This is a genomic window from Lapillicoccus sp. (assembly GCF_036559105.1).
Classification (GTDB): domain Bacteria; phylum Actinomycetota; class Actinomycetes; order Actinomycetales; family Dermatophilaceae; genus Lapillicoccus.
Map to the genome: position 1 here is coordinate 1 of NZ_DATBTV010000107.1, position 40,847 is coordinate 40,847.

The 40,847-nt window shown below is 71.8% G+C and carries 40 protein-coding genes; 21 read left to right on the forward strand and 19 right to left on the reverse strand.

The genetic code is table 11. The annotated features are described in order from the left end of the window. The 3 genes from VIG79_RS13750 to VIG79_RS13760 all read left to right on the forward strand — a co-directional run. Window positions 1–373 (forward strand): acyl-CoA dehydrogenase family protein (locus tag VIG79_RS13750; RefSeq protein WP_331886545.1); only part of this gene is annotated, 373 nt, incomplete at its 5' end. Continuing rightward, the gene (locus VIG79_RS13755) at window positions 370–1,968 is read left to right on the forward strand and encodes an acyl-CoA carboxylase subunit beta (RefSeq protein ID WP_331886547.1); all 1,599 of its coding nucleotides are present in this window, start codon (window positions 370–372) and stop codon (window positions 1,966–1,968) included. The genes VIG79_RS13750 and VIG79_RS13755, both read left to right, overlap by 4 nt. 214 nt (window positions 1,969–2,182) lie before the next feature. Beyond that, the gene (locus VIG79_RS13760) at window positions 2,183–3,475 is read left to right on the forward strand and encodes a hypothetical protein (protein ID WP_331886549.1); all 1,293 of its coding nucleotides are present in this window, start codon (window positions 2,183–2,185) and stop codon (window positions 3,473–3,475) included. Here the strand turns inward: VIG79_RS13760 and VIG79_RS13765 are convergent. The 6 genes from VIG79_RS13765 to VIG79_RS13790 all read right to left on the reverse strand — a co-directional run bounded on the left by VIG79_RS13765 (window position 3,472) and on the right by VIG79_RS13790 (window position 11,415). Continuing rightward, window positions 3,472–4,128 (reverse strand): Maf family protein, encoded by a 657-nt coding sequence (locus VIG79_RS13765; protein WP_331886551.1) that lies wholly within the window; start codon window positions 4,126–4,128, stop codon window positions 3,472–3,474. The genes VIG79_RS13760 and VIG79_RS13765 overlap by 4 nt on opposite strands. Window positions 4,129–4,290: 162 nt before the next feature. Continuing rightward, on the reverse strand, window positions 4,291–5,241 hold the full coding sequence (locus VIG79_RS13770; protein WP_331886553.1) for a type IV toxin-antitoxin system AbiEi family antitoxin domain-containing protein: 951 nt from the start codon (window positions 5,239–5,241) through the stop codon (window positions 4,291–4,293). Between the two features lie 187 nt (window positions 5,242–5,428). Next, complete coding sequence (locus tag VIG79_RS13775) at window positions 5,429–7,297, reverse strand: Na+/H+ antiporter (protein ID WP_331886555.1); 1,869 nt, start codon at window positions 7,295–7,297, stop codon at window positions 5,429–5,431. Window positions 7,298–7,309: 12 nt separating this feature from the next. Beyond that, the gene (locus VIG79_RS13780; RefSeq protein WP_331886557.1) at window positions 7,310–8,098 is read right to left on the reverse strand and encodes an HNH endonuclease signature motif containing protein; all 789 of its coding nucleotides are present in this window, start codon (window positions 8,096–8,098) and stop codon (window positions 7,310–7,312) included. A 584-nt stretch (window positions 8,099–8,682) separates the two neighbouring features. Continuing rightward, the gene (locus VIG79_RS13785; RefSeq protein WP_331886559.1) at window positions 8,683–10,389 is read right to left on the reverse strand and encodes a DUF885 domain-containing protein; all 1,707 of its coding nucleotides are present in this window, start codon (window positions 10,387–10,389) and stop codon (window positions 8,683–8,685) included. A 60-nt stretch (window positions 10,390–10,449) separates the two neighbouring features. Further along, window positions 10,450–11,415, reverse strand: coding sequence for a GNAT family N-acetyltransferase (locus VIG79_RS13790; RefSeq protein WP_331886561.1), 966 nt, complete (start codon window positions 11,413–11,415; stop codon window positions 10,450–10,452). A gap of 94 nt (window positions 11,416–11,509) precedes the next feature. Between VIG79_RS13790 and VIG79_RS13795 the strand changes: the two genes are divergently transcribed. Beyond that, window positions 11,510–12,577: a tetratricopeptide repeat protein gene (locus VIG79_RS13795; RefSeq protein WP_331886563.1), complete on the forward strand. Its 1,068-nt coding sequence runs from the start codon at window positions 11,510–11,512 to the stop codon at window positions 12,575–12,577. 172 nt (window positions 12,578–12,749) lie between these two features. Here the strand turns inward: VIG79_RS13795 and VIG79_RS13800 are convergent, their stop codons facing one another. The 5 genes from VIG79_RS13800 to VIG79_RS13820 form a co-directional block, all read right to left on the reverse strand. Beyond that, a complete protein-coding gene (locus tag VIG79_RS13800; RefSeq protein ID WP_331886565.1) occupies window positions 12,750–14,132 on the reverse strand; it encodes a metallopeptidase TldD-related protein in 1,383 nt (460 codons plus the stop codon). Next, window positions 14,132–15,637, reverse strand: coding sequence for a TldD/PmbA family protein (locus tag VIG79_RS13805; protein ID WP_331886567.1), 1,506 nt, complete (start codon window positions 15,635–15,637; stop codon window positions 14,132–14,134). Before VIG79_RS13805 ends, VIG79_RS13800 begins: the two co-directional genes overlap by 1 nt. A gap of 34 nt (window positions 15,638–15,671) precedes the next feature. Then, on the reverse strand, window positions 15,672–16,439 hold the full coding sequence (locus VIG79_RS13810) for an NAD(P)-dependent oxidoreductase (protein ID WP_331886569.1): 768 nt from the start codon (window positions 16,437–16,439) through the stop codon (window positions 15,672–15,674). A gap of 107 nt (window positions 16,440–16,546) precedes the next feature. After that, window positions 16,547–16,768, reverse strand: a complete 222-nt coding sequence (locus tag VIG79_RS13815; RefSeq protein WP_331886571.1) for an acyl-CoA carboxylase epsilon subunit — start codon at window positions 16,766–16,768, stop codon at window positions 16,547–16,549. A gap of 37 nt (window positions 16,769–16,805) precedes the next feature. Further along, window positions 16,806–18,419 (reverse strand): acyl-CoA carboxylase subunit beta, encoded by a 1,614-nt coding sequence (locus VIG79_RS13820; protein ID WP_331886573.1) that lies wholly within the window; start codon window positions 18,417–18,419, stop codon window positions 16,806–16,808. Between the two features lie 25 nt (window positions 18,420–18,444). Between VIG79_RS13820 and VIG79_RS13825 the strand changes: the two genes are divergently transcribed. From VIG79_RS13825 to VIG79_RS13845, 5 genes are all read left to right on the forward strand, one after another. Then, window positions 18,445–19,230, forward strand: coding sequence for a biotin--[acetyl-CoA-carboxylase] ligase (locus VIG79_RS13825; RefSeq protein ID WP_331886575.1), 786 nt, complete (start codon window positions 18,445–18,447; stop codon window positions 19,228–19,230). 31 nt (window positions 19,231–19,261) lie between these two features. Further along, window positions 19,262–20,353 carry an adenylate/guanylate cyclase domain-containing protein gene (locus VIG79_RS13830; protein WP_331886577.1) on the forward strand — a complete coding sequence of 364 codons (1,092 nt, stop codon included), beginning with the start codon at window positions 19,262–19,264 and terminating at the stop codon, window positions 20,351–20,353. Continuing rightward, a complete protein-coding gene (locus VIG79_RS13835) occupies window positions 20,350–21,144 on the forward strand; it encodes an enoyl-CoA hydratase/isomerase family protein (RefSeq protein WP_331886579.1) in 795 nt (264 codons plus the stop codon). Before VIG79_RS13830 ends, VIG79_RS13835 begins: the two co-directional genes overlap by 4 nt. A 76-nt stretch (window positions 21,145–21,220) precedes the next feature. Continuing rightward, a complete protein-coding gene (locus tag VIG79_RS13840) occupies window positions 21,221–21,895 on the forward strand; it encodes a response regulator transcription factor (RefSeq protein WP_331886581.1) in 675 nt (224 codons plus the stop codon). A 6-nt stretch (window positions 21,896–21,901) separates the two neighbouring features. After that, window positions 21,902–22,933 (forward strand): HAMP domain-containing sensor histidine kinase, encoded by a 1,032-nt coding sequence (locus VIG79_RS13845; RefSeq protein ID WP_331886583.1) that lies wholly within the window; start codon window positions 21,902–21,904, stop codon window positions 22,931–22,933. 43 nt (window positions 22,934–22,976) lie between these two features. Here the strand turns inward: VIG79_RS13845 and VIG79_RS13850 are convergent, their stop codons facing one another. Continuing rightward, on the reverse strand, window positions 22,977–23,510 hold the full coding sequence (locus VIG79_RS13850; protein WP_331886585.1) for a GtrA family protein: 534 nt from the start codon (window positions 23,508–23,510) through the stop codon (window positions 22,977–22,979). Window positions 23,511–23,600: 90 nt separating this feature from the next. Between VIG79_RS13850 and VIG79_RS13855 the strand changes: the two genes are divergently transcribed. Both VIG79_RS13855 and purE read left to right on the forward strand, forming a co-directional pair. Further along, window positions 23,601–24,821, forward strand: coding sequence for a 5-(carboxyamino)imidazole ribonucleotide synthase (locus VIG79_RS13855; protein WP_331886587.1), 1,221 nt, complete (start codon window positions 23,601–23,603; stop codon window positions 24,819–24,821). Beyond that, window positions 24,814–25,335: a 5-(carboxyamino)imidazole ribonucleotide mutase gene (gene purE, locus VIG79_RS13860; protein ID WP_331886589.1), complete on the forward strand. Its 522-nt coding sequence runs from the start codon at window positions 24,814–24,816 to the stop codon at window positions 25,333–25,335. Before VIG79_RS13855 ends, purE begins: the two co-directional genes overlap by 8 nt. Here the strand turns inward: purE and VIG79_RS13865 are convergent. Beyond that, window positions 25,332–25,796, reverse strand: a complete 465-nt coding sequence (locus VIG79_RS13865; RefSeq protein WP_331886591.1) for a CoA-binding protein — start codon at window positions 25,794–25,796, stop codon at window positions 25,332–25,334. The two genes, purE and VIG79_RS13865, sit on opposite strands and share 4 nt — an antisense overlap. Before the next feature lie 74 nt (window positions 25,797–25,870). Here VIG79_RS13865 and VIG79_RS13870 point away from each other — a divergent pair, with 74 nt between their 5' ends. The 3 genes from VIG79_RS13870 to VIG79_RS13880 are packed head-to-tail and all read left to right on the forward strand — an operon-like array spanning window position 25,871 to window position 28,994. Continuing rightward, on the forward strand, window positions 25,871–26,893 hold the full coding sequence (locus tag VIG79_RS13870) for an LLM class F420-dependent oxidoreductase (protein WP_331886593.1): 1,023 nt from the start codon (window positions 25,871–25,873) through the stop codon (window positions 26,891–26,893). Beyond that, window positions 26,893–27,789 (forward strand): oxidoreductase, encoded by an 897-nt coding sequence (locus VIG79_RS13875; RefSeq protein ID WP_331886595.1) that lies wholly within the window; start codon window positions 26,893–26,895, stop codon window positions 27,787–27,789. Before VIG79_RS13870 ends, VIG79_RS13875 begins: the two co-directional genes overlap by 1 nt. A 44-nt stretch (window positions 27,790–27,833) precedes the next feature. Beyond that, window positions 27,834–28,994, forward strand: coding sequence for an acyl-CoA dehydrogenase family protein (locus VIG79_RS13880; RefSeq protein ID WP_414672638.1), 1,161 nt, complete (start codon window positions 27,834–27,836; stop codon window positions 28,992–28,994). Window positions 28,995–29,075: 81 nt separating this feature from the next. Here VIG79_RS13880 and VIG79_RS13885 read toward each other — a convergent pair whose 3' ends face one another. Together VIG79_RS13885 and VIG79_RS13890 are read right to left on the reverse strand one after the other, a co-directional pair. Then, complete coding sequence (locus VIG79_RS13885; protein WP_331886597.1) at window positions 29,076–29,480, reverse strand: DUF7144 family membrane protein; 405 nt, start codon at window positions 29,478–29,480, stop codon at window positions 29,076–29,078. A gap of 62 nt (window positions 29,481–29,542) precedes the next feature. After that, a complete protein-coding gene (locus tag VIG79_RS13890) occupies window positions 29,543–30,727 on the reverse strand; it encodes an LCP family protein (RefSeq protein WP_331886599.1) in 1,185 nt (394 codons plus the stop codon). Between the two features lie 130 nt (window positions 30,728–30,857). Here VIG79_RS13890 and VIG79_RS13895 point away from each other — a divergent pair, with 130 nt between their 5' ends. Both VIG79_RS13895 and VIG79_RS13900 read left to right on the forward strand, forming a co-directional pair. Then, complete coding sequence (locus VIG79_RS13895) at window positions 30,858–31,628, forward strand: CoA transferase subunit A (RefSeq protein WP_331886601.1); 771 nt, start codon at window positions 30,858–30,860, stop codon at window positions 31,626–31,628. 1 nt (window position 31,629) lies between these two features. Beyond that, a complete protein-coding gene (locus VIG79_RS13900; RefSeq protein ID WP_331886603.1) occupies window positions 31,630–32,268 on the forward strand; it encodes a CoA transferase subunit B in 639 nt (212 codons plus the stop codon). Here the strand turns inward: VIG79_RS13900 and VIG79_RS13905 are convergent. Beyond that, the gene (locus VIG79_RS13905; protein ID WP_331886605.1) at window positions 32,261–32,977 is read right to left on the reverse strand and encodes a TIGR03089 family protein; all 717 of its coding nucleotides are present in this window, start codon (window positions 32,975–32,977) and stop codon (window positions 32,261–32,263) included. The two genes, VIG79_RS13900 and VIG79_RS13905, sit on opposite strands and share 8 nt — an antisense overlap. Window positions 32,978–33,049: 72 nt before the next feature. Here VIG79_RS13905 and VIG79_RS13910 point away from each other — a divergent pair, with 72 nt between their 5' ends. Together VIG79_RS13910 and VIG79_RS13915 are read left to right on the forward strand one after the other, a co-directional pair. Beyond that, window positions 33,050–34,684, forward strand: coding sequence for a hypothetical protein (locus tag VIG79_RS13910; protein ID WP_331886607.1), 1,635 nt, complete (start codon window positions 33,050–33,052; stop codon window positions 34,682–34,684). A 39-nt stretch (window positions 34,685–34,723) separates the two neighbouring features. Beyond that, window positions 34,724–35,686, forward strand: coding sequence for a lysylphosphatidylglycerol synthase transmembrane domain-containing protein (locus VIG79_RS13915; RefSeq protein WP_331886609.1), 963 nt, complete (start codon window positions 34,724–34,726; stop codon window positions 35,684–35,686). A gap of 35 nt (window positions 35,687–35,721) precedes the next feature. Here the strand turns inward: VIG79_RS13915 and VIG79_RS13920 are convergent, their stop codons facing one another. Beyond that, window positions 35,722–36,639: a DUF3105 domain-containing protein gene (locus VIG79_RS13920; protein ID WP_331886611.1), complete on the reverse strand. Its 918-nt coding sequence runs from the start codon at window positions 36,637–36,639 to the stop codon at window positions 35,722–35,724. 247 nt (window positions 36,640–36,886) lie between these two features. On the opposite strand from VIG79_RS13920, the gene VIG79_RS13925 reads away from it, so the two are divergent. Continuing rightward, window positions 36,887–37,849, forward strand: coding sequence for a DNA-3-methyladenine glycosylase 2 family protein (locus VIG79_RS13925; protein ID WP_331886613.1), 963 nt, complete (start codon window positions 36,887–36,889; stop codon window positions 37,847–37,849). 19 nt (window positions 37,850–37,868) lie between these two features. Here VIG79_RS13925 and VIG79_RS13930 read toward each other — a convergent pair whose 3' ends face one another. Next, window positions 37,869–38,924, reverse strand: a complete 1,056-nt coding sequence (locus tag VIG79_RS13930) for a coenzyme F420-0:L-glutamate ligase (RefSeq protein WP_331886615.1) — start codon at window positions 38,922–38,924, stop codon at window positions 37,869–37,871. Continuing rightward, a complete protein-coding gene (gene cofD / locus VIG79_RS13935) occupies window positions 38,917–39,897 on the reverse strand; it encodes a 2-phospho-L-lactate transferase (RefSeq protein WP_331886617.1) in 981 nt (326 codons plus the stop codon). The genes VIG79_RS13930 and cofD overlap by 8 nt, the downstream gene beginning before the upstream one ends. 239 nt (window positions 39,898–40,136) lie before the next feature. Between cofD and VIG79_RS13940 the strand changes: the two genes are divergently transcribed. Then, entirely contained in the window at window positions 40,137–40,406 is a 270-nt protein-coding gene (locus VIG79_RS13940) for a WhiB family transcriptional regulator (RefSeq protein ID WP_331886619.1), read from the forward strand. 26 nt (window positions 40,407–40,432) lie between these two features. Continuing rightward, the coding region (locus VIG79_RS13945; RefSeq protein ID WP_331886621.1) for a hypothetical protein at window positions 40,433–40,847 on the forward strand (415 nt) is incomplete at its 3' end.

Consider the following 40,847-nt stretch of genomic DNA (forward strand, 5'->3'; position numbering starts at 1 on the left):
GAAGGGCCGCGAGGCCTTCGGCCGCCCGATCGGGGCGAACCAGGGCGTCGCCTTCCCGATCGCCGACATGGCCGTCGCGGTCGAGGCCGCCCGGACGCTCACCTACAAGGCGGCGTGGCTCAAGGACGAGCTCAACGCCGGACGGCGCACCGTCAAGGAGGTCAAGCAGGCCGCCGCGGTGGCCAAGCTCTACTCGACAGAGGCGGCCGTGACCGCCACCCGCGTCGCCACCCAGGTCTTCGGCGGCAACGGCTTCATGGAGGAGTACCCCGTCGCCCGGTTCTACCGCGACGCCAAGATCCTCGAGATCGGCGAGGGCACCTCCGAGGTGCAGCGGATGGTCATCGCCCGCGGGCTCGGCCTGCCCGCATGACCTTGTCGGGGGGTACTCGGGGGGCGGAGCGCTCCGAGGGTTACGAGCCCGACCCGCGGGTCGCGGACGTCCGCGCTCGGCTGCACGAGGCCTACGAGGCCTCCGGCAAGATCAGCGACAAGGCTCGGGCCAAGCTCGACAGCCAGAACAAGATCTACGTCCGCGACCGGATCGGGCTGCTGTTCGACCAGGGCTCGTTCGTCGAGGACGGCCGGTATGCGAACGCGACCGCCGCTGGACTGCCGGCGGACGGCGTGGTGACGGGTCGCGGGACCGTCGACGGCCGGCCCGCGATCGTCGTCGCCAACGACCCGACGGTGAAGGCCGGCTCGTGGGGTGCGCGCACCGTCGAGAAGATCGTCCGGGCGACCGAGTCCGCGCTCCGCGAGGAGCTGCCGGTCTTCTGGTTCGTCGACTCGGCCGGCGCCCGGATCACCGACCAGGTCGAGATGTTCCCCGGCCGGCGCGGCGCCGGGCACATCTTCCACAACCAGGTCGCGCTGTCCGGCAAGGTGCCGCAGATCTGCTGCCTGTTCGGGCCCAGCGCGGCCGGCGGCGCCTACATCCCGTCGTTCACCGACATCGTCATCATGGTCGAGGGCAACGCGTCGATGTACCTCGGCAGCCCGCGGATGGCGGAGATGGTTGTCGGTGAACGCGTCTCGCTCGAGGAGATGGGTGGAGCGCGGATGCACTGCACCGTCTCCGGCTGCGGCGACCTGCTCGCCCAGGACGACGTCGAGGCCATCGAGCTGGCCAAGCTCTACTTCTCCTACGTCCCGGGGAGCTGGCGGGAGACTCCGCCGGTCTACGACCCCGAGGAGCCGGCCACGCCGCTCACCCGCGAGGTCGTGCCCGAGCGGGAGTCGGTGCCGTTCGACGTCCACGAGGTCATCGACGGGCTCGTCGATGACGGGTCGTTCTTCGAGATCAAGCCGCTGTTCGCCGCCGAGCTCGTCGTCGGGTTCGGCCGGATGGGCGGCGAGACAGTCGGGTTCGTCGCCAACAACTCCGCCGTCAAGGGCGGGGTGCTCTTCTCGGACAGCGCCGACAAGGCGTCCCGGTTCATCTGGCTGTGCGACGCGTTCTCGATCCCGCTGGTCTACCTCGCCGACGTCCCGGGCTTCATGATCGGCACCGAGGTAGAGCGCGGCGGGATCATCCGGCACGGCGCCAAGATGGTGTCCGCCGTGGCGTCCGCTACCGTGCCGCAGTTCTGCGTCGTCGTCCGCAAGGCCTACGGCGCCGGCCTGTATGCGATGGGCGGGCCCGGGTTCGCCCCGGATGCCACACTGGCCCTCCCGACGGCGCGGATCGCCGTCATGGGTCCGGAGGCGGCGGTCAACGCCGTCTACGCCAACCAGATCGCCGAGGTCGAGCGCAGCCAGGGTGCGGAGGCCCGGGACGCGTTCGTCGCCGAGAAGCGCCGCGAGTACGAGGAGGACGTCGACCTCGAACGGCTGGCCGCCGACCTCGTCCTCGACGGCATCGTCGAGGCCGACGAGCTGCGCGCGGAGCTTCTGCACCGGCTCCGCTACGCCTCGCGGCGCGACCGCGCGTTCAGCGAGCGGCGACGGTCGATCCCGCCGGTCTGAGGAGGCCGTCGGCCGACGCGGTCACGCCGTCCGGCCACGACCGGCGACGGGCCGGGCGGCGGACCTACGACCGATTCGTGACCCAACCGCCGCGGACGCCGACGAGCCCCGTCCCGACGGCTGACCTACGCTGGGTGGCGACATTCCCGGCGTTGATGCCGGGCGTCCGAACCCGTCCGAACCCGAGCGACTCCCGAGGTGCGCCCTGACCAGTGTGCTGACGCGTGAGCGCGAGGAGACCCCCGAGCCGGATCGGGACCCCGACGAGCAGCAGGCGTCGGCGTCCGCCACGACGAGAGCGCCCTGGTGGCGACGGTTCGAGATCTGGTTCCCGCTGGCGGTCTTTGCGGCCAGCCGGATCTTCACGGTCATCGTCGTCCTGATCTGCCAGCGCTCGCAGATCGCCCTGCCGGCCCCCAACGGGATCCTGCGGATCCTGTACCCGACCGACGGCGCGCCGGGCTACTGGGTCACCATGGGGAACTGGGACGGCCAGTGGTACCAGCAGATCGCCGACGTGGGGTATCCGAACCCGCTCCCGTTGGACGACCTCGGCCAGGTCGACATGAACGCGTGGGCGTTCTTCCCGCTGTACCCGATAATGGTCGGCGCCCTGATGCGGGTGACCGGTGGCAGCTTCTACGTCGTGGGCGGGATCACCGCCATCATCATCGGCGCCGCCGCGATGCTGCTGCTCTTCCGTCTGGTCGACCGCGCAGTCGGTCGCTGGGAGGCCATCGTCGCGGTCGTCGGCGTCTGCACGTTCATCAGCGCGCCGATCCTCCAGGCGACCTACACCGAGTCGCTCGCCCTGCTACTCGTCATCGTCAACCTCATGCTGATCCGGGCGCGACGCTACTGGTGGACGGCGGTAGCGCTGGTCCTTCTCGCCCTCACCCGCAACGTCGTCATCGCCATGGTGCCCGTGCTGATGGCGCACGGCTTCGTGCGCTGGCGCAAGGAGCGCGACGACTTCGGAGTGCGCGACAAGATCATGCTCGGCGCGCTGATCGTCGAGGCCGGCGCGCTGACCTTCCTCTGGCCGGCGATCATCGGGGCGGTGACCAGAAACCCTGCCGGCTACGCGGACACGATGCAGGCCTGGAAGATCGGCACCGACATCAAGCTGTCGACGTGGTGGAACTACCTCGACTTCGCCTACGGCTGGTGGGGGATCATCGGCGGCATCGCCATCGTCATCGGCTTCGGCTGGTTCATGCTGTCCAAACGGTCGTGGCGGTGGGGCCCGGAGATCTGGGGCTGGGCCGGGGCCTACCCCGCATACCTCCTGCTCGCCACCAACACCGGACCGTCACGGCTTCGCTACGCGCTGCTCGCCTTCCCGTTCACGCTGTTCATCGCGTGGTTCCTCCGGCTGAGGTGGTGGCGCCGCTGGGAGGTCTGGGGCCTGGTGGGGGTCGCGCTGCTCGGGCTGGGGCAGCAGGTCTGGTGGATCCAGAACTACCTCATCGTCAGCCACCTCGACGGGCCGATCTACTTCCCCTAATGCATGGGGGCGCTCGCGACGTCGAACCAGCCGACGCCGACCTCCGCCAGCAGGTCGCGCAGCAGCGGTAGGGAGAGGCCGACGACGTTGTGGTGGTCGCCCTCGATGCCCGAGACGAACGCACCGCCGAGCCCGTCGACGGTGAAGGCACCCGCGACGCGAAGGGGCTCACCGGTCGCGACGTAGGCGTCGATCTCGGCGTCGGTCAGCGCGGCGAAGTGGACGGTGGTCGACGCGGTCGCGCCCAGGGTGGCGTTGGTCCCACCGGCGTCGCTGGACCGCTCGTCGCGAAGCCAGTGCCCGGTATGCAGGACGCCGGACCCGCCGCGCATCCGCCGCCAGCGGTCGGTCGCCTCGGCCGCGTCGCGCGGCTTCCCGTGGATCTCGCCGTCGAGTTCGAGCACGGAGTCGCAACCGAGGACCAGGGCGCTCGACGTGAGCTCGGCGGCGACCGCCTCGCACTTGGCGCGGGCGAGGAGCAGGGCGATGTCGGCACCCTCCAGCGCGCCGTAGCGAGCAATGGCGTCGGCCAGCACCGCGTCCTCGTCCACTTCACTGACGATGACCGTCGGCTCGATGCCGGCTGACCGCAGCGTCGCTCGACGGGCCGGAGAGGCGCTCGCCATAACGAGGTGTACGCGGATCGTCGCCATGGCGCCGACTCTAGGGGGATCCTCGACCCAGGTGCGGTGCCCCTCCCTCCGGCTCGACGCAGCGTCGGGCAGCTCGACGCGGGATGCACCATGCGTCAAGTCGCTCGACGGTGCGCCAAGCCGAGCGGCGACGGCGTCCAACCTCGCAGCCAGTTCGCGGGGTCAGGCCGACTGACGGACGAGCCGGCGGCCCCGGGCTCGTCGGATGGCCGCCGCGATCCGTTGGGCCAACGCCCTGGGATCGTTGAGTTCGGACCACGTGACCCGCACCACCTCGTACCCCAGCTCTCGGAGCCGGTCCTCTCGGCGCTTCTCGTGCCAGAGGACCTCCTGCGGTGTCCGCCGGTTGCCGAACGGGTCTGGCTCGTCCGCGGTTCGGGCGTACTTGACTTTGCCGTCGAACTCGAGCACGACCTTCTCGTCGTCGATGAGGAAGTCCACGAGGGCTTCGAACCCAGGCTCACTGATGCGGAACTGAGGTGTGGCTGAGACCTTCATGAGATGCAGGATGTGAGCCAGCCGCGTCTCCCCGGGGGACTCGCGACGCCCGTCCGCGAGATCGAGGAACCCGCGGATCAGGGCGGACCGGGGGTGCTGCTGGACCCAACCGAGGGCCGTATCAAGGTCCTGGGCCGTCGTCTTCCCCTGGCGAAGAGCACCGTCGGCGGCGACCAGCGCTGAGAGCGAGCCGCTGCTCAGCCCGTGCTGGACCACGGCCAGCGCCGGAGTCACTGTGTGAGCGTCCTGCGCCTCCGCCGGCACGGTTCGACCGACGCTGAGTCCCGGCCGCGTGCGTGGTGACCCAGGCGTGCGGCGGACGAGGCGGACCCGGTCGAGGTCCGGTCGGTACGTGGGCAACTCCAGGAGCAGCAGGGCACTGTGATGAGCCGCGATGGCGCGCCCTTCGTGGGCGCGCAACATCGCCCATGTCGTGAGGGTGTGGCGATGCTGGAGGCTGTCCGGAGAGGTCGCTGCATACCAACCGCGAGACAGGTTCGTCAGCTCACCTCGAGCGACCAGGTTGGCGATCTGATGGGGGCAGAGGCCGGCACCGTGGAGCTCCGCCACGCTGATGACGTGGTGCTCGTCGGCGGCCGCGACCCAGTCGTCCATGCCTCAACACTGGCGGAGGGCGACGGTACGTCGTCAGAGCGGAGCCCCGACCTGTGGACAACCCCACCGGCCGGTCGGCTTGACGCAGCGTCCACCGACTCGACGCAGGGTGCACGATGCGTCAAGTCGCTCGACGCTGCGTCAAGCCGAAGGGAACAGCGCGGCGGGACACCAGGGCCGGATCGGGTCAGCCGAGGATCTCGTCGACGTAGCACCAGCGCCAGGCCTCGCCGGGTTCGAAGCTACGCATCACCGGGTGCTCCTCCTTCTGGAAGTGCTTGGTCGCGTGGTTGCCGATCGACGAGTCGCAGCAGCCGACCTTCCCGCACTCCAGGCACATCCGCAGGTTCACCCACACCAGGCCCTCGCGCAGACAGTCCTCGCAGCCCTCCGGCGTCACGGGTCGCGTCTTCTGCGGTGCGTCCTGAAGGTGCTCGCAGTCGCCGCGTTGGGATTCCGGCGTGAGGATGAGCCGGTTGTCGTAGCGCTGGTTCCGGTCGTCGGCGATGGTGAGCATCGACTCCTCGAGGTCGAGCGTCTGCATGACCTCCTCGAGGACGTCGTGGTCGACCGAGCCGGTGTCGCGGATCCGGAGCACCTCCTGGCGCTCGGCCTTGAGCATCTTGCGGCGCAGGCGACGGTATGCCTCGTTGGGGCTCGGCTGGTCGTCGCGGGTCTCGCCGAGCCGTTCCCAGGCAAGGTGCGTCCGGCGCTGCCCGACGGCGCGGAGCTGGTCGACGATCTGCGGCGGCGTGTTGTCGTCGGTGAGGCGCTCGAGCTCCTCGTTGCCCTTGGTCACGGCGTGCTCGAGGACCGACGCCGACTGCAGGGCGTCCTCCCGCGGGTCCGGGCCGTGGACGTCGAGCGCCTTGGCCAGCGCCGGCAGCGTCAGCCCCTGGATGAGGAGCGTGCCGACCACAACCGCGAGGGCGACGAACCTCAGCACCTCGACGTAGGGCGTGCCCTCCGGGAGCAGCAGCACGGCCGCCAGCGTGACCACCCCACGCATACCCGCCCAGGACAGCACCGTTCCGTTGCGCCAGAACGCATCTGGTCGAGCGAGCCCGGGCGTCAGCTGCAGGACGACGCCGAACGAGAGGATCCAGATGGGTCGGAGCACGACGACGGTGAGGAAGACGGCGACGGCGACGAGGATCGCGCGGGGCAGGCCGAGCGACGAGTTGACGACGCCCTCGACGATGGTGTGCGTCTGAAGGCCGATGACCAGGAAGACCGCGTTCTCGAGCAGGTACTGGATCGTCGTCCAGTTGATCCGCTCGGCCAGCCGGGACGGGGCGGTCTGGATCAACGGCGCCTTGTGGCCCAGCAGGACGCCGGCGATGACGACGGCCAGGACGCCCGAGGCGTGGATCAGCTCCGCGGGCAGGTAGGCGAGCCACGGCGCCATGAACGAGATCGCGGTATCGGTGCTCGTGTCGGTCACCCGGCTGCGGATCCGGGCGAGGATCCACGCCACGGCGACCCCGACGAGGATGCCGCCGATCGACACGCGGAGGAACTCGACCCCGACGTCGAGAGCGGTCACGGAGCCGCCGATGGCGACGATCGCGGTGCGGAGGATGGTGATCGCCGTCGCGTCGTTGAACAGCGACTCGCCCTCGAGGATGGTCACGATGCGTCGCGGCAGCCCGATCCGGCGGGCGACCGCCGTCGCTGCCACCGCGTCCGGTGGGGCGACAACCGCGCCGAGGGCGATCGCGGCGGCGATCGGGATGCCCATCAACCACCAGGTCACGAGTGCGACCCCTGCCGCGGTGAAGATGACCAGACCGACCGAGAGGAGCCCGATGACGTTTTTGTTCGCCCCGAGGTCGACGAGCGAGGTGCGGATCGCCGCGGCATACAGCAGGGGCGGCAGAATGCCGAGCAGGATGAGCTCCGGTCCGACCTGCACGTCCGGCGCCGTGGGCACGAACGAGATGAGGATCCCGACGGCGGTGAGGACCAGGGGGGCCGACGCGTTGTAGTGGCGGGCGAGCGCGGACACCCCGATCACCACCGCCACGATGGCCAGCAGGGTCAGGGCGATCGGCACCCGCCGATTCTGTCAGCCGGCCTCGATGGCGGTGGTCTCAGGTGCCAGGCGATGGTTGTGGACCCACCAGTGGTGGTACCCGCACAGGAGGGTCGCGTTGCCGAGGTCGGACGGGCCACCGTCGGCCCAGTGTCGGATGTGGTGGGTGTCCGCCCATTGGGCGGGCATCCCGCAGCCGGGGAGCGTGCAGCTGCCGTCGCGTAGCCAGAGCGCCTTGACCTGGGCGGGCGTGAAGGGACGGCTCGCGCGGCCCAAGTCGAGGCCGTGCGAAGGTCCGTCCATGACGACGGGGAGGAGACCGGCGTCGCAGGCCATCCGGCGCAGCGTCTCCGGGGCCAGGACCGCGCCGGCGTCCCCCGATCCGACCGTCAGCGCGCAGCCGGTCTTCTGTACGAGCTCGTCCAGGTCGATCCGGAGAAACACCTGCGCCTTCGCCGCGGTAGGAACTCCGTCGGGGCAGGCGACCGCCCGGCGGACGATCTCGATCAAGCCGTCGGCGCGCCGGCGGTCCGATCCCCGCACGTCGCGCACACCGTCGGCCGGTCGGGGCGCGGCCAGCGGTCCTAGGGCTGCCTCGAGAACGGTCTTGCCCTCGGCGTCCAGCCGCAACCGGTACTCGAACGTGCCGTCCCCCGCGTCGTACGGCTGGGACAGCCCAGCGCGGCGGGCGGCCACGTCCTGCTCGTGCTGAAGCTCTCCGTCCGAGCCATACTCGGCCAACAGCCGCGGCCGGAGCGCTCGGATCTCCCGCGGTCCGAAGTCGGACCCCAGCTGGATGAGGGCATCCCAGACCGCCGGCACCGCGTTCGGGCACAGTCGGGAGCCAGGCGGTCCATCTCCCGCACACACACCGCGGCATTGCGGAGCCCGACCCGGCCGCCGAGCACCGCCTCCCGCAGCTGACGGCTTTCGTAAGACCGAAGCCGTTCGGTGAGCTGGACCAGCCCGACAGCGCCGCCGGCCTTCATGGTGGGCGACCACGCCCGCACCCATCCCACCCCGACCAGCCCCGCCGCCACGGCGTCAAGGGGCTCGCCGCCCTCCTGGTGCGGACCGACGTAGGAGCGCATCTCCCCACGGGTCATCGCCTCGTCCACCACCACCATCCTCGCGGCGTCCACGAGCCGGCCCATGTCGTCGATCTCCCGCAGTAGCGGCCCTAGCTCGACCCCGGGCTCCTCCCGCAGGACCGACCCGATCTCCGTCAACGCGGCTCGGGCCGCGGCGAGCGCGGCTCGGCGCTCCCGCATGCCCATGACCTCGTCCATCAGCCCAATCTAGACGAGACCACCGACAGCCCTCAGGCCCGAAAACCGTTTGCTCACAGGCAAACCCAGGCTCCATAGGATCGTCAGCGCCGTTGATGCGAGCGCCGAAACCGTCGGCTACAGCTCGTCGAGGACCGCCGCACGGAGGGTGTCGAGCGGAACGCCGCCGAGGTCGAGCGCCTTGCGGTGGAACACCTTGAGGTCGAAGGCCTCACCCTCGCGCTCGCGCGCCTCCTCCCGCAGCGAGAGCCACAGGCGCTCGCCGATCTTGTACGACGGTGCCTGCCCGGGCCAGCCGAGGTAGCGGTTGAGCTCGAACCGGAGCCATGCCTCGCCCTGGTTGGCGTGGCTGGTCAGGAACTGCCAGGCCTTGTCGTAGGTCCACGCTCCGCCGCCGACCTCCTCGGGCGCCTCGAACCCGCAGTGCACGCCGATGTCGATAACGACGCGCGCCGCCCGCAGGGACTGGCCGTCCAGCCAGCCCATCCGGTGGCCGGGGTCCTCCATGTAGCCGAGCTCGGCCATCAGCCGCTCCGCATACAGGGCCCAGCCCTCGCCGTGGCCGGAGATCCACAGGTCGAGCCGGCGCCACTTGTTGAGGACCTCGGACCGGAGCACCGCCTGGGCGCACTGGAGGTGATGCCCCGGCACGCCCTCGTGGTAGACGGTGGTCAGCTCCTTCCACGTGCCGAACGTGGTGATGCCCTTGGGGACCGACCACCACATCCGACCGGGCCGGCTGAAGTCGTCGCTGGGCGGGGTGTAGTAGATGCCGCCCTGCTCGGTCGGCGCGATCATGCACTCGATGGTGCGCATCGGCCCGGGAATGTCGAAGTGGACGTCGGCCAGCTCGGCGATCGCCTCGTCCGCCCTGGTCTGCATCCACTCCTTGAGGGCCGGCTTGCCCTGCAGCTGGTACGCGGGGTCGGCCTCGAGCGCCGCGATGGCCTCCTTGACCGTCGCGCCGGGTGCGATCCGCTCGGCCACCTCCCGCATCTGCTCGTCCAGCCGGGCGCACTCCTCGATGCCCCAGCGGTAGGTCTCGTCGAGGTCGACGGTGGCGCCCACGAAGTACCGCGACATCAGCCGGTACCGCTCGATGCCGCAGGCGTCGTCCTCGGGTGCGGCGTCGAGCAGCTCGGTGCGAAGGAACTCGCCCATGCTCCGGTATGCGCCGGCGGCCTGGGTCGCGGCCGCGGCCAGCGCGGCCTGGGTGTCCCCGGCGAGGGGCCGGCCGTCGACCGTGGCCCCGGCGACCAGCGTGGCGAAGTACCCGTCGTCAGCAGTGAGGTCGGCGCACTGCTTGATGCCCTCGTCGACCTGGCGGCGGGGGGCCACGTGGCCCTTATTGCGGGCGGCGAGCAGCGACTCCCGGTACTGGCCGAGTGCAGTCGGCAGCTTGGTCATCCGGGTGGCGAACGTCGCCCAGCTCGCCTCGGAGTCCTGCGGCATGAGGTCGAAGACGTCGCGCAGGTCCTGGAGCGGCGACGCGATGACGTTGAGCGACATCTCGTCCAGCCCTGCGGCGTGGATCTCCTCGTCCAGCTCGAGCCGGTTGCGCAGCGCGGAGATCGTCACGCGGTCGACGTCGTCCATCGGCTCGACGTCGGCCAGCGAGGACAGGGTCTGCCGGCGCAATGCGGAGAACGCGGCTCGACCGGCAGGGGAGACGTCGTCGAGGTCCTCCTCGTGGCCCGGGATACCGGCGTTGGTCGCCATGATCGGGCTCAGTCGTACGGCGGCGTCGAAGTAGTCGTCGGCGACGCGGTCGGCGTCGGTGCTGGGTCGCGAGGAGACGCTCGTGGCGCCCTGGTCTGAAGTCACGCCCGCGAACGTATACCTCGGCTCCGACGGGGAGCATCCGGAAATAGCGGCCCGTCGCGGTCAGGGGTCGACCAGCGGGCGGGTGAGCATCGAGGTGGCCTGGACGGTCTCGAAGCCGACCGACGCATACAGGGTGGGAGCGTCGTCGTGGCTCTCGCTGTCCGCGAAGAGGTAGAGCAGCCGCATCCCGTCGCGGCGGGTGGTCTCGAAGGCGGCATGCAGGAGAGCGCCGGCAATGCCCCGGCCGCGGAGCTCGGGAAGCACCGCCAGCTCGCTGACCTGCATGGCGCTGCGCTCCGGCGCGGCCCGGGTGACCGTCATGGCCCCGGCCGGCCGTCCGGCGACGGTGGCGAGGTACCAGAGCGCCGGGTCATGGCCCGGGAGGCGACTGCGGCTGGCGACGAAGTCGTCGTAGGAGAGCTCGATGAAGCCGTAAGTGCCGGCGAACCCGGACATGAAGATCGCGTGGACCGCTCGGGGGTCGGCGCCGGCGTGGATCTCCAGTTCTGGCAAGGGCGTCCGTCCGGTGCCTCGTTCGGCGTCGGACGCTGCTTCCATCACCCACATCACCCGCTCCTCGACGAACCCGAGCCGGCTCAGCCGTTCGCGGCGCGCCAGGTCGAGAGTGGGCAGCGAGGTGCGCACCCGTCCGGAAGCCGGGTCGTCCGTCACCGTGGTCGCCCACCGGACGATGTGCCGCCAGCCGGCGGCCTCCAGCGCGTCCCGGTCCGGGGGCGTACCCAGCCCGGGATCCGTGTTGACCTCGCAGAACGGTTCGGGGTCCCCCGGGTACAGGACGGCATCCCAGACCTGCACCAGCCGGCCGTTCGTACGGACGCCGAGATGAGTGGACGGGAAGGGCGAGGTCAGCCGCAGCTCCACCAGCTCCCGGGCCAGCCGCGAGGTCCCGAGCACCGACACCCGGTCGGCGGTGGCGAGCGCGAACACCTCGTCGAGATCGTCGCCGGCGAGTGGCGACAGGGCGAACCGTGCCGCCAGTCCATCCGGCAGCTCTGGTGGGTCCACGATCTCCGACCGTAGGTTCTCCGGCGGCCGGAGGGAAGCCTGGAGGACCGGTGCGGCCCGGACCCTGCGGGCACGCCTTGGCAGACTCATGCGCGTGGAGGGCGACCCGGGACTCGAGGCGGCGGCCGTCGCCCGATCCCGCGCACTGGCCGAGCTCGGCCGGCACCAGGACGCGCTGGACGTCGCGACGCGGGCACTGGCCGCATACCCCGAGAGCTCGGCTCTCCTCGTCGCCGCCGGTCGAGCGACGATCGCGGTCGGCGGCCGTGCCAGCCGACGGTCAGGGCTCGAGCTGCTGCGGCGAGCGCTCGCCGTGGACCCGGACGACGTGGACGCGCTCTGCGTCCTGGGCGTCGCCCTCATGCACACGGTCAGCCACGGCGAGGAGGGAGAGCGGCTGCTGGACCGGGCGGTGGAGCTCGCCCCGGACGACCCCGGCGTCGCCTACTCCCGAGCGCTCGGCCTCGAACACCGCAGCATCGTCCGCTACGACAAGGCGTACGCCGCCGTGCTGCGTGCGCTGGAGCTGGCCCCGCACGACCCGGAGGTCCGGCTGCTCAAGGCGAGGATCGACATCGGCCGGGTCGGCTGGGTCGACGGCTCAGGACGGGCAGCGGTCGCGGACGAGATCCGGGCGATCCTGGCCGAGGACCCCGAGAACGCCGAAGCCGCATACCTGCTGGCCCGAGCGGAGGTCAAGACGAACCGGGCCGAGGTCGCCCACGACTTCCAGCGGGTGGTGCGGATCGACCCGCGCCACGGCGACGCGATCGCGCAGGTCGACTCGGTGCTCGTCGGCCCGCTGCGGCAGGCGTACGGGTGGCTCTGGTTCCTCGTGGCGGTCCAGGCGATGCTGCTGTGGCGCGGAGCCGACTGGGGCGCTGCCCTGAAGGCCGTGCTGTTCGTCGTGGTGCTGCTTGTGCCCTGGGTGCGCTTCCGGAGGCTGCGGTCGCAGTCGCCACCGGGGTTCGGGCGGTATGGCGGCCGCGACCCGATGCTCTGGGTCTTCGGCGGCCTGACCTACGTTGCGGCGTTCGCGTTCAAGGCCTCGACCGACGGGGTCGGCCCGACGGCCAGCCTCGGCCTCTGCGCCGGCCTGCTCGCGGTGGCCGGACTCGTGTATGCCTGGCGCCGGGTCCGTCGCCGACGGCGGTACGGCTAGCTCCGATCCCCTGAGCAGGCAGACCGGGCCCAGGGGTCGGCAAGAGCACGGCGCCCGCGACGGTTCCCGGCCGAGACGCCACGAACTGGCGGGATAATTCGGGGTTTCGGCCGACATTCGTGGCCAAGACGCCACCTTCTGCGGTCGTCGCATCCGGCCGTGGCCGACCGGCCTACTGGGCGGCGCTCACGCTGCTCATGTTGAAGTCGGAGACCCGGACCGGAGGCATCGCCGCCCGCGTGAAGAAGTCGCCCCACTCGCGCGGGTAGCAGCGTTCGGTGGCCCCCACCTCGGTGATGCGGTCGAGCACGTCCAGCGGCGACTCGTTCCACCGGAAGTTGTTGACCGCACCGACCACCTCGCCGTCCTCGACGAGGTAGACCCCGTCGCGGGTGAGCCCGGTGAGCAGGAGGGTCTGCGGGTCCACGACGCGGACGTACCAGACCGTCGAGAGCAGCAGCCCCCGCTGGGTCGAGGCGACGAGGTCGTCGAGACCTCCGGTCGCTCCCGGAGCCTCGAGCACCAGGTTGTCGCTCTCGAGGCGGATCGGCGTCTCGTGAGACGACGCATACGCGCGGGTGCCCGTGAGGGACACCAGCTCACCCTTAGCGAGCATGTCCTGTCGCGGCAGCGGCAGCCCGTTGTCGAAGACCGAGGTGTCCGCCGTCGAGGCCGGAGCGACGACGAACGGCGCGCACTCGAGGCCGGGCCGGGTCGGGTCGCTGAACAGCTCCAGGGGGAGCCGGGACAACCGCTCGCCGAGCTTGCCCGAGTATGCCGACCGACCCTCGTCCGCGGCCCGGGCGCCGGACTCCCAGTAGGCCTCGACGAGCAGGTCGGCCAGGGCGGTGGGCGGCAGGATGGTCTCGTAGCGGCCGGCCGGGAGGTCGAGCCGGCGCTCGGCCCACCCGAGGCGCCGGGCCAGGTCCGCGTCGGCCGCGGCGACGTCCGCCTCGGCCGGGTCGCGCAGCGTGAAGGCCAGGTAGCTCGACGCCGACCAGTCGGCGTTCTTGGCGTTCATCTCCAGCCGGCCCGTGGGCTGCACGTGCCGCAGCCGCAGGCCGGTCGACGTGCCGAGGTAGACCGAGTCGACCACCTGCTCGGCGAACCCGAAGTGCTGGCGGCCCGCCCCGCCCGCAGCGAACGCCTCACCGAGGTCCGTGGCCACCCGGGCGAAGGCGCCGACGCTCGTCGTCTCCGGTTCGAGGGCGAAGTCGCTCCCGGTGCCCGCCTGGTCCGGCGTGACGAGCGGGGCCGCGTCCGGGGCCGGGTCCGCGGCCCGGGCGGCGGTCTCCGCTTCTGCCACGAGCTCGCGGACCGCATCGGCATCGGTCACGGTCCGGCCGACCACGCCGGCGCTCGCGCCACCACCGGACCCGTTGGTCGCGATGACGGTGACCGACCGGGACGACATCTCACCGTTGGTCGTCAGGGAGCTGTTGGCCCAGCGCAGGTTGGCCTCGGAGCGGTCGGTGACGATGACGACGGTGCCCTCGGTGGTCGCGGCGGCTAGTGCGGCCTCCACGATGTCCTGGGGTGAGTCCAGGCGAGCCATCAGCGTCCTCCCTCCTGCACCGTGTTGAGGATCCGGACACCGCGGAACAGGGCGGCGGGCGTCCCGTGGCTGGCCGGCGAGACCTGTCCGGGCTGGGCCTTGCCGCAGTTGAGCGCACCGCCTCGGTAGAACGTCGACGGGCCGCCCACCGCCTCCATCGACCGCCAGAAGTCGGTCGTGGTGGCCTGGTAGGCGACGTCGCGCAGCTGTCCCGAGAGGCGTCCGTTCTCGATCGCGAAGAACCGCTGGCCGGTGAACTGGAAGTTGTAGCGCTGCATGTCGATGGACCACGACTTGTCGCCGACGACGTAGATCCCGTTCTCGACCTGGCCGACGAGGTCGTCCAGCGTCCCGCCCCCGGGGTCGGGCTGGAGACTCACGTTGACCATCCGCTGGAGCGGCACGTGACGGGCGCTGTCGGCATACGCCGCGCCGTTGCTGCGACCGAGGTCCTTGAGGGCGGCCATCGCGCGGTCGGTCTGGTACCCGACGAGGATCCCGTCCTTGACGATGTCCCAGTGCTGTCCGGCGACGCCCTCGTCGTCCCAGCCGACGCTGGCGAGTCCCCAGTCGGTGTCGCGGTCGCCGGTGACGTTCATGACGGGGGAGCCGTACCGGAAGGTGCCGAGCTTGTCGAACGTCGCGAAGGAGGTTCCCGCGTAGGCCGCCTCGTAGCCGAGGACCCGGTCGAGCTCGGTGGCGTGCCCGATCGACTCGTGGATGGTCAGGAAGAGGTTGGACCCGTCGATGACGAGGTCGTAGTCGCCGGGGCGGACCGACGGCGCCTTGGTCTTGGCGGCGAGCAGCTCGGGGATCTCGGCGACCTCACGGGCGAGGTCGGCCTCGGCGCTGGTGACGTACTCCCACCCCGCGGCCGCCGGGGGCGCCAGGGTGCGCATCGTCTCGAACGACCCGGTGGACCGGTCGACGGCCGTCGCGGTCAGCTTCGGCTCGATGCGGACCCGGGTCTGGGTGGTGGAGGTGCCCGCGAGGTCGGCGTAGAAGGCGTTCTCCCGTACCGCCTGCAAGCTGGTGCGGGTGTGGGCCACCCCGTCCCCGGCCTTCAGCTGCTCGGTGAGGTCGAGGAGAGTCGCGACCTTGTCGGCGTCCGGCACGTCGAACGGGTCGGTCTCGTAGGGGGACGACCACTGCCGGTCCGGGTATGCAGGTTCGTCCGCGAGCGCCACGCGTTCGGTGGACACGGGCCGGCTGGCACGGGCCACCTCGACCGCCCGCTCCGCGAGGCGCGCGGCCTCCTCGGGCGACAGCACGATGCCGGCGGCGAAGCCCCAACACCCGTCGTGGACGACCCGCACCGCGAGGCCGACGTCGTCGGAGGTGATCGACGTCTCCAGGTCCAGGTCCTGCAGGGCGAGGAACTGACCGCGCGTCGAGACGACCCGGAGGGCGGCGTACTCGGCCCCGAGCTCGCGGGCGCGGGAAAGTGCGGCGTCGGCGAGCGCGGTGAGCGGCAGGGCCAGGAACTCGGCGTTCACTCCAGGCATGAAGGCCAACCTAGCGAGGGGCGCGGGTGCCGGCTCAGCCCGGGCGCGGGAAGCGGGCGAAGACCTCCGCCGCGGAGTCCCCGAAACCGGCCGGCAGGTCGACCGCCGCGAACGTCGCGGCGATCTCGCGCATCTCGGCCTCCCACCGCCAGCCCTTGGCGGTCGCCGAGCGCTGCGCCGACGCCAGGCGTTCCGCCAGATCGGGCTGCGAGATCTCCCACTCGGCGCGCAGGACGTCGTCGACGTCGAGCCGTTCGGCGGCCTCGTGCACCGACAGCAGCAGGGCCGCGCTGACCTTGGTCCACGCGGCGTAGGTCATCTTCGTCGCGGAGGCGGCGAACCGGCCGGCGTCGACGACGACGACGGGCTCGAGCCTGCAGTCGACGAAGAGGTTCCCCACATCCCCGGCACGGTCGCCGGAGAGGTAGAGCCGCGTGGTACCCGGTTCGCGCGGCGGCGGCCCGATGATCCCGCCGTCGACGTAGGTGGCACCGCCCGCCGCCACGGCCGTCGCCACCGACTCGGCCGTGGCCGGGCTCACCGCGTTGGCGTCGACGTAGAGGCCGGTGAAGCCAACCACCGACCGGGCGACGTCAACCGCCGCTGCGGGCGGGCACACCGACAGCACGACGTCACACCCCTCGAGGTCGTCGACCTCGAGCAGCCCCGCGTCGTCGGCGCGCCGCCGGGAGGCCGCGCCGCGACCGGCGGGCCGCCACACGACCTCGGCGCCGGTCTCGACGAGCGCGGCACCGACGGCCGAACCCATCTCCCCGGGATGCAGGACGGCGACGCGCGGCATGCGCGCCAACCTAGCCCCGCGGATCAGGTGCGACTCGATCGGAGGGTTTCTGCCCTGATAGGGGCAACAACCCTCCGATCGGAGGGGTCTCAACGGGGGCGGGCGCGTCAGCGCGGCAGGGCCGACGCGCGCCAGCCACCGGTTCGCGCCCCGTACGCGGGTGACCGGAGCCGGGCGGCCGGTGACGCCCAGCCGCGCGCGCGAGGTGGCTCGTCCGGTTCGGCTGCCCCCCCGGCCGCGGCGAGAACCGCGACGAGGGCCGCGACCTCCTCGGCCGAGGGGTTCCCGCGGACGATTCGGATGACCGGCATCTCGACGTCGCCAGTCATAAGACGGAGCCGCTCTGAGGAGCGTCGACGTCGCTGCTCACAGTGGAATGTTTCCGTGCTTCTTGGGCGGGAGCGTCTCGCGCTTGGTTTTGAGCGCGCGCAGCGCACGGGTCACGTTCATCCGGGTGTTGGACGGCGAGATCACCGTGTCGACGTAGCCGCGCTCGGCCGCGATGTAGGGGTTGGCCAGCTGCTCCTCGTAGTCCTGGACGAACCCGGCCCGCACCTCGTCGACGTCGCGACCGTCGCTCTGCGCGGCGGCGATCTCCTTGCGGTACAGGATGTTCACTGCACCCTGCGCCCCCATGACCGCGATCTGCGCCGTCGGCCAGGCGAGGTTGATGTCGGCGCCGAGGTGCTTGGAACCCATGACGTCGTAGGCGCCGCCGTAGGCCTTGCGGGTGATGACCGTCACGAGCGGAACCGTCGCCTCCGCATACGCGTAGATGAGCTTGGCCCCGCGGCGGATGATCCCGTCCCACTCCTGGTCGGTGCCTGGCAAGAACCCCGGCACGTCCACGAAGGTCAGCACCGGCAGGTTGAACGCGTCGCAGGTGCGGACGAACCGCGCCGCCTTCTCCGAGGCGTTGATGTCAAGGCAGCCGGCGAACTGCATCGGCTGGTTCGCGACGACGCCGATCGGCATCCCGTCGACCCGGGCGAAGCCGGTGATGATGTTCGGCGCGAAGATCGGCTGGACCTCGAGAAACTCCTCGTCGTCGACGACGTGCCGGATCACCTCGTGCATGTCGTACGGCTGGTTCGGGCTGTCGGGGATGCAGGTGTCGAGCCAACGGTCCTCGTCGGTGACCTCGAGCGACCCGCCGCCCTCGTACGTCGGCGGCTCCTCGAGGTTGTTGGAGGGGAGGTAGGAGAGCAGGGCCTTGACGTAGTCGATGGCGTCCTGCTCGTCGGTGCCCATGTAGTGCGCGACACCGGACTTCGTGTTGTGGGTGCGCGCGCCGCCCAGGTCCTCCATCGCGACGTCCTCGCCGGTGACCGTCTTGATGACGTCCGGACCGGTGATGAACATGTGCGACGTCTGGTCGACCATGACCGTGAAGTCGGTGATGGCAGGGGAGTAGACCGCGCCTCCGGCGCACGGGCCCATCACCAGGGAGATCTGGGGGATCACGCCACTGGCGTGGACGTTGCGCCGGAAGATCTCGGCGTACAGCCCCAGGGCGACGACGCCTTCCTGGATCCGGGCGCCGCCGGAGTCGTTGAGCCCGACCACCGGGCAGCCGATCTTCATGGCGTAGTCCATGACCTTGCAGATCTTCTCCCCGAACACCTCGCCGAGCGAGCCGCCGAACACGGTGAAGTCCTGCGCGAAGACGGCCACGGTCCGTCCGTCGACCTGCCCGTAGCCGGTGACCACGCCGTCCCCGTAGGGCCGGTTGTTCTCCTGGCCGAACGCGGTGCTGCGGTGGCGCGCGTACTTGTCCATCTCGATGAACGTGCCCTCGTCGAGCAGCATCTCGAGGCGCTCGCGGGCGGTCTTCTTCCCGCGGGCGTGCTGCTTCTCGACGGCCCGCTCCGACCCGGCGTGGGCCACCTCGGCGACGCGGCGCTTGAGATCGGCCAGCTTGCCCGCGGTCGTGGAGAGGTCCGGAGCAGGAGCAGCCTCGAGGTCGGGTGCGTCGGGCATGCTGCGGAGAATAGCCTTGCCGGTCGTGGCCGGATCACTCGACGGCGAGGTCCTTCGTGCGGCGTTGCTCACGTCGGACTCGCCCTGGCATGACCTCGAGCACCACGCCACCATCGGCTCGACGAACGCCCGGGCCGCGATGGTGGGTGAGCCGTGGCGGGTCGTCGTCGCCGACCATCAGAGTGAGGGACGCGGCCGGCTCGCACGGTCCTGGGAAGCACCACCCGGCACGTCGGTCGCGGTCTCGGCGACCGTCCCCCTCCCACCCGGGGGCGCCGGCTGGCTTCCGCTCCTGGCCGGGCTCTCGGCGGCGCAGGCCATCACGGCCGTGACCGGCCTGGTCGCCGAGCTCAAGTGGCCGAACGACGTGCTGCTCCCGGATGACGCGGACCGCAAGGTCTGCGGAGTGCTCTGCGAGGTCGTCACCGGGCTCGGTGCCGCCTTCGTCGTCGTCGGCGCCGGGGTCAACGTCGACCAGACCCGCGAGCAGCTCCCCGTCGACACCGCGACCTCCCTGGCCCTCGCGGGGGCGGAGGAGGTCGACCGGAACCGGCTCGTCGCCGCCTACCTCTCCGGGCTGGCCGGCTGGTATGCGGCCCTGACCGGTCCGGACCCGGACGCACCCCGCGCCGCGTACCGCCGGCAGTGCGCGACCGTCGGACGGCAGGTCACGGTCAGCCGGCCGGACCGCGCGGACGCGAGGGGGACCGCGGTGGCGGTCGACGACGACGGTCGCCTGGTCGTCGACGGTGCGGACGGGCGGCACGCGTGGGCCGCCGGGGACGTCACGCACGTCCGATCGGCGGGGTGATCCGGGGAGCGCGCGTTGGCATGATGGCCGCATGGGCGAGACGCCGGCCGACCCGGGCCGGACCGAACCCGCCGTGACCGGCCAGGACCTCGAGGACGTCACGGCGGCGCTGCTGGGCCGCCCGCTCCACCTCAGCCGCCGCGACGTCAGCCGCCAGGCGCACGTCAGCCTGCACAGCGCCCGCCGGTTCTGGCAGGCCCTGGGCTTCCCGCTGGTCAACACCGAGGAGCTGCTGTTCACCCAGGCCGACGTCGACGCCCTCGCGGTCGTGGCCGGGCTCGTGCGCCGCGGCGAGCTGGACGAGGCCACCGCCCTGCAGCTCACCCGGGCCTTCGCGCGCACCGCCGACCGGCTGGCGTCCTGGCAGGTGCAGCTGGTCGCCGAGGCGCTGGAGGCGGAGCGTGCGGCCACCGGCGACCTCTCCGCCGACCACTCCACGACGGCGACGGCCCAAGCGACCGCCGCCTACCTGGTCGGCATGGCCGACGAGCTCGAACCGCTCCTGCTGTATGCGTGGCGCCGGCACCTCGCCGACGCGGTCTCGCGGCTGCTCACCGACGCCGAGCCGGAGACGACCGAGGAGGGCATCTACCGGCACATCGGGTTCGCCGACCTCGTCGCGTTCAGCACCCTGGTCCGGAAGTCGACCGAGCGTGAGCTCTCCGAGGTCGTCAAGCGGTTCGAGATGCTCAGCGCCGACGTCGTGACGGCCCATGGCGGTCGCATCGTCAAGACGGTGGGCGACGAGATCCTGTTCTCCAACCGCCATGCCGCGCCGGCCGCCGCGACGGCGATCGACCTCGTCGAGGCGATCGCCATCGACGAGCTGCTCCCCGACGTGCGCGTCGGCCTGGCCGCGGGCCGGGTGATGCCCAAGCTGGGGGACGTCTTCGGCAACACGGTCAACCGGGCCTCGCGCCTCACCGCCATCGCCCACCCGGGCAGCGTGCTCGCCGACGAGGCGGTGGCGGAGTCACTGCATGACGTGTCCGGGTTCGCCCTCGTCCCGCTGCGACCGCGTACCTTGCGCGGTGTGGGCAAGGTCGAACCGTTCCTGCTGACCCGCGCCGGGACGCCCGTCCGACGGCCGGCCGCCACCCCCGACCGACAGGAGGACCGGTGACCGACACCGGCACGCTGGTCCGCATCGAGGCCGACGGCGAGGGCCACGTCGTCGAGATCGTCCTTGACCGCCCCGAGGCCCTCAACGCCGTCTCGACGGCCATGGCGACCGCCCTCGCCGACGCCACCGCCCGCGTCGCCGCCGACCCCAACGTCCGCTGCGTGGTGCTCCGGTCCAGCCAGGAACGCGCGTTCTGTGTGGGGGCCGACCTCAAGGAGCGCAACGCCTTCTCCGACGCCGACCTGGTCCGGCAGCGGCCGGTGGCGCGCGAGGCATACCGGGGGGTCCTGAACCTGCCGGTGCCCGCGATCGCGGCGGTCGAGGGGTACGCGCTCGGCGGCGGGTACGAGCTGGCGCTCTCCTGCGACCTCATCGTGGCCGGAGAGAGCGCGACCGTCGGGCTGCCCGAGGTGTCCGTGGGCGTCATCCCCGGCGGGGGCGGCACCCAGCTGCTGACCCGGCGGGTCGGCTGGTCGCGCGCGGCGTCCCTCGTCTTCACCGCCCGCCGCCTGCCGGCGCCCGAGGCCCTGGCGCTCGGCTGCGTCGACGAGGTCGTCCCGGCCGGCACCGCCCGCGACCGGGCGCTCGAGCTGGCGCGGCAGATCGCCGCGAACTCGCCGGTCGGCCTGCGGCAGGCCAAGCGGGCGATGCGACTGGGCGCGGACGTCGACCTGGCCACCGGACTGGAGGTCGAGGACGCCTGCTGGCGGGCCACGGCGTTCAGCGGCGACCGCGCCGAGGGCGTGGCGGCCTTCGCCGAACGCAGGCCCCCCCGGTGGCCTGGACGCTGAACCCCACCCATCCCCGCGAGGTTCTCCTCACGCTACGCGACGAAACGTCGCGGGGACCCCGACTACCATCGGGGCCGTGACCCGAGTACTGCTGGCGGAGGACGACCCCGCCATCTCCGAGCCGCTCGCGCGTGCGCTGCGGCGGGAGGGGTACGACGTCGACGTGCGAGCCGACGGGCGCACCGCCCTCGAAGGCGCCCGCGAGAACCCCGACCTCGTCGTCCTGGACCTCGGACTGCCGTTCATCGACGGCCTCGAGGTGTGCCGGCGCATCCGGGCGATGGGCAAGACGGTGCCGGTGCTCATCCTCACCGCTCGCGCCGACGAGGTGGACACCGTGGTCGGGCTCGACGCGGGCGCCGACGACTACGTCACCAAGCCGTTCCGCCTGGCCGAGCTGCTGGCCCGGGTCCGCGCCCTGCTCCGCCGCAACCCGACCGAGACATCCCCGTCGAGCGACCAGCTGCGTATCGACCCGGAGGGCCGGCGCGCCTGGTTCCAGGACCAGGAGCTGCAGCTGACGGCCAAGGAGTTCGACCTGCTGCGGGTGCTCTTCCGCGAGCAGGGCAAGGTCGTCTCGCGGGAGCAGCTGATGCGGGAGATCTGGGAGACGGCCTGGTTCGGCTCCACCAAGACCCTCGACATGCACATCAGCGTCCTGCGCCGGAAGCTCGGCGACGACGCGACCCAGCCGCGCTACATCTCCACCGTCCGCGGCGTCGGTTTCCGGTTCGAGCGTCCGGAGGACTGAGCCCGGATGCGCCGCCAGCTCGTGCGCACCACGGCGTATGCGGTCATCGCCGCGATGCTCGTCGTCCTGATCCCGCTCTCCGTGCTGGGGGTGTGGGTGGTCACCCAGCGACCCGCGGCCGTGGAGAGCTGGCTCGCGCAGACCGCGGTGGACCGGAGCCTGCAGCTGCTCGGCGGGGTGGTCGTCGTGGCGCTGCTCATCGCCGCGATCACGCTGGCCCTGGTCCAGCGGATGTCGCTGCGCTTGACCGAGCCGCTCACCCGATTGGCGGAAGCGGCCGAGAAGCTGGGCGAGGGCACCACCAAGCTGGACCCGATCCGCTCCGGGATCCCGGAGATCGACCGGGTGTCCATCGTGCTGACCCGCAGCGCCCAAGGGGTGACCAAGTCGCTGGCCGCCGAACGCGAGTTCGCGTCCGACGCCTCGCACCAGCTCCGGACCCCGCTGACGGCGCTGCTGATGCGGCTCGAGGAGATCTCGGTCTCCGACGATGTCGCGGTCGTCCACGAGGAGGCCGGGATCGCGATGGAGCAGGTGGAACGGCTGACCCGTGTCGTCGACGACCTGCTCATGCGCAGCCGCCGCAGCAACGACGCCCCCCGACCCGAGGTGAGCCTCGACTCGGTCATCGCCGCCCTGCAGCGCGAGTGGCAGCCGGCCTTCGAGCAGGCCCGGCGCAGCGTGCGGGTCCACGGAGAGCGGGGACTTTTCGTCCGGTCGACGCCGGTCGCGCTGAGCCAGGTCCTCAGCACGTTGCTGGAGAACTCGTTGGTGCACGGTCGCGGCACGGTGGAGATGCAGGCCCGCCGCAGCGGACCGTCGGTGGTCGTCGAGGTCAGCGACCAGGGCGACGGCGTTCCCGCGGCCATCGCCCCGCACATCTTCGAGCGCTCGGTCAGCAGCGGCCGGGGGCAGAGCACCGGGCTCGGGCTGGCCCTCGCCCGGGACCTCGCCGAGTCGAACGGCGGCCGGCTCGACCTGGTCTCGGCCCAGCCGGTGCGCTTCGCGCTGTTCCTCTCGGAGGCCGACGGGCACTGAGTGCCCGAACGGCCGAGGGTGTCAGCGCAGCTTCAGAGATGTCTTAGGGGAGGCGCTGGCCCTCGTCGGGAGTCCGCGCCTGGACCGCGGCGATGTCGGCCGCCTCCTGGTCGGGGTCGCCCGGGTGCTCCCGGGTGAAGACGAACTGGCGGTAGGCCCAGAACCGGAAGATGGTCGCCAGGCCGATCCCGATGATGTTGTTGATGTTGACGGCGAGGCGCGAGTCCATGTGCAACAGGTCGTGCGTGGCGTTGAGGTACAGCGTCGAGATGAGCAGGCCCACCCCGTTGACCAGGAAGAACAGCATGGCCTCGTGGTGGACCGGCCGGTTCCGGCGGTGCCGGAAGGTCCACATCCGGTTGCCGACCCAGGCGAACAGCGTCGCCGCGACCCCGGAGATGATCTTCGAGGTCGCGAGCCGTCCCTCCAGGGGGCCGTAGAACAACAGGTTGAACCCGACGAAGTCGATGACGAAGGCGACCGCGCCGATGACACCGAACTTGGCCGCCTCGCGCCAGAAGATGCTGACGACTTCGCGCAGCCGGTCCATGAGGCCGGGCCTGGGGGAGTCCGTCACGGCGTGAATGGTACAGACCGAAACCGTCAGCTCCTCCAGCCGACGCCCGACGGACGGGTCGGACCCCTCTCCCGGCTAGGCTCGCCTGCCGTGAGCGCCCGGCCCGACCCCACCGACGCGCCGCGACGGACCCCCGGCGGGTTCCCGGTGGTCGGCGTGATCGGCGGCGGCCAGCTGGCCCGCATGATGCAGGGCCCGGCGGTCGAGCTCGGGGTCCAGGTGAGCGTCCTCGCCGAGGCACCCGACGCGTCCGCGGCCCTCGTGGTCCCGTCGGCGCCGGTCGGTTCGCATACCGACCTCGAGGCGGTACGCGCTTTCGCCCGCCAGTGCGACGTGGTGACCTTCGACCACGAGCACGTGCCGGCCGACGTGCTCGCGGCGCTGCAGGCCGACGGGGTGGCGCTGCACCCCTCGCCGGCCGCCCTGGTCTTCGCCCAGGACAAGCTGGCCATGCGCGAGCGGCTCGCGGCGTTCGGGGTCCCGTGCCCGCGCTGGGCTCGTGCGCGGTCAGGGGAGGACGTCGAGACCTTCGCGGCGACGGTCGGGTGGCCGGTCGTGGCGAAGACCCCGCGCGGCGGCTACGACGGCAAGGGCGTGCGCGTCGTGCACGGCGCCGCGGAGCTCGCCGACTGGCTCGCCGAGGTCGCCACTCCAGGGCCGCTGGCCGACGGCGTACTGCTCGAGGAGCGGGTGGCGTTCAGCCGGGAGCTCGCGGTTCTCGTCGCGCGGAGCCCGTCGGGGCAGGCGGCCGCCTGGGCGGTCGTCGAGACCGTGCAGACCGACGGGATCTGTACCGAGGTGCTCGCTCCGGCGCCCGGGATCGACCCTGGGCTGGCCGCCGAGGCCACCGCGACTGGTCTGCGGATCGCGGGCGAGCTCGGGGTGACGGGAGTGCTCGCCGTCGAGATGTTCGAGGTACCCGCGGCCGAAGCCGGATCGGCACCGGCATACCTCGTCAACGAGCTGGCCATGCGACCGCACAACAGCGGCCACTGGTCGATGGACGGCGCCGTCACCGGCCAGTTCGAGCAGCACCTGCGGGCGGTGCTCGACCTGCCGCTCGGCGACCCGTCGACCCGGGCGCCGTGGACGGTGATGGCCAACGTCCTCGGCGGCGAGCACGACGAGCTCTACAGCGCCTACCGCCACGTCATGGCCCGCGACCCCGGGCTGAAGGTCCACCTCTACGGCAAGGCGGTCCGGCCCGGCCGCAAGATCGGGCACGTCAACGTCTCCGCGCGGTCCCTGACCGACGCCCGAACCCGCGCCACCCACGCCGCGGACTACATCGCAGGAGCCATCGATGAGTGACAGCCCCGTGGTCGGGATCGTCATGGGCAGTGACAGCGACTGGCCGGTGATGGAGAAGGCCGCCATCGCGTTGCAGGAGCTGGAGATCCCCTTCGAGGTGGACGTCGTCTCGGCGCACCGGATGCCCGAGGACATGGTCGACTACGGGCGGTCGGCGGCCGGGCGCGGTCTTCGCGTGATCGTCGCCGGAGCGGGCGGTGCCGCCCATCTGCCGGGGATGCTCGCCTCGGTCACGCCCCTGCCGGTCGTCGGGGTGCCGGTCCCGCTGGCCCACCTCGACGGGATGGACTCGCTGCTGTCGATCGTGCAGATGCCGTCCGGCGTCCCCGTGGCAACCGTGTCGATCGGGGGTGCCCGCAACGCCGGGCTGCTGGCGGCCCGCATCCTCGGCGCGGGCGAGGGGGAGGAGGCGGCCCGGATCCGTGCGGCCATGGTGGAGTTCCAGGTCGAGCTGCGCGAGGCGGCGATGGCCAAGGGTCGCGCCCTGCGCGACCGCACCGCCGGGACGGGCTAGCCGGCGATCGCGCCGGCGCCGTCCCCCGGCTGGACGCGCGGGTACTCGATGCGCGGACAGGTGTCCATGACGACCGCCAGCCCGGCCTTGCGGGCCCGGGCGGCGGCCTTCTCGTCCACGACGCCGAGCTGGAGCCAGACGGCCGCGATGCCGAGGCGCTCCTTCTGGGCAATGGCCTCGTCGACGACGGCGCCCACCTTGGAGGAGTTCACGAAGCAGTCCACGACGTGCACCCGCGTGCCATCCGGCACGTCGGCCAGCGACGCGTACCCCTCAGCACCGAAAACCGTCTCGGCCCGCGGGTGGATGGGGACGACACGCATACCGAGCTCGACCTTGAGGAACTGGGCGATCGAGTAGGCGGTCCGTGACCGGTTGGTCGAGAGGCCGACCACCCCCCAGGTCGCCCGGGTCTGCAGCAGGTCTCGGATGACGACCGGGTCGTTGTCGTACTTCGTCACACCGTGATCCAAGCACCGCCGGCTGGGAGCCGCCCCCCGAGCGGCCAGCAGAGGCCGGTGACATGATGCGAGACATGAGATTCGGCACCTTCGTCCCGCAGGGCTGGCGGATGGACCTGGTCGGCATCGCCCCGGAACAGCAGTGGGAGACCATGCAGCGCCTGGCGAAACGGGCGGACGACAACCCCGACTGGGAGTCGATCTGGGTCTTCGACCACTTCCACACGGTCCCGGAGCCGTCGGAGGAGGCGACCCACGAGGCCTGGTCCCTGATGGCCGCCTTCGCCGCCACGACCAGCCGGGTGCGGCTCGGCCAGATGTGCACGTGCATGTCCTACCGGAACCCTGCCTACCTGGCGAAGGTCGCGGCCACCATCGATGTCATCTCCGGCGGCCGCGTCGAGATGGGCATCGGCGGGGGCTGGTACGAGCACGAGTGGCGGGCCTTCGGCTACGGCTTCCCGTCCGCCGGTGAGCGGCTCGGCCGGCTGCGCGACGGTGTCGAGATCTTCCGTCAGATGTGGACCAAGGGCATCGCGACCCACGCCGGGAAGTACTACACGGTCGACGGCGCGATCGGCCAGCCGCGGCCGCTCCAGGGCACGTCGGCGCCCGGGTCCGACGCGAACGGCATCCCCATGTGGATCGCGGGTGGCGGCGAGAAGGTGACGTTGAAGATCGCCGCGGAGTACGCCGACTACACGAACTTTGCCGGCTCGCCGGAGGGGTTCGCCGCCAAGAGCGCCATTCTCGAAGGGCACTGCCGCGAGGTCGGACGTGACTTCGGCTCGATCGTGCGGAGTGCCAACTACAACATCACCATCGGCGAGACGCAGCGGGAGGTGGACGACCGGATCGCGCGGATCGAGGACATCTACCGCACGGCCGGCGTCTCGGATGCCGAGGTGGAGAGCCGCATCGGAGGCTTCCGCAACGACCTCGGGTCCGGCACGCCGGAGCAGCTGGTCGAACGGTTCCGCGAGGTCGAGAAGGCCGGCATGACCTACGCGATCACCAACTTCGCCGAGTCCGCCTTCGACACGTCGGGGATGGAGCTCTTCGAGTCCGCGGTCATCCCGGAGCTGCGGGGGTCCTGATGGTCTGGCGCCTCGCGGACATGCCCGACCAGAGCGGGCGCGTGTTCGTGGTGACCGGAGCGAACTCGGGCATCGGCTTCGAGGCCGCGAAAGCGTTGGCCCGCAAGGGTGCTCGCGTCGTCATGGCCTGCCGCAACCTCGGCAAGGCCGAAGCCGCGCGGGCGGTGGTCGGAGGGGACTCCGAGGTGCGGGAGCTGGACCTCGGCTCGCTGGCGTCGGTGCACGCCTTCGCCGAGGCGTGGGAGGGGCCGATCGACGTCCTCGTCAACAACGCGGGGATCATGGCGGTCCCGTTCGCGCGCACGGTGGACGGCTTCGAGAGCCAGTACGGCACGAACTTCCTGGGGCCCTTCGCGCTGACCGGCCTGCTGCTCCCGCAGGTGACCGACCGGGTGGTCACGCTCTCCTCGGGCGTGCACCGGATGGGCCGGATCGACCTGGCCGACCCGGGTTTCGAGCGCCGCCGCTACCAGCGCTGGACCGCATACGGGCAGAGCAAGCTCGCCGACCTCATGTTCGCCTACGAGCTCCAGCGGCGGCTGCTCCTCGCCGGGTCGACATTGCGCTCGATCGCCGCCCACCCCGGGTACGCGGCGACCAACCTCCAGGCCAACCTGGGCACCGTCGCGCTCACCAGCCAACGCTGGATGCTCAAGGCCGGACTGGTGCAGGACGCCGCCGACGGGGCGCTGCCGACCCTGTACGCCGCGACGGCGCCGGACCTGCCTGGTGGCAGCTTCGTCGGGCCGTCGGGGTTCATGGAGCAGACCGGACCACCCCGCATCGTGGGGTCCTCGGCCGCCTCCCGTGACCTCGACACCCAGCGCGCGCTCTGGGACCTGGCCGTCCGCCTGACCGGCGTCGACCCGGGGCTGCCGGCGGTGGTGGCGGCCTGACCGCGGGCGTCGGCGACGCGCATACCCGGCGGTAACCTGGGCTGGTGAGCGCGTCATCGTTCGACCTGTACCGGCTGTCCGAGGAGCACGAGGCCGTCCGCGAGGCGGTCCGGGCGATCGCCGAGGACAAGATCGCCCCGTATGCGGCGGAGGTCGACGAGCAGTCGCGGTACCCGCAGGAGGCGCACGACGCGCTGGTGGCGAGCGACTTCTTCGCGCCGCACGTGCCCGAGGAGTACGACGGCGTCGGCGCGGACGCGCTGGCGACGTGCATCGTCATCGAGGAGCTCGCGCGGGTCTGCGCGTCGTCGTCGCTGATCCCGGCGGTGAACAAGCTGGGCTCGATGCCGGTCATCCTCGCGGGGTCCGCGGAGGTCAAGGCGCGCTACCTGCCGCCGCTGGCGCGGGGCGAGGCGGGGTTCTCCTACGGGCTGTCAGAGCGGGAGGCGGGATCCGACACCGCGGCGATGAAGACCCGGGCGCGGCGGGACGGCGACGACTGGGTCCTTACCGGGCAGAAGTCGTGGATCACCAACGCCGGGGTCTCGCAGTACTACACGGTGCTCGCGGTGACCGACCCCGACGGCCGGCGAGGGGCGAACGTCTCCGCGTTCGTCGTGGAGAAGTCGGACCCCGGTTTCACGTTCGGCGAGAAGGAGCGCAAGCTCGGGATCAAGGGGTCGCCGACCCGGGAGCTGCACTTCGAGAGCTGCCGGATCCCCGGCGACCGTCTGGTCGGCGAGGTCGGTGACGGGCTCAAGATCGCGCTGCAGACGTTGGACCACACCCGGGTCACCATCGGGGCGCAGGCGGTCGGGATCGCCCAGGGTGCTCTGGACGTGGCCATCGACTATGTCAAGGAGCGGCGCCAGTTCGGCAGGGCGATCGCCGAGTTCCAGGGCATCCAGTTCATGCTCGCCGACATGGCGATGACGCTCGAGGCGGCCCGGCAGATGGTCTACGTGGCGGCGGCCAAGTCCGAGCGCGGCGACAAGGACCTGCCGTTCTTCGGGGCCGCGGCCAAGTGCTACGCCTCCGACGTGGCCATGCAGATCACCACCGACGCCGTGCAGCTGCTGGGTGGGGCCGGGTACGTCAAGGACTTCCCGCTCGAGCGGATGATGCGTGACGCGAAGATCACCCAGATCTACGAGGGCACCAACCAGATCCAGCGGCTGGTGATGGCTCGTCAGCTGCTCAAGTAGGGCTCAGCCCGCGGCCGGATCGCACAGTCGCCAGGGCCTGCTCCCGGTGGTCCCCAAGGCCTCCCACCCGAGCCGCGCGAGCTAGAACGGGTGGTCCATCCGGAGCGTCGCCAGGGACCAGATGATGAAGACGTCGATGGCGATGATGACGATGCTCCACAGCGGGGAGTACGGCAGCCACACGAAGTTGGCCAGGGCCTGCAGTCCGGCGAGGAGCATCCCGAGGCTGCGGGCCACGATGTTTCCGGTGAAGATGAACAGTCCCGCGACGGCGATGACGGCACCCAGGACGAGATGGATCCAGCCCCACGTTGTGAGATTGAGCTGGAACACGTAGTTCGGTGTGGTGACGAAGAACTGGTTCCCGTTGATGACGGCGACCAGCCCCTGGAAGAACTCGACGAGGCCGACGATCATCATCATCACGCCCGCGAACGTGGTTCCCCAGCCGGCGACGATCTCCCTGGACTCCGAGGTCGGACTCATGGAACTACGCTCCCGCGCGGCGGGACCCACCCGCGTCACCCACCGCGGGTGAGACCTACGGGTCAGCCCGGCACGGTCCCGGCTGGCGGTGTGGTGAGGGGTTGGTCCTGCTGGATGGCGTTGAAGAGTGCCTTGGCCTGCGCGGTGTTCCACTTGACGGCGACGCCCGCGTTCGGGGTCTGCAGGGCGGCCGTCTCGATCGGGACGACGAGCGAGAGGGTGTCGCCACTGTCGACGCCCCGCAGCGCCTGGAGCATCTTTACGGCGTCACTGAACGACGTCGTCTCACCGACCTCGAGTCCGGTGGCCGCCGAGTCGGCGAACGACTTGTAGCGCCACGGGATCAGCACGGTCGACGGCGTGGCCGCCTTCTTCAGCAGCGCACCGAGGAACTGGCGCTGCCGCTCGGCCCGCCCGATGTCGCCGCGCGGGTCGGACTTGCGGGCCCGGACGTAGCCGAGGGCGGTCGGACCGTCGAGGGTCTGGCAGCCCTTCTTCAGGTCGATGGCGGCGTCCTGGTCCTTCATGTCGAACGGGACGCAGACGTCCACCCCACCGAGGCTGTCGACGACGCCGGCGAAGCCGGCGAACCCGATCTCGAGGTACCCGTCGACGTGCACACCGGTGACCTGCTCGACCGTCTGGGTCAGCAGCTTGGCGCCACCGAACGCATACGCGGCGTTGATCTTGTTGCTGCCGTGGCCGGGGATCGGGACGTACGAGTCGCGCGGGATCGAGACCATGGCCGCCTTGCCCCCGCCCTCGGGGACGTGCACGAGGATGATCGAGTCGGTCCGCTTGCCCTCTGCGGACCCGCCGCCGTTGAGCGCCTGTTGCTGCTCCGGGGTGAGTCCCTCGCGGCTGTCCGACCCGACGAGGATGTAGTTGTGACCGCCCTTGTCGACCGGCCGGTCGCCGGACGGGTTGTTGTCCACCCGGGTGACGTTGTTCCAGGCGTTGAACGGCACCCAGACGAGGAACGTCACCCAGAGGATGACGATGACGAGGACCGCGATGAGGACGTTGCGCCCGGTACGTCGCGGACGCGGCGGCGCGGCCGCCACGGGTGCGCGTCCCGGCGACCGCGGCGGGGGGCCGTCGCTGGACTTGCCGGCCCGCTTCTCGCTGGGCCTCAGCGGGGGCAGGGGACCGCGACGAGAGGAGCGGCGGCGGAACGGGCTCCTCGTGTCGACGACATAGCCGCCAGGGCGGTCGTCGACGGCGCGGACGTCGTCTCCCTCGGGCATAGCGACCCATGGTCTCACGCACCGATGTTCGCGACCGAATCCTCGGATGTGCCCCACCACAGGCATACCGGGGATGCGTGGCGCAGAGCCCTGACCGGCGTGTGGGCGCTCGGCGGCTAGAGTCCGCCGCATGGACAAGGTGGTCTCCAGCCCTAGCGCGGCGATCGAGGGCATCGTCGACGGGATGACGCTGTCGGTCGGTGGGTTCGGGCTCTGCGGTATCCCCAGCGTGCTCATCCGTGCGATCCACGATGCGGGCATCAGCGACCTCGAGGCGATCTCGAACAACTGTGGCGTCGACGACTGGGGGCTCGGAATCCTGTTGCGCGACAAACGGATCCGGCGCATGGTCGCGTCCTACGTCGGCGAGAACAAGGAGTTCGCGCGCCAGTACCTCGCCGGTGAGCTCGAGGTCGAGCTCACCCCGCAAGGCACCCTGGCCGAGCGGCTGCGCGCCGGCGGTTCGGGCATACCCGCGTTCTTCACCGCAACCGGTGTCGGTACCCAGATCGCCGAGGGCGGGCTGCCCTGGCGGTATGCGGCGGACGGCTCGATCGCGGTCGCCTCGCCGCCCAAGGAGGTGCGCGAGATCGAGTGGATGGGGGAGACGAAGCAGTTCGTCCTCGAGCCGGCGATCGTCGCGGACTTCGGTCTCGTGCGCGCGTGGAGGGGCGACCGGCACGGGAACCTCGTCTTCAACAAGTCGGCCCGCAACTTCAACCCGCTCGCGGCGATGGCCGGCCGGGTCACTGTCGCCGAGGTCGAGGAGCTGGTCGAGCCTGGCGAGCTGGACCCCGACCAGGTGCATCTGCCGGGGATCTACGTGCAGCGGGTGCTGCTGCTCGACGCCGAGCAGGCCGCGGACAAACGGATCGAACGACGCACCGTGAGGGAGGCCTGAGATGCCGCTGACCCGTGAGGAGATGGCCGCCCGCGCGGCCCGCGAGCTGAGCGACGGCTCCTACGTGAACCTCGGCATCGGCCTGCCGACCCTGGTCCCGAACTACGTGCCCGACGACGTCGAGATCGTGCTCCAGTCGGAGAACGGGATCCTCGGCGTGGGCGCCTACCCGGTCGATGGCACCGAGGACCCGGACCTCATCAACGCCGGCAAGGAGACCGTGACCGTGCGGCGCGGGGCGTCCTACTTCGACTCGGCAACATCGTTCGGGATGATCCGCGGCGGCAAGGTCGACGCCGCGATCCTCGGGGCGATGCAGGTGTCGGAGCGCGGGGACATCGCCAACTGGATGATCCCCGGGAAGATGGTCAAGGGGATGGGCGGGGCCATGGATCTGGTCCACGGCGCCAAGCACGTCATCGTCCTCATGGAGCACGTGGCCAGGGACGGGTCCTACAAGATCGTCAAGGAGTGCTCGCTGCCGTTCACCGGCCGCGGCGTCGTCCAGCGCATCATCACTGACCTGGCGGTCATCGACGTGACCGCGGACGGGCTGGTGCTGCGCGAGCTCGCGCCGGGCGTCACCGAGGCCGAGGTGCGGGAGAAGACCGAGCCGGAGCTGCGGGTCGAGCTCAGCTGACGTCGACGGTGATGTTCTCGGGGGCCAGCCGTCTCGACTGGTCGCCGTCGGGCTGACGCACGAGCACCACCGAGCCGTCCGCCGCCCAGGCGGAGAGCGCTGCGCGGAGCGCCCGGTGCAGGTCGTCGGGGACGCGGACGCGAGGGCTGGGGCCCCAGTCGGGCTGCGCGACGACGACGTCACGGAACGACAACGCGTCGTCCTCAACGACCAGAGCGGGGTCGTCGGGGTTCGGGTCCTCGTAGGCGGCGAACGCGTCGCCGTGGCTCGGCAGCTCACGGGCCTCGTCGACGACGTCGCGGGGCGCGTCGAGGTTGGCGGCCGACAGCATGGGGAGGCTGACGAGCACTGGGAGGCCTGCGTTCTCGGCGACCTGACCAGCCGTCTGGTGGTCGGTGGTGACGACGACGTCGCAGGTGTCGGCCCCGTTCCCGACGACGACCGTCGCGCCGACCGACCAGGCGGCCAGCGCCCAGTAGAACGCTCGCCAGTGGGCCGGCAGGTCGAGGCCGACCGTGGTCGCGGGCGCGCCGTCCAGGTCGTCCTGGAGCATGTTCCCCGCCTTGGACACCCAGTTGGCCAGCACCTTCGCGGACAGCTCGATGCGCTCGCCGTGAGTGGGTCCAGGGGCGTCGTCGTAGCAGGTCAGTCGCGGACGGCCCGGGTCGGAGGCCAGCATCGCGGCGAGCACCGCGGCAGGGGTGGGCACCCGGCGACCATAGCGGGCGGCGCGCCGAGTGGCGTCGCGAGCCTCGCCGCCTCGCGGGCTACGCTCCGAAGCATGCTGGGCCGTGCCGCAGGGACGTCGGGAGCACCGGTTTCACGCCTCGCGCCGTCGGCGTTCCTCAGGGTCGCCCTGGTCGGGCCGACCCACGAGGGCGGCGGCCGGATGGCGCCGCATACCGTCGCCCTGGCGCACCAGCTCGCCCGGGCCGGACACGATGTCACGCTGGTCTCGTGGTCGCCCCCCGAGCGGGTCGCCGCCGCGGGAGAGCCGTTCCCCCGCACGGTCCGGTCGCTCGCGTGGAACCGGCCCGACACCTGGGTGCGCACCGGGCGGCGACTGCGCGGGTACGACGCGGTGGTCATCGTCCACACCGGCGCCGCCATGATCCCGCTGCACCTGGCCCTGTTGCAGGGCGCCGGAGTCCATCGAGCGCCAGCTGGCGCCGTAGACGGTGGACCGCGCGGCGTCGTCCTCGTCGAGCACCTGCTCTCGGCCCGGCCCGGCCGGGCCAGCCGGAACCTCCTCACGACCTTCCTCGGCCGGGTCGACGGCGTGCTCCTCCACCACCGTGAGGAGGCGCCGCTCGCCACCCGGCTCGGCGCCGCGCGCGTGTATGCGGCCGAGCAGCCCGAGCTCGCGTCGGCCCTGGGGCTGCGGCCCGCCGACGACGGTGCCGGTGCCGGTGCCCGCCGCGTCGCCGACCGGACCGGGGACGCGGACCAGGTTCGTCGCATACCGGTGCTGACCGTCGCGGAGACCACCGGCAGCCCGGCCGGGGGCGGCGACCGGCGGGCGGCGTTCGGACCCCTTCCGGGCGACCCGCCGTCGGCCGACCTCAGCGCGCCGTGGGCGACCTACGTCGGCGCCATCGAGGCCCTCGCGGGGACCGACGTGGCGGCGGCCCCGACCGCCGAGGCTGACGTCGCCGCGTCCTCGACCCTGACCGCCCGCCTCACCGCTCGGACGGCTGCGGCTGCCCGTCGCGTTGCCGCGGCCCGGGCGCCGCGCGTCGAGCTGACCCGTGGGGACCTACCCGAGTGGGTGCGTCCGACCGACGTCCTCGAGGACGGCTGGCAGGCCGACGAGGCCAAGGCGGCGGCCCGGGCGCTCGGACTGCCCAGGGCTCGCGACGGCATCGCTGCGTGGGCCGCCCTGGGCGCCCTCGCCGCCGTGGTCCGGGTGGCCGACTGGGTTCCGGGGGAGGGCGACGAGGGCCGGCGAACCGCGCTGGTCGTCGACGAGTCGGGTTCGGCGTCGCCGTTGGGCCGGTGGGCGCGCGCGTGCGGGTTCGCGCCCGTGGACCTGGGGCTGACGGTGGTGGGCGGCGGGTACGACCTGCTGGACGTCGACATGGGCTCGATCGACGTCGTGGCCCGGGTTCATCCCGGCGGCTGCGACGCGACCGACATCGACGAGGCCCTGAGCCAGGCCGCGTGGGCGTTGCGGCCCGGTGGGCTGTTCGTCGTCACGCTGCCGCTCGGGCGGCCCGGCGACGAGGACGCGCTCGGCCCGGCCGACGTGCGCGCGATCGTGGCCCGGGCGCACGAGCAGGGGTACGTCCTCGTCGGCGACCTCGACGGAGATGTCGGGTGGCGGATGCGCGCGGCCGGGGTCGCGGCCGACGGGACGCCCGGGCGCATCCCTGGTGCGGCCTACGGCCTGGTGCGGCTCACGCTGCGCCGCCGGTGACCCGAGCCGGTCCGAGACCGACCCGAGGATGACCGCACGGTGAGGCGTTCACGGACGGTGGCGATCGTCCGCGTCGTCGTCGCGGTGGCGGTCGTCGTGGCGCTGGTGTGGGGCGTCGCGCGGAACTGGACCGAGATCAGCCAGGACCTGCAGCGGGTGAGCATCGGTGCCCTGCTGCTGTCCTTCGTCCCGGCCGCGCTCGGGACGTGGCTGACGATGGTCGGGTGGCGGGTGATCCTCGCCGACCTCGGTTCGCCGCTGCACCTGGCGCCGGCCGGGGGAGTGTTCTTCGTGGGCCAGCTCGGCAAGTACCTGCCCGGCTCCGTGTGGACGGTGCTGGTCCAGGCCGACATGGCGTCTCACCTCCACGTACCGCGCCGACGGACCGGCGTCACCGGCCTCGTGACGATCGGGCTGTCCGTGCTCACCGGACTCCTGGTGGGACTACCGGCGCTTCCCCTTCTGCTGCAACGGTCCGCCGGCTCGTCCGGCTGGCTGCTGCTCGCCGTCCCGCTGTTGGTCGTCCTGGTGTGGCCCGCGTTGCTGAACCGGCTCATCGCCTGGGGCCTGCGGGTCCTGCGCCGCGAACCGCTGGAGGAGACCCTCTCCACGCGGGCCATCCTCACGACCGTGGGCCTGTATGCGCTGGCGTGGGTGCTGTTCGGGGTGCACATCCTCGTCCTCGCGCTCGCTGTGGGCGGGGGTACGGGCGTGACGCTGGCCTCGCTGACCGGGTATGCCCTGGCCGGGTCGCTCGGCATGCTGACGGTCATCCTCCCGGCGGGGCTCGGTGCCCGCGACGGCATCCTCGCGATCGTCCTCGCGTCGGCCATGCCGCTCTCGGCGGGGACGGCCGTCGCGCTCGTCTCGCGGTTCGTCGTGACCCTCGTCGACGTGCTCGCGGCTGCCGCCGGCTGGGCGTACGCGCGACGGCACCACCTCGTCACCTCGCGAGAGGAGCGCGAGCACTCATCCGGGGAGACGGTGCCCGAGAAGCCCTGAGGCCCGGGGCTTGCGGCAGGCCGGAGGTTCCGGCGTCAGGCGCCGAGCGGCTCGGGGGCGTCGCTCTTCGGGAACTGCGTCACGAAGTTCATGACCGCCTCGCCGGACAGGTCGCCGCAGAGCTGGCGGTGCCCGGCTTGAGTCGTGACCTTGCCGGTCGAGTCGGTGGTGGCGGACCAGTGGGTGAGCGCGAACTTCTTCCCGCTCGGGAACTGGCCGTAGGCGTCGTTCCAGGGCGCCACCAGGAACTTCCCCTGCGAGGGAGCGATCTTGTTGGCCAGGCCGGCCAGCTCCTTGAGCTGCCCGCTGCGGGCCGACTCCTCGCTCGGGAGGTACCAGAGCACCGTGTAGCCGTGCTCGAGGTTGTGCACGAAGGTCTCGACGGCCGGTGCGTCGGCGCTCGCGTAGAACTGGCGGCCGTCCAGGACCGGCTGGACGAAGTGCGAGCCGCTGGTGGGCGGGATGGTGGAGTACTGCACCTTCGTCACGTCCGTGCGGTTGGTCCCGGGGCCGACGTGGTCGGAGTTGCCGCTCGCGGGGTCCGTGGTCACGGCGTCGCAGGAGGCGGAGGCGGCCGGGGTGCCGAAGGCGACGAGGAGGCTGTCCGGCTGGTTCTTCCGGGCGTCGAGGATGCCGTAGGTGATGACGCCGCCGAGCAGGAGGACCAGGACCGCGCAGGCCCCGACGATCATCAGGACCGTCCGCCGCTCGCGGCTCTTCTGCGCCTTCTGGACCTCGGCGACGCGGGCCTTGCGGCCGGCCGGGTCGCTCCGCTGCGGGCGGCTGGAGGTCGGGCGACCGGAGGGCTGCCGGCCGGAACCGGCCGCAGGCCCTGCCGAGGACTTCGCTGAGGACTTCGCCGAGGACTTCGCCGAGGACTTCGCTGAGGACTTACCGGACGAGGTCTGGGCAGAGCCCTTCGAGGGCGGGCTGGTCGGGGGTTTCCTGGCCACGGTGTCCTTCGGGGCGGTGCGCTGGCGAGCGACAGGGCGCGGCGCCAGGGACTACGGACGGGGAGTGAGGCGTTCGGTCGGTCGGCGGGGTGCACGAACCCGCAACGAGCCGACAACGAGCCGGGCCAAGTGTACGTTCCGCCCGCCGAGCCGCTGGCCGAGGTTGGTGGGGGTCCCGGGGTCGGGGTTTGGGGTGAGGGGTTGGGGTCGGGGCTGAGGCGTCGGCGGTGTGGGCGACACTGGCGGCGTGACGACGGAACCGGCGGCCGCCCCGGCAGCGGCTGTCGTCGACTGGCCACAACGGGGCCGGGTCTGGCGGTCCGATCGTCCCCTCTCGGTGTCGGGGATCCTCGCCACGCTGAGGCACGGGGGCGGGGACCCCACCTTCCTGCGGGGCCGCGGTGGGTCGGTGGCGCGTGGTCTCCGGACCCCGGCAGGGCTGGCCACGCTCGAGCTGCAGACCCGGCCCACGGACGCCGAGGTGGTCGCCCGGGCGTGGGGGCCGGGGGCGGACTGGGCGCTGGACGGCATACCGGACCTGCTCGGAGAGCACGACGACGCGTCCGGCTTCGTTGCGCACCACGACGTCGTCGCGCAGGCCGCACGGCGGTTCACCGGCTGGCGGGTCCCGCGCTCGCGGTTGGTCCTCGAGTCCCTCGCACCGGCGATCATCGAGCAGAAGGTGACGGGCCAGGAGGCGTTCGCGGGGTTCCGGCAGCTCGTCCGCCGGTTCGGGGAGCCGGCGCCCGGCCCGTATGCGTCGGTCGGGCTCCTCGTCCAGCCGTCGCCGGCAGCCTGGGCGGCGATCCCGTCGTGGCACTTCCTCAAGGCGTCGGTCGACCCGGCACGCTCGCGGACGCTGGTCGGGGCGGCACGCGTGGCCGGCCGTCTAGAGCAGACGGTAGACATGCCCGCGGTGGCTGCTCGGGCCCGACTCCAGGCCCTTCCGGGTGTCGGGGTCTGGACGTCCGCGGAAGTGGCCCAGCGGGCCCTCGGGGACGCCGATGCGGTGAGCTTCGGCGACTACCACGTGGCGAAGGACATCACCTGGGCGCTGCTGGGCGAGTCGCACGGCGACGACGTCCTGGCCGAGGTGCTGGAGCCCTACGCGGGTCACCGCTACCGCGTGCAGCGGCTGCTCGAGCTGAGCGGCTACCGGCGGCCTCGCCGCGGACCGCGGATGGCCCCGCGGACCCACCTCCCACGCTGACGGCTGACGCCTTACGCGGTCAGCGCTTGCGGATCCGAACCCGAACCGCGTCCGCGTGCCGCTGCGGCGCCGCATCGACGGACGTCGCGAAACCCTCGCCCCACAACGCCACCCGGATCCGGCCGGCCAGCAGCCCGCGGTCGACCGGGTCGCCGCCCGTGACCACGACCTCGTCGAGACCGACATCCACGCCCACGCCCTCGTCGAGGTCCTCGGCCGACAACGCGACGGCGACCGCTCGCTCCACCCGTACCGCCGGTGTCTCCACACCGAGGCCCGCGATCCCGACGCGTTCGGCCAGCTCGGAACCGGGCGTGACCCCCAACGCCGAACGGATCGCCTCGGCCTCACCCATCGCGAACCAGTCCCCGGGGCCGGTCCGGACCAACGCCCGTCCACCGTCGCGCTCCACCACACCGGTCACGAACTCGCCCACCCCGCGGACCAGCGCCACCGGGACCGCGGCCGCTTTGCCCTTGACCAGGTCGGCGGCGGCCGCCACCTCGTCGGCGACCGCGCGCGCCGTGACCGCCAGCGCCCGCCCGTCGGCGTCGACCGCGCCACGCAGGTCGTCCACCACCCGGATCCCGGCCGCGCCGAGGGCGAAGTCCACCTGGCCGACCCGCCAAGGCCGCCCGCTCGTATCGCTGAGCACCACGGCGATCCGTTCGACACCGAAGGCTGCCTGCAGCGCAGCGAGGAGCGACGCACATACCCCGTCCGGGTCCGTGGGCAGCAGGAGCACGCCGTCGAGCTCCCCGGTGTTGGAGGCGTCCACCCCCGCCGCGGCCATGACCGGACCGGCGACGGACTCGACCACCCGGGTGACCCGCCCGTCGTCCATGGTCCGCTCCGCGACGACCCGAACCGTCCCCGTCGCGATCGCCGCGTCACGATCCACGGAAACCAGCCCGAGGGCCTTCGACGCAACCTTGCTCGACACGACGAACACGTCGCCCTCCGCGACGCGCAAGCCCAGGGCCCGAACCCCCGCCGCGGCGAGCGCGGCGAGGTCGTCCCCGGGGCCGACCTCGGGCATGCCCGTCACCGGGACGACCCAGACGCCGTCAGGCACGAACTCCGGCCAGCCGCATACCCATGTCCACCGCCGCGCCGGCGATGTCCGCCGCCGCCTCCACACTCGACATCAGCAACGGCCGGGCCTCGATCGTGAGCCGCCCGCTGGACCCGACCTCACCGTCCTCGTCGGAGACCAGCCAGCCGTCGAGGAAGTCCTCGTAGAGTCCGGCCACGGCCCGCGCCGTGGTGGCCACCCCGATCGCCTCGAGGCAGGCATCAGCGTGTCCGCGAACCGGGCGGCCCTTGATCAGCGGCGACACACCGACAACCGGCGCGCGCGAGCCACGCAGGGCGTCACGCACCCCCGGTACGCCGAGGATGATGCCGATCGACACGACCGGGTTGCTCGGCGGGAGCACGACGAGGTCGGCGGTCCGGATCGCCTCGAGGACGCCCGGAGCGGCCACCGCACCGTCCATCCCGGCCACGACGAACCGTCGCGCCGGTACCGCCGCCCGCAGCCGGACCCACCACTCCTGGAAGTGGACCGCGCGTTCGCCATCACCGTCGTCCAGGACGACGTGCGTCTCGACCGGAGTGTCGGTCATCGGCAGCAGCGTCACCCCGCGCGCCGGGAGGCTCCACCGATCGGCGAGCCGCGCCGTCACCTGCGACAGGGTCAGGCCCTGCCCGAGCCACAGCGAGCGCGCCACGTGGGTCCCGACGTCTCGGTCGCCGAGCCCGAACCACTGCGGCGTCACCCCGTATGCGGCCAGCTCGCCCTGGACGTGGTGCGTCTCGTCCGTGCGCCCCCAGCCCTGGGCCTCGTTGACGCCGCCACCGAGGGTGTAGAGGACGGTGTCGAGGTCGGGACAGACGCGCAGGCCGAACAGGGTTATGTCGTCACCGGTGTTGCCGATGACCGTGACGTGGGACCCCTCGAGCTCGGGCGTGCGGTCGATGTGGGCGAGCAGGCCACGCAGGAAGCGCGCGCCCCCGACCCCGCCGGCGAGGGCGGTGATGTGCATGCCCGAGAGTCTGTCAGGGCCTCCTCACGGCCTCCCACCGGGTCGACACAGGACTAATCGGGGGGAATTCGGGTGAATATCAGAATCCGGCTTGACTTCTGACCAATGACACGCGTGTAATTTCATCACTGTCCTTCTCACGGTCGACCCGCACACCGCTTCCGCCAGGGATCCGCGGCCAGCGCCCGAGAGCCGGATGTGAGCGACATCGTGTACGGGCAAGGGTCGAGGAGGGCGCCATGCACGAGGTGCAGTTGGTCATGCTGAACACCATCGACGAGGACGAGACCGAGCTGTCCTGGCAGGAGCGTTCGCTCTGCGCCCAGACGGACCCGGAGGCGTTCTTCCCGGAGAAGGGGGGCTCGACCCGGGAGGCGAAGAAGGTCTGCATCGGCTGTGAGGTCCGCGCGGAGTGCCTGGAGTATGCGCTCCAGCACGATGAGCGCTTCGGCATCTGGGGCGGGCTGTCCGAACGAGAGCGTCGCAAGCTGAAGAAACGCGCTGTCTAGCGCGTGACGCCGACGTACCCTGCCACGTGACGACGACGCTCGCGCCGCCCCACGCTGTGCATCCGGAGACCCCTGGCTCAGCCGCGTCCGCGCACCGCGCGGCGGCGGGACCTCGGGTGACGGCGGTACTCCTCGTCCGCGCCGACGCTCTCGGGCGACCGGCCGCCTCCGAGGAAGCGTCGGACTCCGGTATGCCTGGCGTCGCGGCGACCCGGGTCGGCCGGCTGCCGGAGGTCCTGGACGCCCTCGCCGCCCAGACCCGGCCTCCGGAGCGGATGGTCGTCGTAGCCGCCGACGACGCCGAGGTCGCCTCCTCGAAGAACGCTTCCGTCCTGTCCAGGGTCACCGAGCTCGTCGAGGCGCACGAACGGTTGGTCACCTCGGTTCCGGAGCTGGTCGTCATCGGGTTGCCCGCGCCGGCCGACCTCGGTGCCGCCGTCG

Bases quoted from the DNA above. Each gene is read 5' to 3' on its own strand.
- VIG79_RS13755 (WP_331886547.1), top strand. From the start codon at position 370: ATGACCTTGTCGGGGGGTACTCGGGGGGCGGAGCGCTCCGAGGGTTAC.
- VIG79_RS13765 (WP_331886551.1), bottom strand. From the start codon at position 4,128: ATGGCGACGATCCGCGTACACCTCGTTATGGCGAGCGCCTCTCCGGCC.
- VIG79_RS13770 (WP_331886553.1), bottom strand. From the start codon at position 5,241: ATGGACGACTGGGTCGCGGCCGCCGACGAGCACCACGTCATCAGCGTG.
- VIG79_RS13800 (WP_331886565.1), bottom strand. From the start codon at position 14,132: ATGGCTCGCCTGGACTCACCCCAGGACATCGTGGAGGCCGCACTAGCC.
- VIG79_RS13805 (WP_331886567.1), bottom strand. From the start codon at position 15,637: ATGCCTGGAGTGAACGCCGAGTTCCTGGCCCTGCCGCTCACCGCGCTC.
- VIG79_RS13810 (WP_331886569.1), bottom strand. From the start codon at position 16,439: ATGCCGCGCGTCGCCGTCCTGCATCCCGGGGAGATGGGTTCGGCCGTC.
- VIG79_RS13815 (WP_331886571.1), bottom strand. From the start codon at position 16,768: ATGACTGGCGACGTCGAGATGCCGGTCATCCGAATCGTCCGCGGGAAC.
- VIG79_RS13820 (WP_331886573.1), bottom strand. From the start codon at position 18,419: ATGCCCGACGCACCCGACCTCGAGGCTGCTCCTGCTCCGGACCTCTCC.
- VIG79_RS13830 (WP_331886577.1), top strand. From the start codon at position 19,262: ATGGGCGAGACGCCGGCCGACCCGGGCCGGACCGAACCCGCCGTGACC.
- VIG79_RS13845 (WP_331886583.1), top strand. From the start codon at position 21,902: ATGCGCCGCCAGCTCGTGCGCACCACGGCGTATGCGGTCATCGCCGCG.
- purE (WP_331886589.1), top strand. From the start codon at position 24,814: ATGAGTGACAGCCCCGTGGTCGGGATCGTCATGGGCAGTGACAGCGAC.
- VIG79_RS13870 (WP_331886593.1), top strand. From the start codon at position 25,871: ATGAGATTCGGCACCTTCGTCCCGCAGGGCTGGCGGATGGACCTGGTC.
- VIG79_RS13875 (WP_331886595.1), top strand. From the start codon at position 26,893: ATGGTCTGGCGCCTCGCGGACATGCCCGACCAGAGCGGGCGCGTGTTC.
- VIG79_RS13885 (WP_331886597.1), bottom strand. From the start codon at position 29,480: ATGAGTCCGACCTCGGAGTCCAGGGAGATCGTCGCCGGCTGGGGAACC.
- VIG79_RS13890 (WP_331886599.1), bottom strand. From the start codon at position 30,727: ATGCCCGAGGGAGACGACGTCCGCGCCGTCGACGACCGCCCTGGCGGC.
- VIG79_RS13895 (WP_331886601.1), top strand. From the start codon at position 30,858: ATGGACAAGGTGGTCTCCAGCCCTAGCGCGGCGATCGAGGGCATCGTC.
- VIG79_RS13900 (WP_331886603.1), top strand. From the start codon at position 31,630: ATGCCGCTGACCCGTGAGGAGATGGCCGCCCGCGCGGCCCGCGAGCTG.
- VIG79_RS13910 (WP_331886607.1), top strand. From the start codon at position 33,050: ATGCTGGGCCGTGCCGCAGGGACGTCGGGAGCACCGGTTTCACGCCTC.
- cofD (WP_331886617.1), bottom strand. From the start codon at position 39,897: ATGCACATCACCGCCCTCGCCGGCGGGGTCGGGGGCGCGCGCTTCCTG.
- VIG79_RS13940 (WP_331886619.1), top strand. From the start codon at position 40,137: ATGCACGAGGTGCAGTTGGTCATGCTGAACACCATCGACGAGGACGAG.